The organism is Thioclava sp. GXIMD2076 (assembly GCF_037949795.1).
In the GTDB taxonomy this organism is placed as follows: domain Bacteria; phylum Pseudomonadota; class Alphaproteobacteria; order Rhodobacterales; family Rhodobacteraceae; genus Thioclava; species Thioclava kandeliae.
The window spans coordinates 171,374-227,802 of record NZ_CP149933.1 but is presented as its reverse complement, the minus strand read 5'-3'; the positions used below and the strand labels follow the sequence as shown (position 1 = coordinate 227,802).

54 protein-coding genes and 1 riboswitch (2 of these 55 running past the window's edge) are annotated in these 56,429 nt (G+C 62.6%); of the genes, 22 read left to right on the top strand and 32 right to left on the bottom strand.

From position 1 onward, the window contains the following. The 14 genes from rpsA to WDB91_RS14915 form a co-directional block, all read right to left on the bottom strand. Positions 1–601 carry the 5' end (the start) of a 30S ribosomal protein S1 gene (rpsA, locus tag WDB91_RS14980; RefSeq protein ID WP_339115003.1) on the bottom strand. The gene continues 1,079 nt to the left of window position 1, outside the view, so the window shows 601 of its 1,680 coding nt (coding positions 1–601); its start codon is at positions 599–601; its stop codon lies beyond the left edge, outside the window. Between the two features lie 183 nt (positions 602–784). Next, complete coding sequence (locus tag WDB91_RS14975; protein WP_339115002.1) at positions 785–1,336, bottom strand: glutathione peroxidase; 552 nt, start codon at positions 1,334–1,336, stop codon at positions 785–787. Between the two features lie 66 nt (positions 1,337–1,402). Next, positions 1,403–2,008 carry a hypothetical protein gene (locus WDB91_RS14970; protein WP_339115001.1) on the bottom strand — a complete coding sequence of 202 codons (606 nt, stop codon included), beginning with the start codon at positions 2,006–2,008 and terminating at the stop codon, positions 1,403–1,405. 23 nt (positions 2,009–2,031) lie between these two features. Beyond that, on the bottom strand, positions 2,032–2,625 hold the full coding sequence (locus WDB91_RS14965; protein WP_339115000.1) for a d(CMP) kinase: 594 nt from the start codon (positions 2,623–2,625) through the stop codon (positions 2,032–2,034). 3 nt (positions 2,626–2,628) lie between these two features. After that, positions 2,629–3,972 carry a 3-phosphoshikimate 1-carboxyvinyltransferase gene (aroA, locus tag WDB91_RS14960; RefSeq protein ID WP_339114999.1) on the bottom strand — a complete coding sequence of 448 codons (1,344 nt, stop codon included), beginning with the start codon at positions 3,970–3,972 and terminating at the stop codon, positions 2,629–2,631. A 96-nt stretch (positions 3,973–4,068) separates the two neighbouring features. Then, positions 4,069–4,833, bottom strand: a complete 765-nt coding sequence (locus WDB91_RS14955; protein ID WP_339114998.1) for a tRNA (guanine(46)-N(7))-methyltransferase TrmB — start codon at positions 4,831–4,833, stop codon at positions 4,069–4,071. Positions 4,834–4,927: 94 nt separating this feature from the next. Continuing rightward, on the bottom strand, positions 4,928–6,094 hold the full coding sequence (gene metK / locus WDB91_RS14950) for a methionine adenosyltransferase (protein WP_339114997.1): 1,167 nt from the start codon (positions 6,092–6,094) through the stop codon (positions 4,928–4,930). 8 nt (positions 6,095–6,102) lie between these two features. Beyond that, positions 6,103–6,152: riboswitch (SAM-SAH riboswitch) on the bottom strand. A gap of 12 nt (positions 6,153–6,164) precedes the next feature. After that, on the bottom strand, positions 6,165–7,700 hold the full coding sequence (lnt, locus tag WDB91_RS14945) for an apolipoprotein N-acyltransferase (protein WP_339114996.1): 1,536 nt from the start codon (positions 7,698–7,700) through the stop codon (positions 6,165–6,167). 36 nt (positions 7,701–7,736) lie between these two features. Next, positions 7,737–8,627: a hemolysin family protein gene (locus WDB91_RS14940; protein WP_339114995.1), complete on the bottom strand. Its 891-nt coding sequence runs from the start codon at positions 8,625–8,627 to the stop codon at positions 7,737–7,739. A gap of 35 nt (positions 8,628–8,662) precedes the next feature. Then, entirely contained in the window at positions 8,663–9,163 is a 501-nt protein-coding gene (ybeY, locus tag WDB91_RS14935; protein WP_339114994.1) for an rRNA maturation RNase YbeY, read from the bottom strand. Between the two features lie 92 nt (positions 9,164–9,255). Then, positions 9,256–10,299, bottom strand: a complete 1,044-nt coding sequence (locus tag WDB91_RS14930) for a LacI family DNA-binding transcriptional regulator (RefSeq protein WP_339114993.1) — start codon at positions 10,297–10,299, stop codon at positions 9,256–9,258. Positions 10,300–10,341: 42 nt separating this feature from the next. Continuing rightward, complete coding sequence (locus tag WDB91_RS14925; protein WP_339114992.1) at positions 10,342–11,859, bottom strand: tripartite tricarboxylate transporter permease; 1,518 nt, start codon at positions 11,857–11,859, stop codon at positions 10,342–10,344. A 15-nt stretch (positions 11,860–11,874) separates the two neighbouring features. After that, entirely contained in the window at positions 11,875–12,294 is a 420-nt protein-coding gene (locus tag WDB91_RS14920; protein ID WP_339114991.1) for a tripartite tricarboxylate transporter TctB family protein, read from the bottom strand. A 109-nt stretch (positions 12,295–12,403) separates the two neighbouring features. Beyond that, positions 12,404–13,447 (bottom strand): hypothetical protein, encoded by a 1,044-nt coding sequence (locus tag WDB91_RS14915; protein ID WP_339114990.1) that lies wholly within the window; start codon positions 13,445–13,447, stop codon positions 12,404–12,406. Between the two features lie 252 nt (positions 13,448–13,699). On the opposite strand from WDB91_RS14915, the gene araD reads away from it, so the two are divergent. The 5 genes from araD (at position 13,700) to WDB91_RS14890 (ending at position 19,755) form a co-directional block, all read left to right on the top strand. Continuing rightward, entirely contained in the window at positions 13,700–15,439 is a 1,740-nt protein-coding gene (gene araD / locus WDB91_RS14910) for an L-arabinonate dehydratase (RefSeq protein ID WP_339114989.1), read from the top strand. A gap of 10 nt (positions 15,440–15,449) precedes the next feature. Beyond that, positions 15,450–16,349 carry a dihydrodipicolinate synthase family protein gene (locus WDB91_RS14905; RefSeq protein ID WP_339114988.1) on the top strand — a complete coding sequence of 300 codons (900 nt, stop codon included), beginning with the start codon at positions 15,450–15,452 and terminating at the stop codon, positions 16,347–16,349. A gap of 25 nt (positions 16,350–16,374) precedes the next feature. After that, positions 16,375–17,904 carry an aldehyde dehydrogenase (NADP(+)) gene (locus WDB91_RS14900; RefSeq protein WP_339114987.1) on the top strand — a complete coding sequence of 510 codons (1,530 nt, stop codon included), beginning with the start codon at positions 16,375–16,377 and terminating at the stop codon, positions 17,902–17,904. Between the two features lie 74 nt (positions 17,905–17,978). Then, entirely contained in the window at positions 17,979–19,019 is a 1,041-nt protein-coding gene (locus WDB91_RS14895; protein WP_339114986.1) for an SMP-30/gluconolactonase/LRE family protein, read from the top strand. Positions 19,020–19,044: 25 nt separating this feature from the next. Then, the gene (locus WDB91_RS14890; protein ID WP_339114985.1) at positions 19,045–19,755 is read left to right on the top strand and encodes a ribonuclease activity regulator RraA; all 711 of its coding nucleotides are present in this window, start codon (positions 19,045–19,047) and stop codon (positions 19,753–19,755) included. A 67-nt stretch (positions 19,756–19,822) separates the two neighbouring features. On the opposite strand, the gene WDB91_RS14885 is transcribed toward WDB91_RS14890, so the two are convergent. After that, positions 19,823–20,473 (bottom strand): pyridoxamine 5'-phosphate oxidase family protein, encoded by a 651-nt coding sequence (locus WDB91_RS14885; RefSeq protein WP_339114984.1) that lies wholly within the window; start codon positions 20,471–20,473, stop codon positions 19,823–19,825. 60 nt (positions 20,474–20,533) lie between these two features. Here WDB91_RS14885 and WDB91_RS14880 point away from each other — a divergent pair, with 60 nt between their 5' ends. Further along, positions 20,534–21,979 (top strand): PLP-dependent aminotransferase family protein, encoded by a 1,446-nt coding sequence (locus tag WDB91_RS14880; RefSeq protein ID WP_339114983.1) that lies wholly within the window; start codon positions 20,534–20,536, stop codon positions 21,977–21,979. 68 nt (positions 21,980–22,047) lie between these two features. Then, a complete protein-coding gene (locus tag WDB91_RS14875) occupies positions 22,048–22,959 on the top strand; it encodes an alpha/beta hydrolase (protein WP_339114982.1) in 912 nt (303 codons plus the stop codon). Here the strand turns inward: WDB91_RS14875 and WDB91_RS14870 are convergent. Further along, a complete protein-coding gene (locus WDB91_RS14870) occupies positions 22,956–23,444 on the bottom strand; it encodes an Lrp/AsnC family transcriptional regulator (RefSeq protein WP_339114981.1) in 489 nt (162 codons plus the stop codon). The two genes, WDB91_RS14875 and WDB91_RS14870, sit on opposite strands and share 4 nt — an antisense overlap. 126 nt (positions 23,445–23,570) lie before the next feature. Between WDB91_RS14870 and WDB91_RS14865 the strand changes: the two genes are divergently transcribed. Together WDB91_RS14865 and WDB91_RS14860 are read left to right on the top strand one after the other, a co-directional pair. Next, positions 23,571–24,530, top strand: coding sequence for a DMT family transporter (locus WDB91_RS14865; protein ID WP_339114980.1), 960 nt, complete (start codon positions 23,571–23,573; stop codon positions 24,528–24,530). 73 nt (positions 24,531–24,603) lie between these two features. Beyond that, positions 24,604–25,380, top strand: a complete 777-nt coding sequence (locus tag WDB91_RS14860) for a sulfite exporter TauE/SafE family protein (RefSeq protein WP_339114979.1) — start codon at positions 24,604–24,606, stop codon at positions 25,378–25,380. A gap of 113 nt (positions 25,381–25,493) precedes the next feature. On the opposite strand, the gene WDB91_RS14855 is transcribed toward WDB91_RS14860, so the two are convergent. Together WDB91_RS14855 and WDB91_RS14850 are read right to left on the bottom strand one after the other, a co-directional pair. Continuing rightward, positions 25,494–26,900 (bottom strand): amidase, encoded by a 1,407-nt coding sequence (locus WDB91_RS14855; protein ID WP_339114978.1) that lies wholly within the window; start codon positions 26,898–26,900, stop codon positions 25,494–25,496. After that, entirely contained in the window at positions 26,900–27,145 is a 246-nt protein-coding gene (locus WDB91_RS14850; RefSeq protein WP_339114977.1) for a hypothetical protein, read from the bottom strand. Before WDB91_RS14850 ends, WDB91_RS14855 begins: the two co-directional genes overlap by 1 nt. A 497-nt stretch (positions 27,146–27,642) precedes the next feature. Here WDB91_RS14850 and WDB91_RS14845 point away from each other — a divergent pair, with 497 nt between their 5' ends. The 5 genes from WDB91_RS14845 to WDB91_RS14825 all read left to right on the top strand — a co-directional run bounded on the left by WDB91_RS14845 (position 27,643) and on the right by WDB91_RS14825 (position 33,171). Further along, on the top strand, positions 27,643–29,196 hold the full coding sequence (locus WDB91_RS14845) for an ABC transporter substrate-binding protein (protein WP_339115103.1): 1,554 nt from the start codon (positions 27,643–27,645) through the stop codon (positions 29,194–29,196). A 78-nt stretch (positions 29,197–29,274) separates the two neighbouring features. After that, positions 29,275–30,228: an ABC transporter permease gene (locus tag WDB91_RS14840; protein WP_339114976.1), complete on the top strand. Its 954-nt coding sequence runs from the start codon at positions 29,275–29,277 to the stop codon at positions 30,226–30,228. Between the two features lie 3 nt (positions 30,229–30,231). Beyond that, a complete protein-coding gene (locus WDB91_RS14835) occupies positions 30,232–31,119 on the top strand; it encodes an ABC transporter permease (RefSeq protein WP_339114975.1) in 888 nt (295 codons plus the stop codon). Further along, a complete protein-coding gene (locus WDB91_RS14830) occupies positions 31,106–32,179 on the top strand; it encodes an ABC transporter ATP-binding protein (RefSeq protein ID WP_339114974.1) in 1,074 nt (357 codons plus the stop codon). Before WDB91_RS14835 ends, WDB91_RS14830 begins: the two co-directional genes overlap by 14 nt. Beyond that, positions 32,176–33,171 (top strand): ABC transporter ATP-binding protein, encoded by a 996-nt coding sequence (locus WDB91_RS14825; protein ID WP_339114973.1) that lies wholly within the window; start codon positions 32,176–32,178, stop codon positions 33,169–33,171. Before WDB91_RS14830 ends, WDB91_RS14825 begins: the two co-directional genes overlap by 4 nt. Here the strand turns inward: WDB91_RS14825 and WDB91_RS14820 are convergent. The 7 genes from WDB91_RS14820 to WDB91_RS14790 all read right to left on the bottom strand — a co-directional run bounded on the left by WDB91_RS14820 (position 33,157) and on the right by WDB91_RS14790 (position 39,323). Further along, a complete protein-coding gene (locus tag WDB91_RS14820; RefSeq protein WP_339114972.1) occupies positions 33,157–33,813 on the bottom strand; it encodes an aspartate/glutamate racemase family protein in 657 nt (218 codons plus the stop codon). The genes WDB91_RS14825 and WDB91_RS14820 overlap by 15 nt on opposite strands. A gap of 61 nt (positions 33,814–33,874) precedes the next feature. Further along, complete coding sequence (locus tag WDB91_RS14815) at positions 33,875–34,450, bottom strand: 3,4-dihydroxy-2-butanone-4-phosphate synthase (protein WP_339114971.1); 576 nt, start codon at positions 34,448–34,450, stop codon at positions 33,875–33,877. After that, entirely contained in the window at positions 34,447–34,980 is a 534-nt protein-coding gene (locus WDB91_RS14810; RefSeq protein WP_339114970.1) for a flavin reductase, read from the bottom strand. Before WDB91_RS14810 ends, WDB91_RS14815 begins: the two co-directional genes overlap by 4 nt. A gap of 35 nt (positions 34,981–35,015) precedes the next feature. Beyond that, positions 35,016–36,305: an amidase gene (locus tag WDB91_RS14805; protein WP_339114969.1), complete on the bottom strand. Its 1,290-nt coding sequence runs from the start codon at positions 36,303–36,305 to the stop codon at positions 35,016–35,018. Between the two features lie 122 nt (positions 36,306–36,427). After that, positions 36,428–37,351: a LysR substrate-binding domain-containing protein gene (locus WDB91_RS14800; protein WP_339114968.1), complete on the bottom strand. Its 924-nt coding sequence runs from the start codon at positions 37,349–37,351 to the stop codon at positions 36,428–36,430. A gap of 443 nt (positions 37,352–37,794) precedes the next feature. Continuing rightward, the gene (locus WDB91_RS14795) at positions 37,795–39,147 is read right to left on the bottom strand and encodes an amidase (RefSeq protein WP_339114967.1); all 1,353 of its coding nucleotides are present in this window, start codon (positions 39,145–39,147) and stop codon (positions 37,795–37,797) included. Next, positions 39,144–39,323, bottom strand: coding sequence for a hypothetical protein (locus WDB91_RS14790; protein WP_339114966.1), 180 nt, complete (start codon positions 39,321–39,323; stop codon positions 39,144–39,146). The genes WDB91_RS14795 and WDB91_RS14790 overlap by 4 nt, the downstream gene beginning before the upstream one ends. A 114-nt stretch (positions 39,324–39,437) precedes the next feature. Here WDB91_RS14790 and WDB91_RS14785 point away from each other — a divergent pair, with 114 nt between their 5' ends. The 3 genes from WDB91_RS14785 (at position 39,438) to WDB91_RS14775 (ending at position 44,509) form a co-directional block, all read left to right on the top strand. Beyond that, complete coding sequence (locus tag WDB91_RS14785; RefSeq protein WP_339114965.1) at positions 39,438–40,175, top strand: GntR family transcriptional regulator; 738 nt, start codon at positions 39,438–39,440, stop codon at positions 40,173–40,175. A 152-nt stretch (positions 40,176–40,327) separates the two neighbouring features. Further along, positions 40,328–41,410 carry a pyrimidine utilization protein A gene (rutA, locus tag WDB91_RS14780; RefSeq protein ID WP_339114964.1) on the top strand — a complete coding sequence of 361 codons (1,083 nt, stop codon included), beginning with the start codon at positions 40,328–40,330 and terminating at the stop codon, positions 41,408–41,410. A gap of 834 nt (positions 41,411–42,244) precedes the next feature. Further along, complete coding sequence (locus WDB91_RS14775; protein WP_339114963.1) at positions 42,245–44,509, top strand: methyl-accepting chemotaxis protein; 2,265 nt, start codon at positions 42,245–42,247, stop codon at positions 44,507–44,509. A gap of 41 nt (positions 44,510–44,550) precedes the next feature. On the opposite strand, the gene WDB91_RS14770 is transcribed toward WDB91_RS14775, so the two are convergent. From WDB91_RS14770 to WDB91_RS14755, 4 genes are all read right to left on the bottom strand, one after another. Beyond that, positions 44,551–45,984: a DUF6880 family protein gene (locus WDB91_RS14770; protein ID WP_339114962.1), complete on the bottom strand. Its 1,434-nt coding sequence runs from the start codon at positions 45,982–45,984 to the stop codon at positions 44,551–44,553. A 151-nt stretch (positions 45,985–46,135) separates the two neighbouring features. Beyond that, positions 46,136–46,447 carry an ETC complex I subunit gene (locus tag WDB91_RS14765; protein ID WP_339114961.1) on the bottom strand — a complete coding sequence of 104 codons (312 nt, stop codon included), beginning with the start codon at positions 46,445–46,447 and terminating at the stop codon, positions 46,136–46,138. Positions 46,448–46,543: 96 nt separating this feature from the next. Next, the gene (locus tag WDB91_RS14760) at positions 46,544–47,863 is read right to left on the bottom strand and encodes a sigma-54 dependent transcriptional regulator (RefSeq protein ID WP_339114960.1); all 1,320 of its coding nucleotides are present in this window, start codon (positions 47,861–47,863) and stop codon (positions 46,544–46,546) included. Then, positions 47,860–49,506 carry an ATP-binding protein gene (locus tag WDB91_RS14755; protein WP_339114959.1) on the bottom strand — a complete coding sequence of 549 codons (1,647 nt, stop codon included), beginning with the start codon at positions 49,504–49,506 and terminating at the stop codon, positions 47,860–47,862. The genes WDB91_RS14760 and WDB91_RS14755 overlap by 4 nt, the downstream gene beginning before the upstream one ends. Before the next feature lie 213 nt (positions 49,507–49,719). Between WDB91_RS14755 and WDB91_RS14750 the strand changes: the two genes are divergently transcribed. Continuing rightward, the gene (locus WDB91_RS14750) at positions 49,720–51,066 is read left to right on the top strand and encodes a dicarboxylate/amino acid:cation symporter (protein WP_339114958.1); all 1,347 of its coding nucleotides are present in this window, start codon (positions 49,720–49,722) and stop codon (positions 51,064–51,066) included. 145 nt (positions 51,067–51,211) lie between these two features. Here WDB91_RS14750 and WDB91_RS14745 read toward each other — a convergent pair whose 3' ends face one another. Beyond that, positions 51,212–51,910 carry a fumarylacetoacetate hydrolase family protein gene (locus tag WDB91_RS14745; protein WP_339114957.1) on the bottom strand — a complete coding sequence of 233 codons (699 nt, stop codon included), beginning with the start codon at positions 51,908–51,910 and terminating at the stop codon, positions 51,212–51,214. Beyond that, positions 51,907–52,320, bottom strand: a complete 414-nt coding sequence (locus WDB91_RS14740; RefSeq protein WP_339114956.1) for a VOC family protein — start codon at positions 52,318–52,320, stop codon at positions 51,907–51,909. The genes WDB91_RS14745 and WDB91_RS14740 overlap by 4 nt, the downstream gene beginning before the upstream one ends. Positions 52,321–52,413: 93 nt before the next feature. Between WDB91_RS14740 and WDB91_RS14735 the strand changes: the two genes are divergently transcribed. Then, positions 52,414–53,301, top strand: coding sequence for a LysR family transcriptional regulator (locus WDB91_RS14735; RefSeq protein ID WP_339114955.1), 888 nt, complete (start codon positions 52,414–52,416; stop codon positions 53,299–53,301). Between the two features lie 8 nt (positions 53,302–53,309). Here WDB91_RS14735 and WDB91_RS14730 read toward each other — a convergent pair whose 3' ends face one another. After that, positions 53,310–53,972 carry a GntR family transcriptional regulator gene (locus tag WDB91_RS14730; protein ID WP_339114954.1) on the bottom strand — a complete coding sequence of 221 codons (663 nt, stop codon included), beginning with the start codon at positions 53,970–53,972 and terminating at the stop codon, positions 53,310–53,312. Positions 53,973–54,104: 132 nt separating this feature from the next. Between WDB91_RS14730 and WDB91_RS14725 the strand changes: the two genes are divergently transcribed. The 3 genes from WDB91_RS14725 to WDB91_RS14715 all read left to right on the top strand — a co-directional run. Beyond that, positions 54,105–54,608, top strand: coding sequence for an ureidoglycolate lyase (locus WDB91_RS14725; RefSeq protein ID WP_339114953.1), 504 nt, complete (start codon positions 54,105–54,107; stop codon positions 54,606–54,608). Continuing rightward, positions 54,605–55,513 carry a polysaccharide deacetylase family protein gene (locus WDB91_RS14720; protein ID WP_339114952.1) on the top strand — a complete coding sequence of 303 codons (909 nt, stop codon included), beginning with the start codon at positions 54,605–54,607 and terminating at the stop codon, positions 55,511–55,513. The genes WDB91_RS14725 and WDB91_RS14720 overlap by 4 nt, the downstream gene beginning before the upstream one ends. Before the next feature lie 96 nt (positions 55,514–55,609). After that, on the top strand, positions 55,610–56,429 hold the 5' portion of the coding sequence (locus tag WDB91_RS14715) for a transporter substrate-binding domain-containing protein (protein WP_339114951.1). It continues 29 nt past the right edge of the window; only the first 820 of its 849 coding nucleotides appear in the window; its start codon is at positions 55,610–55,612; its stop codon lies off the right edge, out of view.

Below are 56,429 nucleotides of genomic sequence, written 5' to 3'. Positions count from 1 at the left end.
CGACAACCTGACCTTCGGTGAGGTTCGCGATGACTTCGGCACGCTGTTCAGCACGCGATTCTTCGAGGATCGCACGGCGCGACACAACGATGTTGCCACGACGACGGTCCATTTTCAGGATTTGGAAGGGCTGCTTCAGACCCATCAGCGGGCCGGCATCGCGCACGGGGCGCACATCGACCTGAGAGCCCGGAAGGAACGCAACTGCGCCGCCCAGATCCACGGTGAAACCGCCTTTGACGCGACCGAAGATTGCGCCTTCGACGCGCTCTTCTTTTGCGTAGGCTGCTTCGAGACGATCCCAAGCTGCTTCGCGGCGAGCCTTGTCGCGCGAGATAACAGCTTCACCACGCGCGTTTTCAACGCGATCGAGGAAGACTTCGACTTCGTCGCCGACTTCGATCTGCGGAGCTTCGCCCGGGTTTGCGAATTCTTTAAGATCAACGCGGCCTTCCATTTTGTAGCCGACGTCGATGATGGCTTGGCCCGCTTCGATTGCGATGACCTTACCTTTAACAACCGAACCTTCGTTCGGGGTGTCGATTTCGAGGCTTTCGTTAAGAAGCGCTTCGAATTCGTCCATGGATGCGTTTTGCGACATGCGTTTAAAGTTTCCTTTACATCTACTATTCAGGCCTGGTGGTTGGCTCCACCGGTCTTGTCGTTGGATAGTCAAAAAGGGGCGCGATAGACTCGCCCCCCATCTCGGACGCGCTCATATAAGCGCATTTTCCTTATTAGACAAGCCTGAATACGCCCGCGCAGCGCCCGGAGGCCTTCCCGTTCAGCCGCGCAACGCCCGTTCAATATCGTGGCGCATAGTATCCGACATTGGCGCATCGGATGACCGGTAGGTATGCAGCACCTCGCCACCGCGGCCCAGAAGCACCTTGTTGAAATTCCAGTCCGGCTCGAAATCGTAGCTATCACGGAGCCATGCGTAAAACGGATGCGCGCGCTCGCCGGTCACATCGGTGATCTCGGCCATCGGCATATCCTCGATCCCGAACGCCATCACGCAATAACGCCTCACCTCGGCGTTGGTGGGGAGTTCCTGCCGGAAATTATCCGAAGGGACCGCCAGAACGATCAATCCCTCGTCATAATAGCGGTCAAGCAGGTCCTGCATTTCCTCGAACTGTCCCGCATAGCCGCAAAGCGAGGCCGTGTTGACCACCAGCACGACCTTGTCGGACCAGTCCGCCAGCCGGAACCGCTCGCCCTCGATCCCGTCGAAGGTCACATCCGGCATGGAGCTGCGGCCACTGGCCAGCACTGTCGTGACAAGCCCGACCATGATCATAAGGGCAATCACACCGGAAACAAACTTGCGCATCTAACGATCTCCTTCGACGGTTAACGCAAAAGCTCACGTTTGGTTCACTCTAATGTGATAATATTTTCACTCGCAGATATGTTTGTAACTCTTCAATTTCGGCCATGGGCCGTCATCGGCGGCATTCCGCCTATTTAGGTTGTGATTTACACCCGCCGATCCCCCTGAGGTTGCGCCTGCCCCCGCGAATGGCGGGCGCGGCGCATAGGGCCTGGTTTGCAGCACATAGCTCTGGCAGATCGCCACCGAACGGCTGGTCTCGGGATTGGCCAGATCGACGATCCAGCCTTCCTTTCGGGCATAGCCCTCGACGCTGAATTCCAGCGCACCGGACAGGTCAGTCTCCGTCGTCTCCTTGCCGAAGAGCTTGTCCTCGCCCTGCCAGTCCTGCCCGCTAAACGCCCGGATATGGTAGGATCCGGGGGGCACCAGAACGCGGAAGGGCTGGCCCGCGCGGGCATAGGCGGTCAGGACCGGATGATCGCCCCCCTCTGCCCAGAGTTCCAGATAGGCATCGCGATCGGCCGTCGTCTTGACGATCAGCGGAAAGGTGCGGGGCAGCGTGCTGTGATACTGCACCAACCCTTCGGGGCGCTGCAGATCCGCGGCCCATGAAGGGCTCACCATCAGTAAGAAAAGAAGGAATGCACGCATGACACAAGGATGGGCCATGACAGCCCATCCGGCAAGGGGACTCAGCCGCGCTTTGCCGCGATCAGGTCAATGGCCTGCGCGACCGCCTCGTCGATGCTCAGCTCGGACGTGTCCAGAAGATGCGCGTCAGGGGCCGGGCGCAATGGCGCATCGGCGCGGTTCATGTCGCGCTCGTCGCGCTCGCGGACCTCGGCCAACACCTGCGCCTCGTCCCCGCCCACTTCCAGCCAGCGGCGATGGGCGCGCACCTCGGCTGACGCCGTCACGAACAGCTTCACCTCGGCCTGCGGACAGATCACCGTGCCGATATCGCGCCCATCGAGCACCGCCCCTTCGGCGGCCAGTGCGAAGCGGCGCTGGAAATCGACCAGAGCCACCCGCACGCTCGGCAGAGCCGCTACGCGCGAGGCCGCCTGCCCTGCGCCCAGCGTGCGCAGGTCGGGGCGCAACAGGTCCTCGGGCACCAGTTCCTCGGCGGCGCGGAACGGGTCCTGCCCCTCCGCGACCTTAGCGCCCACGGCACGATAGAGAAGTCCGGTATCCAGATGGGCAAAGCCGAAATGTTTGGACACGGCCTTGGACAACGTGCCTTTGCCGGCGGCGGCGGGGCCATCAATGGCAACGGTAAAGCTCATCTGTCAATCCCGCGTGATCTTGGCGCCAAGGCCGTTGAGCAGAGGCTCGAAGATCGGGAAAGAGGTCGCAATGGGCGAGCCGTCATCGACCGAGACCGGCTTTTGCGCCGCAAGCCCCATGATCATGAAGCTCATCGCGATCCGGTGGTCGAGATGGGTCGCAGCCACACCGCCCCCCGGCACGCCGTCCTGCCCCATGCCATGCACGATCAGCGTATCTTCATCTTCCTCGATGCTCACGCCATTGGCCTCGAGCCCGCGCGCCATCGCATCGATCCGGTCGCTTTCCTTCACGCGCAGCTCATGCACACCCTTCATCACCGTGGTGCCGGTGGCAAAGGCCGCCACCACAGAGAGCACCGGATATTCGTCGATCATCGAGGCCGCGCGCTCTTCGGGCACCTCGATGCCATGCAGCACCGAATGGCGCACACGCAGATCGGCCACCGGCTCGCCACCCTCCTCGCGCTCGTTGAGGAACTCGATATCGCCGCCCATCTCCTTGAGCGTGGTGAACAGCCCGTTGCGGGTCGGGTTCTGGCTGACGCCCGGCACCATGATATCGGAGCCCGGCACGATGAGCGCCGCACAGACCGGAAACGCCGCCGAGGACGGATCGCGCGGCACGGCCACGGTCTGCGCCACAAGCTCTGGGCGGCCCTGCAGGGTGATCTTGTGGCCTTCGGGCGTATCCTCGACGGTCACGTCCGCGCCAAAGCCGCGCAGCATGCGCTCGGTATGATCGCGGGTTGCGACCTTCTCGATCACCACGGTCTGGCCGGGCGCATTGAGCCCTGCCAAGAGCACCGCCGATTTCACCTGCGCCGAGGCCATCGGCGTTGTGTAGGTCACAGGGGCCGGATCGGCCGCGCCCACCACCGTCATCGGCAGACGCCCGCCCTGACGGCCATAGGATTGCGCGCCAAACAGCGCGATCGGGTCGGTCACACGGCCCATCGGACGTTTGCGCAAGCTTCCATCGCCCGTGAAGGTCGCCGTGATGTCCGAAGTCGCCATACACCCCATGATGAGGCGCACACCTGTGCCCGAGTTACCGCAATCAATCACTTGCTCGGGCTCGGCAAAACCGCCAACCCCCACGCCCTGCACCGACCATTCACCGGCCCCATGCTGGGTCACGGTCGCGCCGAATGCGCGCATCGCCTTGGCGGTATCCAGAACGTCCTCGCCTTCCAGAAGACCTGTGATCTTCGTCTCGCCGACCGAAAGCGCGCCAAGGATCAGCGCGCGATGGCTGATCGACTTGTCGCCGGGCACCTCGGCCACACCAGAAAGCGGCCCGCATTTCTGCGAGCTCATACGGATCGGATCACCATGGCCGGACATACGGACCTCCCTTATTCTGTCGCCCCTCTGCTAGCGCATGACAGGGCGGCAGGCAACGGGTTTAGCCCCAATGTCCGTAGGCTTATTCGGCGGGCCCTAGACGGCAGGCTTGCGATAGGTCAGGTAATGCGGCTTGCGGCCCTCGCGCAGCGCCTTCTGCTCGTAGCGCGTCGAGAGCCAGTCCTCCCAGGGCGTATCCCAATCGCCCGAGACTTCCTGCGGATCGTCATAATCGAAGGCCGCAGGCACCTCAAACTCGGCCACGAAGCCTGCTTTGGGGACTTCCTGCACGGCCTGACGGACATAGTCGCAGATGTCGGTGGCAATGCGGAACTCGGAGCCCGGTTTCAGCGCGCGGAAGAGCGGCACCAGATGTTCCTGCGTGACAAAGCGGCGGCGATGATGGCGGGTCTTGGGCCACGGATCGGGATAGTTGAGGAAGGCTTTCGACAGGCTCGCCTCGGGCAGGATATCCATCAGATCGCGCGCATCGCCCGGATGGACGGCCACGTTTTGCGAGCCCAGGCGGCGGATCTTGCCCAGGAGCATCGCCACGCCGTTGATATAGGGCTCGCAGCCGATGATCTCGACCTGCGGGTAGCGCCCGGCCATATGGATCATATGCTCGCCACCGCCAAAGCCCACCTCGAGCCAGACCGGCTTGCCCTTGAAACGGGCTGCCATATCGATTGGCGTGCGGTCGGGATTGCTGTCCCAATCCACGGCGCCCGGCGACAGCGCGTCGAGATCCTCGTCCAGATAATCCTTCTGGGCCTTGTTCAGCGTGGGACCGTGGCGGCGACCATAAAAGTTGCGCCAGCCGCGTTCGGGGTGATCCGGGGTTTTAATATCATCGCTCATGGGCGTGGCGAATAGCGCCACTTTGCCCGAGCGGTCAAGATGGAATGAGAAAGGGGGCGCAAGCGCCCCCTCTCCGGTTGTCTGCCTGCTTCGATCAGACGGCTTTTTTCAGCGCATCGACAAGGTCGGTCTTCTCCCAGGAGAAGCCGCCATCGGCCTCCGGCGCACGGCCGAAATGGCCATAGGCGGAGGTGCGGGCATAGATCGGCTTGCACAGATCCAGATGGGTGCGGATGCCCAGAGGCGTCAGATCCATACATTGTGCAACCGCGCGCTCGATGGCCTCGTCATCAACCTGACCGGTGCCGAAAGTATCGACATAGACCGAAAGCGGCTTGGCCACACCGATCGCATAGCTGAGCTGGATCGTGCATTTCCGCGCAAGCCCCGCAGCCACCACGTTTTTCGCCAGATAGCGCGCGGCATAGGCGGCCGAACGGTCCACCTTGGTCGGATCTTTCCCCGAGAAGGCACCGCCGCCATGGGGTGCGGCACCGCCATAGGTATCGACGATGATCTTGCGGCCCGTCAGACCCGCATCCCCGTCGGGACCGCCGATCACGAAGGTGCCGGTCGGGTTGACCCACCATTCGGTCTCGGGCGTGATCCAGCCCGAGGGCAGGACTTCGCGGATATAGGGCTCGACGATGGCACGGATGTCATCCGAGGTCTGGCTCTCGCTCTCGTGCTGGGTCGAGAGCACGATCGATGTCACGCCCACCGGCTTGCCATTCTCATAGCGCACCGAAAGCTGCGACTTGGCATCGGGGCGCAAGGTCGGTTCGGCGCCCGATTTGCGCGCCTCGGCCAGACGGCGCAGGATCGCGTGGCTGTAATGGATCGGCGCGGGCATCAGCTCGGGGGTCTCGTCGACCGCATGGCCGAACATGATCCCCTGATCGCCGGCCCCGTCCTTATCCACGCCCTGCGCGATATGCGCCGATTGCGGATGCAGGAAATTGGCGACTTTCAGAGTGGCCCAGTGGAACTCGTCCTGTTCATAGCCGATGTCTTTCACGCAATCGCGCACGAGACCATCGACCTTTTCCATATAGAGCGCCAGTTTGGCTTTGTCGGTCAGACCGACCTCGCCGCCAACCACGATCTGGTTGGTGGTTGCGAAGGTTTCGCAGGCGACCCGGGCGTTTTTCTCTTCGGAAAGGAAAGCGTCGAGGATGGCATCGGAAATGCGATCGCAGACTTTATCCGGGTGGCCTTCGGAGACCGACTCGGACGTGAAAATATAGTTCTTACGTGTCATGAAAGACGTGCTCCGTTGGTTATATCCCCGTCACGCCAGGAAGCCGTTGTGACGGTTCGATACTTGTTGCCTAGACCTCCACACGAGGCCGGTCAACGGTATTTAGGGCAAAAAGGCTTAAGACCAGTAAAGATATGAGCATAGCTGCTATGACGGGCCAGTCTCCGGTCCGGGCATAAAGGGTTTCCGGCAGGGCCTGCGGCACCGGGAGATCCAGATGGCCTTGCGTGTTCATCCCGATCCTTGCCACCAAACGGCCGTATGGGTCGATCATCCCCGAAATGCCGGTATTGGCGGCGCGGGCCACCGGCAGGCCGAATTCGATGGCGCGCATCTGCGACAGGCTCAGGTGCTGGCGCGGGCCGGAGAGCTGGCCGAACCATGCGTCATTGGTGACCTGCATGATCCAGTCGGGCCGCGAGGGCGCGCGGCGGATATCTTGCGGGAAGACCGCCTCGTAGCAGATCAGCGGCTGGACCTTGCCTGCCATCCCCAAATCGAGCACCGTCTCGGCTGTTCCCGCCGAGTAGCCATTGCCTTGCTGTGCGGCAAAGGCGCCGATCCCGATCCTGCCCAAGGCATCCCCGAAGGGGATATATTCGCCGAACGGCACCAGATGGACCTTGTCATAAAGCGCCGTGACCTGCGCGTCTTTATCGAGCACTGCCAGAGAGTTATAATAGCGATCTCCCTCGCTGCGCTGGATGCCCAGAGCAATCGGCACGCCCCGACCCGATTGCGCGATCACATCGAGCCCGTCCCCCGCCCAGTTGAGCAGGAAGGGCACCGAGGTCTCGGGCCAGATGATCAGATCGAGCGGCGTTTTGGCAGGCGCTGCCGACTGGTCCAGCAGGCGTTTGAAGAACATGTCACGATATTGCGGCAGCCATTTCAGCTTCTGCTCGGCATTGGGCTGGACGATACGGATCTCGACAGGTTTGTCCGGATAGGCCACGGGCACGGCCAGCCGCGCCTGTCCCCAGAGCCAGATCCCCGCGCCCCCTGCCCACAGGACCACCCCCGCCACAAGGGCGCGTTTGCCGGTAAAGGCCAGAGTGACCGCCAGAAGCAGGGTCAGACAGCTGAGCCCTAGCTGGCCGGTGACCGAGGCCAGCTGCGCCACCGGTGTGCCGATCCAGATATGACCGAAAAGCACCCAGGGGAAACCGGTAAAGGCATAGCTGCGGATGGCATCGGTCAGAACGAGCCCCAGCGCGATACCGAGCGCACGCGTTACAGGCCCGCGCCCCAGACGCGCGCCAAGCCCCGCCCCCGCGGCCCAGAACGCGCCAAAGCCCGCGCCCATCAGCAGGAGCGCAAAAGGCGCCATCCAGCCGTAGATCTCGGGTTCAACAAAGAACGGTTCGGTGATCCAGTACATCGACACAAAGGTATGCCCCATACCCGCCATGAAGGCGCACCATGCGATATGGGCGGGACGCAGAGCCGAAGTGAAGCGGATGAAGAGCCCCAGCGCGAGGATCGCCACGGGCCAGAGGCTGACGGGCACCTGTCCCAGACCGATTGCGCCCCCCGCCAGAAGCGAGAGGCCCAAAACTTTCCAGACCAGTCGGGTCGGAGATTTCAAGAAACCGGGAATACGCAAGAAATCCTGACCTTACCTGACGCTCTTAACGTAGTCTTACTCTGCCGGAGCGACCCCGGGCAAGCGTACTCGCAGACGTTTGATCCGCCGAGGATCGGCATCGAGCACCTCGAATTCGATCCCGTTCTCGGCCACGATCACCTCGCCGCGCGCGGGGACACGTCCGATCTGCATAAAGACCACCCCCCCCACAGAGTCGATCTCGTGTTCCTCTTCGGGATCTGCGAGCATGTGCCCGATCTCGGCTTCGAAATCGCTCAGCGGTGCACGGGCCAGCACGACCCACTGGCCGGGCTTTTCCTGCCGCCAAAGACCACCCTCGACCTCGTCATGCTCGTCCTCGATCTCGCCGATGACCTGCTCGATGAGGTCTTCCAACGTCAGAAGACCATCGACCCCGCCATATTCATCAATGACGAGAGCCATGTGGATGCGCTGCACCTGCATCTTCTGCAAGAGCACGCCGATCGGCATCGATGGCGGCACATAAAGCAGCGGACGCATGAGATCCTGCATCACGAGCTGGTCCGGCTTGTGGTCGTTGAACCCGTATTGTAGCGCAAGATCCTTGAGGTGGATCAGGCCGAGCGGCTGATCCAGAGTCTCGTGGAAAACCGGCAAACGGGAATATCCGTGTTCACGGAAGACATCGACCAGTTCAGCGGGCGAGATATCGTCCGGAACCGCCACGATTTCCACCTTCGGAATGGAAATCTCGCCCACTCGCATGCGGCGGAGATTGCCCAAGCCCGGTGGGGCGTTCGGCGAGCTCGGCTCGGGGTCTTCGTTGGCCGGGTCTTCCACCCCGCCATTGGTCCCGAATAAGCGTCCAAGAAATCCCCGCGATCGGGGTTCGGAATTGTCTCCCGCTTCCTCTTCGGAAGCCGGGCTCTCGGCGGAGAGAGCTCCGTCAGCAGCCTGTCCCATTTGTCCTTTCCAGCGTTACACCGCGCAAGGCGGCCTCAATAGTCATATGGGTTCGCGATACCCTGCTTTTCAAGGATGCGGATTTCCAACGCCTCCATCAAGCCTGCATCGCCGTCCCTTACGTGATCGTAGCCCAAAAGATGCAAGATCCCGTGAATAATTAAATGGAGAATATGATCCTTGGCGGATTTTTGCTGTTCTGTGGCCTCGCGGATGCAGGTTTCGTAGGCAAGGGCCAGATCGCCAAGCGTGATCGCCCCGAACATATCGGGCTCGGGCAGCGCGGGCACCTCGCCATCTTCCTCCGCGCCACGCTCCTCGGCAGGCCAGCTGAGCACGTTGGTGGCCTTGTCCTTCTCGCGGAATTCGGCGTTCAGTTCCCGGATCCGCGCATCATCACAGCCCAACACCGACAGCTCGCACAGATCGGCCTCCAGTCCCAATGCCTCGCAGACCAGCGCCCCTGCCGTCTTGCACAGCGCCTCAAGCTCCAGGTCCGCCCAGCGGGAATCGTCAATATCAATATCGATCTGCATGTTCGATCGCTACAATGCGGCCTGCCCAGCGGCAAGGGATTTCGGCAGTGACCGCAGTTCCGGCCGATATGGCGGGCGCCAGACAACCGGGCTCAGGCACTTTCACGCCGCACGATCCGGAATCCCAGATCGTTACAGGGCGCAGCGACCTCCTCGTCGCGTAGCCGCGCCAGAAGCGCATCCGCAGCGACCCGCCCCAATGCAGGCCGATCCACACGCACTGTCGTGAGTGAAGGCACGAGATGTTCTGCGAAATCCTGATCGCCAAAGCCCATCACAGCCAGATCCTCGGGAACTTTCAATCCACGCTTGCGTGCCTCGATCATCACCCCATGCGCCAGCATGTCAGACGAACAGGCGATGAGCCCGCCTTCGAAGCCATGCTCGTCGATCAGCCTGCGCAGGGAATCCCGCCCGCCGGCCAAGGATGCGGTGGCGGCCCATGTGACCGAGGGCACGTCCTGTCCGGTCAACTCGGCATAGCGCTTGGAAAAGGCCGCGCGACGGCGTTGGGCGCGCTCGTCATTGGCAGAGACCGTCGCGACCCTGTCATAGCCTTCCTGCACCGCGAATTCGGCCATAGCGCGTCCGGCCTCGCTATGGCTGAAGCCCACGCAGAGATCGATCGGCGTATCGGTCAGATCCCAGACCTCCACCACCGGAATATCGGCGCTCAGGAGCATTTTGCGGGTCTGGGGGGTATGATGTATGCCGGTCAGATAGATCGCATCGGGACGGCGCGACAGGTGGGTGGCCACCAGCTTCTCCTCGTCCTGAGCCGAGAAACCGGTCTCGGACAGCAGGATCTCGTATCCCTGTTCGCGCATGATCTGGCTGAAACCCTGCACCATCGCGGCATGCACGACATTGGTGATCGAGGGCACGATGGCCGAGATCAGATGCGATTTTTGCGAGGCCAGCGCACCAGCGACGGCATTGGGCACAAAGCCCGTCATCTCGATCGCCTCGCGGATGCGTGCCATCGTCTCGGGCGACACTTTCGACGGGTCCGAGAGTGCACGCGACACGGTCACTTGCGAGACCCCCGCCAGCTTGCCGATGGTGGTCATGGTCACGCGCGCCCCGGATTTCCGACCCGCGGCGCGCTTTTTTACTGTGTCAGGCTCTTTATCCATACCGGCTATATTCCTACGCGGAGAAGAGCGCTGCAATGGGGATCAGTGATCCTTGTTCTCGAGTTCGGCTTTCTTCTTGGCAGCGGAGCGGTTGAGCCACACCGAGCCTGCAATCGAGCCGATAATCATCAACCAGAGCACAACCGCAATCGGGCTTTTGGTGAAGAAGATCGTCACATCGCCAAAGCTCTCGAGCGTCTTGACGAAATAGACCTCTGCCGACGGACCGAGGATGAAGCCGATGATGAACGGAGCCACCTCCAGTTTGAGCCGGGACATCAGCCAGCCGAAGATGCCGAAGATCAGCAGCGTCCAGACGTCGAACATGATGCCGTAATTGATGGTATAGGCGCCCACCACGCACATCATGAGGATGATCGGGAACAGGATATGTTTCGGGATCATCACGACTTTTGCAAAATAGCGGATCGCAAAATACATCATCACGAACATCGCGATATTGGCAATGAGCATTGCCCAGATGATCGCATCCCATGTCTGGGGGTTGTTGCCGATAAAGAGCGGCCCGACCTGAATGCCCTGCAGCGTGAAGGCACCGATCAGCAGCGCGGTCGTGCTGTCACCGGGGATCCCGAGCGACAGGAGCGGCACCAGAGCCCCGCCGGTGAGGCCGTTATTACCCGATTCGGAAGCGATCACGCCCGCAGGCTCGCCCTTGCCGAAACGCTCTGGATGCTTCGAGAAGGTCTTGGCGTTGGAATAACTCAGGATCGAGGCCGCAGATCCGCCGACACCGGGAAGAATGCCAACGAAAGTCCCGATACTTCCCGACCGGATCAGATTGACCCACTGACCATTGAACACCTTGAGCGAGAACCGCTCGCGCTTGCCTACATCGACATTGCTGCCCTTGAGGCCCGGCGGCACACCGATCTGCGCCTCCTCGAGGATCGCTGCCAGACCGAACAGCCCGATCAGCACGGGCAGGAGCGAGAAGCCGTCCTGAAGCCAGTATTCTGTGCCCGGCGGGATCAGGCGCCAGTGGCCATTGCCACCATTGGTCACGTCATAGGTGCCGATCAACGAGATGAAGATGCCCAGAACGCCCGAGAAGATGCCCATCAGCATATCCGAGCTGAGCGCGGCCATCACGGTCAGCGCGAAGAAGATGATCAGGAACTTCTCGACATAGGAGAATTTGATCGCGAAATTCGCAAGTGTCGGGGCGAAGAAGTTGAGGATCACAAGCGAGACGAGACCGCCCACCAGCGAAGCGCAGATCCCGATCTTCAGCGCTTTTTCCGCATGTCCCTGCTGGGCCATCGGATAACCGTCGAGCGTTGTCGTAATCGAGGAAGGTGTGCCGGGGATGCCAAGTAGGATGGCAGGCACCAGACCGCCCGAAATACCCCCCACATAGAGCCCCAGAAGGAGCGCCATACCGTTATTGAGGCCGAGCGAATAGGTGATCGGCAGGCAGACGGCCACCGCCATGGTTGCCGTCATACCGGGGATGGACCCGAAGATGATCCCCACAAACACGCCGCCCAGGATCAGCAGGACGAAGAGCGGGGTAAGAAACTGGAATATATCCGACATTTATGCCTCCAGAACTCAGGGCAGCGTCAGGAAGAAGAGATTGGTGAAAAGCCACCAGACGATGGTCGGGGCCAGCACGGCCACGATCAGCACGGGGATCATGGGGCGCAGCGAACGGTCATGCATGAACAACAGACCGGTAAGCGCGACATAGGGGATCGAACAGAGCAGGAAGCCAAGCCCCGTATTCGGCCACAGATTTCCCACCGGAACCATGGTCGAGAAATAGATCACCGTCAGGACAATCGTGCCCAAAAAGCGGAACTTGTCCATCGAGCAGGCGATCCGGCGCCAGTAGGTTCCCGACGCCAGAATGGCCTTGTGATCACGGATCACGATCGCCAGCCCCAGAAGGCCGAGAATGATCCCGATGAGCGTCGGAAAGATCAGATGCGATGTTTCGAAGTTGATTTTGACATGTGTCAGGTCGCCCATGAGAACCTCCTAATCCCGATAGCCTGTCGCCTGCGCGACCAGTGCCCAAGCGACACGAAAGGAACCGGACCCCTCCATGAAGGATCCGGTCGATGCAGCACGGAAAGGCTCAGTTCGAGATGTCGTTGATGACTTTACCGTAAAGCTCGCGCTTCTTCTCGAGTTCTTCACGCGCTTGCGCGGAGGGCTTGAAATCGGGGATGAAGAAGGCTTCGGTTTCTTTCTTCTGCAGCTCGCCCTCGTCGTAGATCTCCTTGAGCGCCGCATCGATGGCATCGATCATCGCCGGATCGGTGTCTTTGTTGTAAATGAAGAAGAACTCCTTGTCGAAGATGAAGTCCTCGTTCTCGTTGAGCGGCACATGCGTCTGGGGCGAGGCATATTTGAGCATGTCGTCACGGGTCAGCTTGCCCATCCCTTCTTCGGGCGCCTGCGCCAGCGTGTCGGGCGCGGAGGTCAGCCAGATGAAGCGCATGGCTTTCTGGTCATCGGCGGGCAGCTGGGTGAACTGCTCGTTCGACTGGATCGAGCCATTGATCACATCCGCAAGACCATCCCACATTGCCTGATTCTTGTCCGACTGCGAACCCGTGTTGACCGCGACGATATTATCGCCCGCGCCCGCCTTCATCACATTGGCTGCGTTCTTCATAGCCGAGAAGCCCAGCTCGGATACACCACCCGGCTGGATCGCCACACGGATACGGGTGCCATCGACGGCCGCTTTCAGGATATCATCCATGCTCTGATAGGGCGAATTCTTCGCCACGAGATAGGCGTTGGCGGGGTTGATCGCCACGGTCGGGCCGATAGCGAAATGGGTGAAGGGATTGACGAACCCCTGACCTTTATAAAGCTCTCCCAGATAGGCGAAGTCGTGGAACATCATGATGGTAGTGCCACGCTTGTCGCGCTCCAGCGCCTTGAAGGCCGCCGTTGCGCCTACGGCGTCAACCTTGACGTTCACACCCAGCTTTTCTGACAGGGCATCCGCGACCATTGCCGAGATCTGATAGGTATCGCCGCCCGTCGATTTCGAGCCGATCACCATGCGGATATTCTTCGGCAGGTTCTGCGCCGATGCGATGATCGGCTGGGTCAGCAGGGCCGTCGCGCTCAGCGCGCCGATCATCAGTCTGCGTGTCAGTTTCATATAATCCTCCCAGACCGCGTCATGGCGGCCCTCTCCGGTTTGATCTTTTCCAGTTGGGCGACCTGCCGGTCTCCTCAGGCGGCAGGTTCGAGCGTATGTATACGCATACATATAGCTTCATCATATTTCCCCCCATCCTGTCAAGCATCTGAATCCAGCAATCTATCCGTCAATAAATTATCGCCCAATTTGATTGACATCGTCAAATGTATGCGCATACATAACCTCAAATAGGAGGATTGGAGGATACTCATGTCGACTCGCAAGAAGTCACCGGATGACCTACGTTCGTCGCGCTGGTTCGGGCCGGACGATCTGCGCAGCTTTGGCCACCGTTCGCGGATGATGCAGCTGGGCTACTCGGAGGAGGAGTTTCGCGGCAAGCCCATCATCGGCATTCTGAACACCTGGTCCGAGCTGAATTCCTGCCACTCGCATTTCAAGGAACGCGTGGTGGATGTGAAACGCGGCGTGCTGCAGGCGGGCGGGTTCCCCGTCGAGATGCCCTCGCTCTCGGTGGACGAATCGTTCAACAAACCGACCTCGATGCTCTATCGCAACCTTCTGGCTATCGAGACCGAGGAGCAGATCCGCGCGCATCCGCTTGATGGCGTCGTGCTGATGGGCGGCTGTGATAAAACCACGCCCGGCCTCGTGATGGGCGCCATCACCGCAGGTGTGCCGATGATCTATCTGCCCGCCGGCCCCATGCTGCGCGGCAATTACGCGGGCAAGATCCTGGGCTCCGGTTCGGATGCATGGAAATACTGGGACGAGCGCCGCGCCGGCAATATCTCGGATCAGGAATGGCTCGGCATTCAGGGTGGCATCGCGCGCTCGGCCGGGACCTGCATGACCATGGGCACCGCCTCGACCATGACGGCGATCACCGATGCGATGGGCCTCACCCTGCCCGGCGCCTCTTCCATTCCGGCGGTCGATTCCAATCACCAGCGCATGGGGGCCGATTGTGGGCGCCGCATCGTGGACATGGTCTGGGAAGACCTGACGCCCGACCAGATCATCACCGAAGGGTCCGTGCGCAACGCAGCCATCATCGCAATGGCCACCGGCTGCTCGACCAATGCCGTGGTGCACCTGATCGCGATGGCGCGCCGCGCGGGCGTCGATCTGACGCTCGACGATCTGGATGCGCTGGGGCGGAACACGCCGCTCATCGCCAATGTCCGCCCCTCGGGCAAGGACTATCTGATGGAAGATTTCTTCTATGCCGGCGGTCTGCGCGCCTTGATGAAACAGATGGAGGACCGTCTCGACTGCTCGGCCATGACCGTCACCGGCAAGACGATGGGCGAGAATCTCGAGGGCGCGCAGGTCTATAATGACGATGTGATCCGTCCGCTGTCGAACCCCGTCTACAAAGAAGGCTCGCTGGCCGTCCTGCGCGGCAATCTCTGCCCCGATGGTGCGGTGATCAAGCCCGCGGCCTGCGATCCGAAATATTATCATCATGAAGGTCCGGCGCTGGTCTTCGACAGCTACCCCGAAATGAAGAAAGCCGTCGATGACGAGAACCTCGAGGTGACCCCCGACACGGTCATGGTGCTGCGCAATGCAGGCCCTCTGGGCGGACCGGGCTTCCCCGAATGGGGCATGCTGCCGATCCCCAAGGCGCTGATCAAACAGGGCCACCGCGATATGCTGCGGATCTCGGATGCGCGGATGTCGGGCACCTCCTATGGCGCCTGCGTGCTGCATGTGGCGCCCGAATCCTATGTCGGCGGTCCGTTGGCGCTGCTGAAGACCGGCGATATCGTGCGGATGGATCTGGAGAACCGCCGCCTCGATATGCTGGTGGACGAGGAAGAGATCGCCCGTCGCCGTGCCGAATGGACCCCGCCCGCTCCCCGCTACGAGCGCGGTTATGGCTATATGTTCTCCAAACATGTGACCCAGGCCGATAAGGGCTGCGATTTCGACTATCTGCAACGCGATTTCGGTGCCACCGCGCCCGAGCCGGATATCTTCTGAGGAGTCACCCATGAAACACGATCTGGACAAAGCTCTGGGCGGGATCTCGGGGATTCTCGTGACCCCCTACGATGACAAGGGCGACATCGCGCCCGCCAAACTTGAACCGATACTCGATCGGGCGCTGGAGGCAGGTGTGCACATGCCGGTCGTCAACGGCAATACCGGCGAGTTCTACGCGCTGACCACCGACGAGGCCTGCACCATGGTGGCCGAGGTATCCCAGCTGATCGGCGACCGCGCACCGCTTCTGGCGGGCGTGGGGCGCGGGATCAAGGATGCCTGCCGTCTGGCCGAAGCCTCCGCCAAGGCAGGCGCCTCGGCGCTGATGGTGCACCAGCCGCCAGACCCGTTCGTCTCGCCACGCGGCACGGTGGACTATGTGCGTCAGGTCTCGGAGGCCTCGGGCGGGCTTCCCCTGATGCTCTATCTGCGCAATGATGCGATCGGCACCGATGGCATCAAGGCGCTGTGCGACCTGCCGGGCGTGAAGGGTGTGAAATGGGCCACGCCCAACCCGATGAAGATGGCCGCGGCCATCGAGGCCTGCGATCCGTCGATCACATGGGTCTGCGGTTTGGCCGAAGTCTGGGCACCGCCGCTCTATGCGCTCGGGGCCCGCGGCTTCACCTCCGGGCTCATCAATATCTGGCCCGAGCGCTCGATGGCGATCCATGCCGCTTTGGAGGCAGGCGATTACCCCAAGGCCAATGCGCTGATCAACGAGATGAAGCCCTTCGAGGACATCCGTGCCGAAGAACTGAACGGGACCAATGTCACGGGCGTGAAGGCGGCGCTGCAGGCTCTGGGGCGCGATTGCGGCCCGACCCGCGCGCCCTCCGCATGGCCCCTGACCGAGACACAACAGGCCAAGATGCGTGGCTTCCTCAACGCCAACGGCCTTCTTTAACTCTAGCCACCAAAGGAGAATTCCAATGGACGGACAAGCAGTCTTCAAACCCCATGGCCGCCACCTGATCGCGGGCGAGTGGGTCGCCACCGAAAACACTTTCACTTCCGAGCCGGCCCACGGCCCTGCGCATGAGTTCAGCACCGGCACCGTCGAGCTGGTCGATCAGGCCTGCAAAGCCGCCGAAGAGGCGTTCTGGACCTATGCCTATCTGACCCGCGAGGAGCGCGCCACGTTCCTCGACACCATCGCCGACGAGATCAATGCACGCGGTGATGCGGTTACCGAGATCGGCACGCAGGAAACCGGGCTGCCCGCAGGCCGCCTCGAGGGCGAGCGGGGCCGGACCACTGGCCAGCTGAAGATGTTTGCCGAGCATATCCGCAAGGGCGACTATCTCGATATCCGCCACGATAAGGCCCTGCCCGACCGCCAGCCGCTGCCGCGCCCCGATCTGCGCCTGATCCAGCGTCCGATCGGTCCGGTGGCCGTCTTCGGCGCCTCGAACTTCCCGCTGGCATTCTCGACCGCAGGTGGGGACACTGCCGCGGCACTGGCCGCAGGCTGCCCCGTCGTGGTCAAGGGCCACTCGGCGCATCCGGGCACCGGCGAGATCATCGCAGAGGCGATCCTAGCCGCCGTCGAGAAATGTGGCCTGCCCAAGGGCGTCTTCAGCCTGATCCAGGGCGGCAACCGTCAGGTGGGCTCGGCGCTGGTGCAGCATCCCGACATCAAGGCCGTGGGCTTCACCGGCTCGCTTGGTGGGGGCCGTGCGCTCTTTGACCTCTGCGCCCAACGTCCCGAGCCGATCCCCTTCTTCGGCGAGCTGGGCTCGGTCAACCCGATGTTCGTCCTGCCCGAGGCCGCAAAAGCCCGTGGCGAGGCGATCGGCACCGGCTGGGCGGGCTCGCTCACCATGGGCGCGGGCCAGTTCTGCACCAATCCCGGTATTGCCGTGGTGGAAAAGGGCGCTGATGGCGATGCGTTTGTCGCCGCTGCCGTCAAGGCGCTGAAGGAAGTCGGCCCGCAGATCATGCTGACCGAAGGCATCGCCAAAGCCTATCGCGATGGCCAGTCGCGCTTCGAGGGCCGCAATGCCGTGCGTCCGCTGGTCGAGAACGAGAATGCGGGCCGCGAAGCCAAGCCCCTTCTCTTCGAGACCGATGCCGAGACCTATCTGCAGGATCACGCGCTTGGCGAAGAGGTCTTCGGGCCGCTGGGTCTGGTGGTGCGCGTGGATAGCGCCGAGGAGATGCTGGGCCTTGCCCGCGGCTTCGAGGGGCAACTGACCGCGACCATGCAGCTTGATGCGGGCGATGCCACCCTCGGCCGCCGTCTGCTGCCGATCCTCGAGCGCAAGGCGGGCCGTGTCATGGCGAACGGCTTCCCGACCGGCGTCGAGGTCTGCGATGCGATGGTCCATGGCGGCCCCTATCCGGCCTCGACCAATTTCGGCGCAACCTCGGTGGGCACGATGTCGATCCGCCGCTTCCTGCGCCCTGTCTGCTTCCAGAACATCCCCGAGGGCGTCCTGCCCGAAGATCTGGACCTCTGAGATCTCTTGCGGGGCGGCGTAGAGGAGGAGCCACGCCGCCCCGCACCATCATCCGAACCTGAGGAGGAGCAAGGATGACCCACCCTACCCGTAGAACGGCCCTGACCGGAGGCCTGAGCCTTGCGGCAACGCTGATGACAAGCCGCGCATTTGCCGGCGACTGGAGCCCGTCGCTGCGTTATCCGGATCCGGCAGTCGAGATCCTCGACCCCGAATTTTCCAAATACCGTATTTTCAATTCGTCCGTCGAACGTCTGGCGACCGGCTTCGGCTGGATGGAAGGCCCCGTCTGGGTGGCTGACGGGCGCTATCTTCTGGTCAGCGATATTCCCAATAACCGACTGATCCGCTGGGACGAGGTCACCGGGCAGGCCTCGACATTCCGTCAGCCTTCCGGCTGGTCGAATGGCAATGCGCGCGATCTCGAAGGACGGCTGATCACCTGCGAAGGCGGTATGCGTCGCGTGACCCGCACCGAGCATGACGGCACGATCACAGTTCTGGCAGACAGTTACGAGGGCAAGAAACTCAATTCGCCCAATGATCTGGCCGTGAGCGCCGATGGCAGTGTCTGGTTTACCGACCCGCCGTTCCAGATCTCGAATTACTACGAGGGCGAGAAGGCCGAGCAGGAACAACCCCATCACGGCGTCTACCGGATTGCGCCCGACGGCTCCCTCAGCCTCGCACTCTCCGATCTGCAGGGCCCCAACGGCATCACCTTCGCGCCGGGAGGCACGGTTGTCTATATCGTCGAGGGCCGTGCCAAGCCGGATCGTCTTGTCTGGGCCTATGACCTTCAGGACGGAACGCTTGCAAACAAGCGGCTCCATATCACCGCACCCACCGCAGGGGCGCTGGATGGCATCGCCTGTGACGAGGATGGAAACCTGTGGTGCGGCTGGGGCAGCACCGGAGGCGAGGGTGGCAATTCGGAAGCACAGGACGGGGTGATGGTCTTCAACCCCTCAGGCAAGCCCATCGGCCATATCCACCTGCCCGAACGCTGCGCCAATCTCTGTTTCGGCGGCACATACGGCAACCGCCTGTTCATGGCCTCGAGCCATTCGATCTACGCCGTCTACGTGAATACACGGTCGGCCCAACCGCTTTAAGCATCTTCCGGAAAGGAACCCAATCATGAAAGAAGAAACCCGTGAGAAACTGATGGGCGTCTCGGTGGCCACCCTTGCCACGGCGCTTTTCAAGCGCGGCCTGCGCAATCAGGTCATCCAGGGCGTGCATCCGGTCGGCTGGAAGGGCAAGAACATGGTGGGGCCCGCCTTCACCCTGCGCTACATGCCCGCGCGCGAGGACCGCAACCCGATCACCTGCTTCCGCAACGCCGATCACCCGCAGCGCGTCGCCATCGAAAGCTGCCCTCCCGGATCGGTTCTGGTGATGGATAGCCGCAAGCAGGCCGCTGCAGCCTCGGCCGGTGACATCCTGATCACCCGCCTGATGATGCGCGGTGGCGTCGGCGTAGTCACCGATGGCGGCTTCCGTGACGCGGCCACGATCGCGGATCTCGAGATCGCGGCCTATCACACCCGCCCCTCGAGCCCGACCAACCTCACCAATAACGAGGCAATCGGCATCAACGAGCCGATCGGCTGCGGCGATGCGCCGGTCTTCCCGGGCGACATCATCGTGGGTGATGCGGATTGCGTCATCGTGATCCCCGCAGATATCGCCGACGAGATTGCCGATGAGGCCGTCGAGATGACCGCCTATGAGGATTTCGTGGTCGAGCGTGTGAAAGAGGGCGAGACGATCATCGGTCTCTATCCCTGCACCAAGGATCAGCATCAGGCCGATTTCAAGGTCTGGCGCGAGAAGAACGGTCGCTAAAACGCCCCTTACGTTTTAGTGCCTTAGCCCCCCTGCATCTCCTTGGATGTAGGGGGGTGTCTTTGTTTTACAGGGTAAAATCGCGGACATGGTCGGGCATTTCCACCCCCTCGCGGTTGCGCGGGTCAGGGATCGGCTCCCCCACCTGGATATGGACCGGAATGACACCCGCCCAGATCGGCAGATCGTAATCGGCCTCCTCGTCGACCGGAGCGCCGGTGCGGATCTTGGCGCTGGCCTCGGTAATCTCCATCCCCAGAACCATGGTGGCTTTCAGATCCTGCGCATGGTCGGGGCGCAGGATGTCATAGCGTCCGGGGAAGAGGCTGTTGACGAAATTGCCCAGCTTGCGGTGTTTCTCGGTATCATCCTCGACCTTGAAGGCGCGGCCATAAAGCGTGACCGAGCGCGAGTTGACCGAATGGTGCATGCCCGAGCGCGCCATTACGAACCCGTCCAGAATGGCCACATTGAGACAGACCTCCATATCGCGCGAATTTTTCAGCGCCCGCGAAGCCGCAGAGCCGTGCCAATAGATATGGTTGCCCTCGCGCCATTGGAGCGTGGGCGTCACAAACGGCTTGCCGTCGATCACATAGCCCACCGAACACATCGGCTGCGCATCGAGGATGGCATTGACCGTCTCGCGGTCGAAATGCCCGCGGGTATGGCTGCGCCGCAGGCGGGTGCGGTCGGTGACGGGGAGGGTCTCTGACATGGTATTGGTCCAACCTGCTACTTGCACCAGTCCTTCTCGCCGCCTATTGGTTATAGATAAATGACCAATTCAGACAATTCACACCAGTCCAATTTGCAGCGCGACCTGTTCGGGCTGAGCCTTGATGCCGCCGCCCGCGACACGCTTCAGAGCCAGCTTATGGACGGGCTGCGGCGCAAGGTGTTGGGCTCTGCGCAATATTGCGGGCTCAGGCTGCCTGCCAGCCGTGTGCTGGCGGCCGAGCTGTCGGTCTCGCGGATGACGGTGCAGATGGTCTATGACCAGCTGGTGGCCGAAGGCTATCTGGTGACACGGCGCGGTGCGGGAACCTTTGTGGCGCAGGATCTGCCGCATCTGGCGCGCGTCGAGGTGCCCGCGCCGCCACAGCCTCCCGCACCCCGTGCATGGCCTCCTTTCCAGACCTCGCTCCCCGATCTGTCGCTGATGCCCCATACGCAATGGGCGCGCCATCTGGACCAATCCTGGCGCAACCCCGAGCCCGCCCTTCTGGCGCGGCCCGATCCGTTCGGCTGGTTTCCCCTGCGCGCGGCGATTGCCGATCATCTGGGCGCATGGCGCCAGCTCGCCTGCCGCCCCGAACAGGTGGTGATCACCTCGGGCGCGCGCGAGGCTTTCGAGATCATCTTCCGCGGGCTCCTGCCCGAGGAAACCTGCGCCGCCATAGAAGACCCCGGTTGGCCGCGGATGCGCCATGCGCTCATCGCCGCCGGCAGCCGCCCCCTGCCCTGCCGCATTGATGCCGAGGGCTTCGACAGCCGCCTGATCCCGCCGCAGGCCCGCGCGGTCATCGTGACCCCCTCGCGCCATTACCCGACGGGGCGCAGCCTCGGCCTGCCGCGCAGGATGGCCCTTCTGGACTGGGCTCAGCGCAGTGGCGGGCTGGTCATCGAGGATGATTACGACAGCGAGTTCCGCTATCGGGGCCAGCCCCTGCCCACGCTGGCGGGGCTGGATGGCAAAAGGGTGGTCTATCTGGGTAGCTTCTCGAAACTCCTCAACGCGCAGATGCGGCTGGGCTATATGGTCCTGCCGGAGGCGCGGGTGCCCGAGGCCCGCGCCCATCTGGGCCGTCTTGGCGCACAGGCCTCGCTCACGCCGCAACCCGCGCTGGCACGGCTGATGCAATCGGGCGAGTTCGGTGCCCATCTGCGGCGGATGCGCAGGGTCTATGCCCGTAGGCAGGCGCATCTTCTGGCCGCGCTGGCTCCGGTGGCCGATCTTGTGGAACTGGCCCTCGATATGGGTGGAATGCATCTATGTGTGCCCCTGAAACCGGCATTGGCCAAGGTCGTAACCGACCGCGCGATCTGCGCCGAGGCCACCGGCCAAGGCCTGGCAATCGGCGCGCTGTCCACGCATTGCCAGCTGCCTGATCCTCTTTCAGGATTGCTTCTGGGCTATGCCGGCTTCGATGAGGACACCCTGTCGGAGGCCGCAATCCGTCTGGGCCATATCCTTCGGGCAGCCTCTCTCAACGGCTTGTGACCTGCACGTCCTTTCCGTGCGCGCCCACACCCTTATCTACTCTCCCGAACATGAAGAAGGGGTTCAGGATGGATCTGCACGGATATACCCGAGGCGCGGAAGTGATCAAGGTCGCAGGCGATAGCCCGAGGATCGAAATGACTTCGGGCATACACTATGCGCAGATCAAACATGCCAGAGGCTTCCGCCAGTTGCGGATGTCGGTCATCCGCGAGGCTGAGGCCCGAAACCGCCCCGCCATTCTCTATTTTCCGGGCGGTGGCTTCACCAGCGCCGATCACGACAAATATTTGCAGATGCGTATGGCGCTGGCGCAGGCTGGCTTCGTGGTGGCAGCGGCAGAATACCGCACTGTGCCCGATGTTTTTCCGGCTCAGGCCGAGGATGCGAAAGCCGCGATCCGCTTCCTGCGCGCCCATGCCGAGACGTTCGGGATCGATCCCTCCCGCATCGGCGTGATGGGCGACAGTGCGGGCGGCTATATGGCGCAGCTGGCCGCGACCGTGACCGGCGCGGAGTATGAACGCGGCGACTATCTCGACCAGCCCTCGGACGTGCAGGCTGCCGTCACGCTTTACGGGATCTCGGACCTGTCGGATATCGGCGCGGGACTGCCGCCAGAGGCGGCCGCAAGCCATGCCTCGCCCGCGGTGACGGAGGCGCTGATCGTCAATGGCCCCGCTTTCGGCCCGTCACTCGGTGCCACCGTGCACGACACCCCCGAAAAGACCCGCGCGGCCAGCCCCATCGGTCATGTCGGCCCCCATTCCCCGCCCTTTCTGATCCTGCATGGAAGCGCCGACCGGCTGGTCTCGCCCGAACAGAGCGCCAAGCTCTACCGTGCGCTCGGATCGCACGGGGTCGCGGCGCACTATCTTCTGGTCGAAGGCGCGGGGCATGGCGACAGCCCCTGGTATCAGCCGGACATCATCGCCCGCGTCACGCGGTTCTTCTGCGAGACATTGCGGCGCGGGGATTAATCCCTGAGGTGGCTGGTTGGCAGGGCCGTGGTATATTTCACCTGGTCGAGCGCGAAGCTCGACCGGATATTCGCGACACCGGGGATCTGGGTGAGGAAATTCATCACCAGATCCTGATAGCGGAAGAGATCCTCCACCACGACCCGCAGCATGAAATCCTCCGAACCGGTCATCAGGTAGCACTCCATGATCTCGGGCCGGTCGCGGATCGCATCGGTGAAGGTCTTCAGCGTCTTCTTCTCCTGCTTCTCCAGCGTCACATGCACGAAGACATTGACCATCAGCCCGAGGCTGACCGGATCGACCAGCGCCACCGAGCCACGGATCACGCCTTTCTCGCGCATCTCCGCCACCCGCCGCCAGCAGGGCGAGGCCGATAGATGGGCGCGCTCGGCCAGCTCGGCATTGCTGAGTTCGCTATCTTGCTGCAGCGCATCTAGAATGCGCAGGCTGGCCTGGTCCAGATCGGCGGGTTTCCGGTTCAACTTTTCTCTCACTGGCGCAATTCGGGTCAGATTTACCGATAGCATCGCAAAATCCGAAAACAAAGACGCATTTCACCGCGCGGGTTCCGCAAGAATGGGGGCAGACAGATCCATTCGAGACACAGCATGCTTACCCTCGCCGCTCCCCGGTTTTTCCACACCCATCCGATGGCCCGCACCGGCACCGTTCTGTCGGTGATGGTGCTTTTATGGGGGCTCAGCTGGCCCGCCACCCAGATCGCGCTGATGCAGATTCCGCCGCTCTGGCTGGCCGCGTTCCGGTTCGGCTCGGCGGCATTGTGCCTGTTTGCCTTCGTCGCGCTGAAAGGCGGGCTGAAACTGCCCGCACGCGCCGATCTTCCGATCGTGCTCAGCATGGGGCTCTTACAGATGACCACCTTCACCGGTCTGGGCATGATCGCGATGACGGTCACCGACACAAGCCATGCGGTGCTTCTGGCCTATACAACCCCGCTCTGGACGCTGCTTCTGGGTTGGGCAGCCTTTGGCCAGCGTCCCGACCGCGGGCAGATGCTGGCGCTTGCGCTGGGGCTTTTCGGGATCGCGCTGGTCTGCTCGCCACTCGAGACCGATTGGAGCCAGCCCGGTGCCTTTATGGGCGCGGGCTTCCTGCTGGTCGGAGCCGTCGCATGGTCGGGGGTCATCTTGCATGTGAAACGCCACAAATGGCAGGGCTCTGCCCTGTCGCTCGCGCCATGGCAGATGGCGCTGGCCACGCTGTGCCTCGGCGGGGCGGCCCTCATGATCGAAGGTCCTTCCTCCCGCATCCACTGGAGCGGTGAACTGGCTGCTATGCTGGTCTTCATCGGCCCTGTCGCCACCTCGCTCTGCTTTGTGGTCGCCGCCGAATATGGGCGCCGGATCTCGGCGTTCGCGATGTCGAATTTCACGCTGGGCGTGCCGCTGATCGGGATCGCGGCATCGGTGCTCCTCCTGTCAAACCATCTGTCGGGCATCTTCCTCGCGGGGCTTACGATGGTTTTTTGCGGCATGGCGCTGGCCGCCCGCACCGCAGGACGCAGCGGCTCTTCTCACCCCCCTGTGATGGACCGATGCAAAAGCTAGGTGACAATGTCACCGTCTCCGGTCATGCCTTTGCCTATTGAGGAGAAAACGCCATAGCCGGAGCGAGTTACCCATGTATGACCTATTCCATTATGCGCTTGGAGGGCTGTCGGGCGCGCTGGTCGGACTTGTGCTGGGCCTTGTAGGCGGCGGCGGCTCGATCCTTGCCGTGCCATTGATGGTCTATGTGGCGGGCGTCGCGAACCCGCATGTGGCGATCGGCACCTCGGCATTGGCGGTGGCGGTGAGCTCCGCAGCCAATCTGGCTCTCCATGCCCGTGCCCATACCGTCAAATGGCGCTGCGGTATGATCTATGCAGGCGCGGGGATTCTGGGCGCGTTCGGCGGATCGAGTTTCGGCAAATCCGTCAACGGCCACCAGCTTCTTTTTCTCTTCGCGCTGGTGATGATCGTGGTGGGTGTGTTGATGCTGAAAAACCGCAAGGCCGAGGGCCTGGCCGGTGCCCAATGCGGGCGACACAATGTGGCCAAGGTCGCGGGATACGGTCTGGGCACTGGCGCGTTTTCCGGCATTTTCGGGATCGGCGGCGGCTTTCTGATCGTTCCGGGGCTGATGGCCGCAACCCAGATGCCGGTGATCAATGCGGTCGGCACGAGCCTCGTGGCGGTGACCGCCTTCGGTCTGACCACGGCGCTCAATTACGCGGCATCCGGACTTGTTGCATGGGGGATCGCAGCCACCTTCATCGCGGGCGGCGTCATCGGGGGGCTGGCAGGCACCGGCCTTGCGCGCAGGTTATCGGGCAAGGGCGCGCTGACATCGGTCTTCGCGTCCCTGATTTTCGTGGTGGCAGCCTATATGCTTTACGAAAGCTGGAGCTCGTTCTGAGCCAAAGGCGCAAACAATTTACTGCCGTCCTGAAGCCGCCCCTCAGGCGTTGCCGGGTCCGGTCTTGATGTGGCCGGTATCTGGATCACGATGCAGCGGTGCGCGCCGCCCCCTCAATAAGCGGGACGTTTGGCAACCCAGCCTGCCATCTGCTCATAAGCATGGCCGATCCGCAGGAGCATCGCCTCGTCGAAAGGCCGCCCCACGAATTGGGCCGAAAGCGGCAATCCGTTTGCACCAAAGCCCGCAGGCAGCACAAGCGCGGGATGGCCCGTGCCGTTGAAAGCACTGGTCAGCGGAGCCTGTTTGCGCCACGGCAGGTCATCGACCTCCGCGACAAGAGGCGCAGGCCCGCCCATCGGCGAACACAGGATCGCATCCGCGCCGGTGAGCACCTTGGTCACCTCGGCGCTCAGGATCGGGCGCAGCCGCTGGGCGGTGACATAGTGACCGCCGGTGGCAAAGGCGCCCATCATCAACCGCTCGCGGGTGGTGCGGCCATACTCCTCGGGACGCTCGCGCAGATCCTTGCCATGGATCGACACGCCTTCGGCCTGAATGATCGCCCATGTCATCGCATCCAGAAGCTCGCGTTCGGGCAGGCTGACCTCGATGATCCGCGCGCCAAGTGCCTCGAGCACGGCCTCCACCGCGTCAAGCGCCGCCATTTGTTCCGGTCCCACACCGGCCAGCGCGTCGAATTCGCGGGCACGACCGATGGTCAGCCCTTTCAGATCGCCCGACAGACCGGCGCTGTAATCGGGCACCGGCTGGCGGCTCGAGGCCGCATCATTTGCGTCGTGGCCCGCAAGCGCCTGCATTGCAAGCGCGCAATCGGCCACGGTGCGGGTCAGCGGGCCGGCATGGTCCATACTGAACGACAGCGGCACGATCCCGCGCCGCGAGAGGCGGCCATAGGTGGGCTTCAGCCCCACGATCCCGTTGCAGGCCGCAGGCAGCCGGATCGAGCCGCCGGTATCGGTGCCCATCGCGAGGCCCACCATGCCCGAGGCCACCGCAACCCCCGAGCCCGAGGACGAGCCACCCGCAAAATGCCCGGTATTCCAGGCATTCTTCGCATTGGGGAAAGGCAGCAGATCGGTCGGACCGCCACGCGCGAATTCATGGGTCGAGAGCTTGCCCAGAAACACCATACCTGCCGCATCAAGCCGGTCGGCGGCATCACTATTCTCTTCCGCCATATGATCGAGACGCAGTTTGGAATGTGCGGTCGTGCGCATCCCCGCCACATCGTAGATATCCTTGAGCGCATAGGGGATGCCGGTCAGCGGCCCCGCCTCGCCCCGCGCGATCCGCAGATCGGCATTGAGAGCTGCGGCCCGGGCGCGCGGCTCGGCCAGCGCGATGAAGGCATGCAGCTTGGAGTCCAGCGCCCCGATCCGGCCAAGCGCTTGCTCCAGCAGCTCGACCGCCGAGATCCGGCGCGCCTGCAGATCGGCCGAGGCCTGCGTGAGATCGGGCATCGCCTCGGGAAGCCGCGTCAGGGTGGTGTTGGTCATTATGCCTTCTCCACGGATGCGACCACAGGTGCAGGCGTCCAGACGGGGCCCGGTTCGAGGTGCTGCGGAAGGGCGGCATCGAGGCGGGCCATCAGCGCGCGATAGGCTTTGAAGCTTTCGAACATCACGGCGTCCCGCTCGGGCTCGATGACAAACTTATGGAGCGCGAGGGCTGTTTCATACTCACGCCGCAGAGCCTCATCTCGGGACATATCTTCGGGTGGGGGAGCGGCAGTCTGGGGCATTGTCTATCCTTCTGGGAGCCTGACAGACTGGGGGACTGACAGGAAAGCGCATCTGCGCCCCCCACCCTCTCGTGGTGAACCTGCTGATACAAATGAGAAAATCTCATCCTTGCAAGAACCCTGATTGTAGCGGTGCCAGATGTCGAGCGCAAAGTGGATTCGCGCTTTTCCCGCATGATGATGACTTAAAATTAATCGTTTGATCAAATCCATGCGTAAGCAACAGGCAGCTGAAGGCTATCCCGCGTTTTGGCCGCTCCATCCCTTCCCGCCCGATCACAAGCCCGCTTAGCGTGCTTGCAGAAGGTCAGCCCAATTGACCCGCCCCATCCGGTCCGCGCCGCGCGCATCCGGCAATCAAAGAAGCCACGCTTCGATCGGGCACTATCGGCCCGTCAACAGAGAGGAAGATTCCCTTGCTTAAACGTCGTTCCCTTTTGAAACTCGCCGGTTCCGCGCTGGCGCTTTCTGCCGTGGCGCCCTGGACCGGAGCCGTTATGGCCCAGACGGCAGGCGGTGGCGGGACGCTGCGCATCGGGATGACGGCGGCGGATATTCCGCTGACCACCGGCCAGACCGATCAGGGCGGCGAAGGCATGCGCTTCATGGGCTATACGGTCTATGATGCACTGATCAACTGGGACCTGACCTCGGCCGACAAGCCCTCGGGCCTGATCCCGGGTCTGGCGACCGAATGGACGACCGACGATACCGACAAGACCAAATGGACCTTCAAGCTGCGCGAGGGCGTGAAATTCCATGACGGGTCCGAGTTCAACGCCGATGCGGTCGTGTGGAACCTCGACAAGCTTCTGGATAGCGAGTGCGCGCAATATGATCCGCGCCAATCGGCACAGGGCAAATCGCGGATTCCGGCTGTTGCGAGCTATAAGGTCATCGACCCGATGACGGTGGAGATCACCACCAAGGAACCCGACGCGACCCTGCCCTACCAGCTGGCATGGATCGTCTATTCGTCGCCCGCAAACTGGGAAGCGCAGGGCAAGGACTGGGAAAAGGTCGCCTATCAGCCCTCGGGCACGGGCCCGTGGAAGCTGGCAAGTTTCGCGCCCCGCGAACGCGCCGAGCTGGTGCCGAACCCCGATTACTGGGACAATACCCGCATGGCCCAGCTCGATAAGCTGATCCTGATCCCGCTGCCCGAGCCGAATGCCCGCTCGGCGGCGCTGATGTCGGGGCAGGTCGACTGGATCGAGGCGCCCTCGCCCGACACGATCCCCGCGATGCAGGCCAATGGTTTCACCGTTTCCTCGAACGCCTACCCGCATAACTGGACATGGCACCTCTCGCGCCTCGAGAACAGCCCGTGGAACGATATCCGTGTGCGCAAGGCCGCCAACCTCGCCATCGACCGCGCAGGGCTGAAGCAGCTTCTGGGTGGGCTGATGATCGAGGCCAAGGGCTTCCTGCCGCCCTCCTCGCAATGGTTCGGCAACCCGACCTTCGAGGTGAAATACGACCCCGAGGCGGCCAAGGCGCTCCTGAAAGAGGCGGGCTTCGATGACACCAACCGCGTGAAGCTGAAGGCGCTGATCTCGCCCTCGGGCTCGGGCCAGATGCTGCCCTTGCCGATGAACGAATATATGCAGCAGAACCTCGCGGATGTGGGGATCGATGTCGAGTTTGTCGTGGTCGAGTGGAACCAGATGATCAACCTGTGGCGGGCGGGTGCTGCCGATCCGGGCTGTCAGGGAGCGCAGTCGATCAATTTCAGCTATTTCACCCAAGACCCCTTCACCGGTCTGATCCGTCACCTGTCCTCGGCACTGATCGCGCCCAACGGCACCAATTGGGGCCATTATAGCGACCCCGAGATGGATGCGCTCTTCTCCGAGATCCGCACCACCTTCGACAGTGCCGCGCAGGATGATGTGCTGCGCAAGACGCATGAGAAATTCGTCAACGAGGCGCTGTTCCTGATGGTGGCCCATGATGTGGCCCCCCGCGCGATGAAACCCACGGTGACGGGCTTCGTGCAGGCGCAGAACTGGTTCCAGAACTTCTCCAGCATCACCATGAAATCGGCCTGACCGATGCCGCGCCCCTGCGGGGGCGCGGCACTGCCTTTGCGTGTTTTGCCAAGGCTTTCCTAATGAAAGACCCCAGCCATGTTCAGCTATATCCTCCGCAGGCTTTTGCTTGTGATCCCCGTGGCCTTCGGTGTGTCGGTGATCTGTTTCCTTCTGGTGCAGATCGCGCCGGGTGACCCGCTGACCTCGATCATGCCGGCAGAGGCCACAGCCGAGGAACAGGCCGCGATGCGCGCTGCCTATGGGCTCGATAAGCCGCTTCCGGTGCAATATGCGATCTGGGCGGCGAAGCTGGTGCATGGTGATATGGGCAATTCCATCGCCTCAGGACGGCCCGTGGCCTCCGAGGTCTTCGGCGCGGTGAAGAACTCGCTCCTGCTGGCGGTTGCGGCGGCGATCATCGCCTTTCCCATCGGCACAATTCTGGGCTTCACGGCGGGTTATTTCCGCGACACTTGGGTGGACCGGCTGGTGACGGGGGTCGCGATTGCCGGTGTCTCGGTGCCCAATTACTGGCTGGGGATCGTGCTGGTGATCATCTTCTCGGTCACGCTGGGCTGGCTGCCGGCAATTGGCGCAGGCCCCGGGGGCTCGCAGCACTGGGCGTGGGATTTCGAGCATATCCGCTATCTTATCCTGCCCGCCATCACGCTCTCGGTGGTGCCGATCGGGATCATCGCACGCACCATCCGCGCGCTCGCCGGTGACATCCTGTCGATGGAATTCGTGCAGGCGCTCTATGCCAAGGGGATGAGCCGTGGCGATGTGCTGTGCCATGTGGCGCGCAATGCCGCCGCCACCGCGCTCTCGGTGATGGGCCTGCAGATCGCGCAGCTCTTGGGCGGCTCGATCCTGATCGAGACTGTCTTCAACTGGCCGGGCTCGGGGTTCCTTCTGTCAAACGCGATCTTCCAGCAGGATCTGCCGCTGTTGCAGGGCACCATCCTTGTACTGGCGATGTTCTTCGTGATTTCAAACCTTGTGGTGGATGTGGCGCAGGCCGCGATCGACCCGCGTATCAAAAGGGGCTGATCCATGAGCCTTGCCGAAAGCGCCTCCGATATCGCCCCCGTCTCCACCAAGGGCAATGGCTACTGGGCGGGCGTGCTGCGCCGCCTGCGCCGTGATCCCGTATCCGTCGTCTGCCTCGCCGTCATTCTGGCGCTGATCCTCGCGGCAGTGCTTGCGCCATGGCTGGGGCTGCAGGATCCGTATAAAGGTTCGATGATCGCACGCCTCAAACCCATCGGCACCGAGGGCCATCTGCTTGGCACCGACGAACAGGGCCGCGATATGCTGGCACGCCTGATCTATGGCGGACGGCTCTCGCTGTTCATGGGGCTGGTGCCGGTGGTGCTGGCCTTCTTCATAGGTGGCGCTCTGGGGGTGACCGCAGGCTATGCGGGCGGGCGCGTGAACACCGCCATCATGCGGGTGGTCGATGTGTTCTTTGCCTTCCCCTCGGTGCTCTTGGCCATCGCCATCTCGGGCTCGCTGGGCGCGGGCGTGACAAACAGCCTCGTCTCGCTCACCATCGTTTTCATCCCGCCGATCACCCGTGTGGCCGAAGCGGTGACCTCCGGTGTGCGCTCGCTCGACTATATCGATGCGGCCCGCGCCACGGGCGCCAGCGCGCTCACCGTGATCCGCGTGCATGTGCTGGGCAATGTGCTCTCGCCAATCTTCGTCTACGCAACCTCGCTGACCAGCGTCTGCATGATCCTCGCGGCGGGGCTGTCGTTCCTCGGGATCGGGGTAAAGCCGCCGCAGGCCGAATGGGGGCTGATGCTGAACACGCTCCGCTCGGCCATCTATATCAACCCGTGGCTCTCGGCCCTGCCCGGCGTCATGATCTTTGTGACCTCGCTCTGCCTGAACCTGCTGAGCGACGGGCTAAGGAGTGCGATGAATGTCCGTGATTGATTTCGTAGAAAACACGGGCACCGACCCGCATGCCCTACCCGACCGTGGCGGTCCGCAACAGGCGCTGATGACGGTGAAGGACCTGCGCAAGCATTTCCCGATCAAGGGCGGCGTGCTCGGCCGGACCCAAGCCCATGTGCAAGCCGTCGATGGCGTCTCCTTCGAGGTCCGCAAGGGCGAGACGCTGGGCATCGTGGGCGAATCCGGTTGCGGCAAATCCACCACTGCGCGGCTCCTGATCGGCCTCACGCCCAAGGACGCGGGCGAGATCACCTTCGATGGCGATGGCCTTGGCGAAGGGCTATCGCTGCGCGATCTGCGGCGCGGGGTGCAGATGGTGTTCCAGGACAGCTATGCCTCGCTCAATCCGCGCATGACGATTGCCGATAGCGTGGCTTTCGGTGCGCGTCAGGCGGGGATCAAGGACCCGATGTCCAAGGCGCAGGAGATGATGCACCGTGTGGGGCTCGACCCTGCGCGCTTTGCCGGTCGCTATCCGCATGAACTGTCGGGCGGGCAGCGCCAGCGGGTGAATATCGCGCGGGCCTTGGCGATGGCCCCGCGTCTGGTGATCCTCGACGAGGCGGTCTCGGCGCTCGACAAATCGGTCGAGGCGCAGGTGCTCAACCTCCTTTCGGATCTGCGGCGCGATCTGGGCCTGACCTATATTTTCATCAGCCATGACCTCAATGTGGTGCGCTATATCTCGGACCGCGTCCTGGTGATGTATCTGGGCGAGGTGGTCGAGGTGGCGCCGGTGGACCGGCTCTATACCAATCAGGCCCATCCCTATACGCGCTCGCTGTTTTCCGCGATGCCCTCGATGGATCCCGAAAACCGCACCGAGGCCCCGCCCCTTGCGGGCGATCCGCCCAATCCGATCAACCCGCCCTCGGGCTGCCGCTTCCATACGCGCTGCGCCTTTGCCGAGACGATCTGCGCGAAAAAGGTGCCCGCGCTGGCACCGATGAAAGACGCGCCCGACCATCTGGCCGCCTGCCATCTGCTGGATGTGCATTCGGGCCATTCGAAAGCCGGCACATGGGAGGCTGCGGAATGAAGGATCTTGCGGACAAGACCGCGCTTGTGGATATCGAGACGCTGAATGTGCGCTTCAGGACCGACAGGACCATCCATGCGATCACCGATCTCAGCTTACGGCTCGAACAGGGGGAGACGCTGGCGCTTTTGGGGGAATCCGGATCGGGAAAATCGGTGACGCTGCGCACGCTCTTGCAGCTTCTGCCGCCCAAGCGGACCCAGATCGAGGGCGGGATCTCGGTCAACGGGCAGGATGTGGGCGCGCTGAAGGGCCGTGCGCTGCAAGCCTTCCGCGGGCAGGATGTGTCGATGATCTTCCAGGACCCCGGCCTGGCGCTGGACCCCGTTTACACAGTGGGCGTGCAGATCGCCGAGGCCGTGCGCCGCCACAAGAAAGTATCCAAACCCGAGGCGCGCGAGATCGCGCTCGATATGCTCAAGCGCGTGCGCATCCCCTCGCCCGAGCGGCGGATGTCGAACTACCCTCATGAGCTGTCGGGGGGGATGCGCCAGCGGGTGATGATCGCGCTGGCACTGGCCTGCCGCCCCAAACTGCTTCTGGCCGACGAGCCCACCACGGCGCTCGATGCCACGGTGCAGATCCAGATCCTGCTGCTGTTGCGCGAATTGCAGCGCGATTTCGATATGGGCGTGATTTTCGTGACCCATGATATCGGCGTGGCGGTCGAGGTCAGCGAGCGGATCGCGGTGATGTATGCGGGCGAGATCGTCGAGGAAGGCACGACGCTCGAGGTCATCAAGAACCCGCGCCATCCCTATACCCAAGGTCTGCTGGCGGCCAATCTGCATGATGTGGAAAAGGGCACGCGGCTCCATGCCATTCCGGGGGCACCGCCCGCGCTCGAGGCGCGGCCCTCGGCCTGCTCCTTCGCGCCGCGCTGTCCGCATGCGCGCGCCGAATGCCATGCCGCGCGTCCGCCGGTCGTGGAGCTCGGCCCCCGCAGACGCGTGGCCTGTGTGCTGGCAGACGGCGGTCTAGCCGCCTGCTAGCAGGCGGACCATGTGGCGGATGGCAGCGGGGATCGGGGCAATGATCGGCAGCCCCGTCTCGGCCTCCAGCCGCTGCGCCACCTGCGCCAAGGGTCCGCCGCCTATGATGACCGCCTCCGCGCCCTTTGCCGCCTCCGCCTCGGCCGCGCGTTTGAGGGCCTCAAAAAGCGCCTGCGGATCGGCGGTCAGAACAAAGGGATCGCCTCCGGTATAGCTGATCCCGCTCAGCTGCGCGGCCCTTCCCGAGGCGGCAACCCGCGCACGGATGGCCGCATCGAGCGCGGGCGTTGTGGTGGCAATCCCGAAACGCCGTCCGTCACGCCCCGCCTCCAGAAAACTCGCCTCGCCGATCCCCGTAACGGGGCCATCATGCTGCGCGCGGAGCCTGTCCATTGCCGGATCACCAAAGGCCGAGACGATGATCCCCGCACGGGGCGGCAACGCCTCGGCCATCGCCAGAACCTGTGCCTCGCAGGCGGTGAGGGTCTCCGGCGTGGTCAGCATCGCGGGGCCGGTGCTGGCCGTGCGTCCCTCGAGGGCAATCGCCCGATCCCCGAGCATCCCCTGCCCGATATGAACCATCCGGGCCGTTGTGACAGTCGAGCTGTTGGGGTTGATCATCACAACAAGCGGCTTGTCCATGAGGGCGCTCCGGAAGGGGTTTCGGCCAGCAGCCTAGCCGCCCGAAACCCCGCATGCCAGATCACATGAGGTCGCTTGCAGCAATAATCTCGGCGTCGAGATCCGCAGCCAGCGCGGCTACGGTCTCGGGCCCAGCATCGCGCCCCTTACTATCGAGGATCGTGCAGATCACGCCCAAGTGCGCGAGCCCCGCATCACCCAGAAGACGGAGCGCGATATCGGCCTGCCCGTCCGCGCAGCCATTGGGCACCTGCGGGAAGACATGGCCCGGGCTGACCACCGCATCGGGCGCGCCGGTTGTGGCCGCCGCAATCGTGCAGGCACGGTCCTTGGCCGAGATGCCCGTGGAGATCCCGATAGTCGCCTCGATCGACTGGGTATAGAGCGGCGCGTTGCGGCCCCCGCGTTGGGGCTGCAGCTCCAGCCCCAGACCCTGCGCATGCCCGAGCGGCATCACCATACCCACAAGGCCACGCGCATCGCGGGCCATGATGTTGATCCAGTTTGCATCGGCGTCATGCGCGGCAATCAGCACGAAGGCCCCGCCCTGACAGCCGGTGACGATCACGGGGCGCGAGGCGGCCAATGCACGAGTGGCAGCGAGCCCTGCAGGGGCGGGAGGTGCGGTGATAATCATGCGCTCAACTCGTGGAATTTGCGCCCGAAATAGGCGGAAGCGGGAGAGGTTGCATCCGAGCGCGCCTCGACGACCTGACAGAAGATCACCTCATGGGTGCCCACCACCTGCCGGGCGGAGACCTTGCAATCGAAGGTCGCGACTGTCTCGTCGAGGACCGGCGCGCCGGTCCTGGCACTCTTGCGCCATGCCACATCGGCAAAGCGCTCCTGCATCGGGGTCTTGCCGCCGAAGAGCATGGCGATCTCGGCATGTTTCGGGCCGACCGTGTTGACGCAGATACTGTCGTTTTGCAGGAAGGCGGGGGCGGCCGAGCTGGAGCGGTTCACGCAGACCAGAAGCGTCGGCGGCTCGTCGGTCACCGAACAGACGGCGGTCGCGGTGAAGCCTGCGCGCCCTCCGGGACCATCGGTGGTGACGATATTGACCGCCCCCACAAGGCAGGACATCCCGTCACGGAAGGATTGCTTGTCGGCCAGCTCGATGATCGGCAGGTCGGTTGCGGCTGGACTATCGGCCAAATCGGACATTACGGTTCTTTCTGTCTTATGTCTTCGGGAGGGGTTTAGGAAAAGGCGAGATCGGCCTGGAACACTTCGGTCGCCAGTCTGGCGATGTTCAGCAGACGGCGGTCGGTATAGCGCTGGCCGATGAAGGAGATGCCAAGTGGCAGGCCGGCGGGAGATTGCAGACCGGGCACCGACACGACCGGCACATGCAGGAGCGTCCAGAAGGAATTCATGATGGCATCACCGGTATGCGCCTGCCCGAGGGGCGGCTCGCCGGTGGCGGAGGGGGCGATGACCGCATCGAACCCGTCCATGATCTCGTCAAAGACGGCGCGGGCGGTATCGGCCTCGGTATAGGCGCGGCGCAGCTCGGCGGCAGTCAGCCCGCCACGGGTCGCGACCATCGTGCGGAACTGCTCGTGCAGCGCCTCGCCCTGCGCCATCGCCTCGTTGAGGAAAGACGTGCTACCCTCGCGCGCGAGAATCTTGCCATGGGTCGCGGGAAGCGTGTCGAAACTGCGCGGCAGCTCGAAGGAGATCACCTCCGCCCCTTCCAGCCGTAACCGCTTGGCCGCCTCGTCCAATGCCTCGCGCATGGGCGCGTCGACCCTGTCCCAGACGGGTGTCCTGCACAGGCCGATCCGTAGTCCGCTGAGGCTGGAGACGGGCGGTGCGGGGTCGAGGCGGTAAACCTCGGCCAGCGCCTCCAGATCCTCGGCATGGCGGGCGTAGAAACCGACCGTGTCGAGCGTGACCGAGAACTGCTTCAGCCCCTCGCGAGAGATGGCATGCCACGAGGGCTTCCAGCCCCAGACCCCGCAATAGGAGGCGGGCCGGATGGTCGAGCCGCCGGTCTGTGTGCCGATGGCCACCGAACAGAACCCTGCCGCAACCGCCGCGGCCGACCCCGAGGACGAGCCACCCGGAGAACGCGCGGGATCGCGCGGATCACGGGTCTTGCCGCCGCGGGCGGTGGCGGCGAATTCGGTGGTGACCGTCTTGCCGAGAATCAGCGCGCCCGCCTGCCGGAGCACATCGACGCAAGGCGCATCCCACCCCGTCCGCACTCCTTCGTAGCGGGCATTGGCAAAGCCCGTGGGCATATCCTTCGTGGCAATCACATCCTTCACAGCGACCGTCAGGCCGCTCAACGGACCTTTGGGCGCGCCATCCAGCCGGTCCGCCTCGCGCCGGATATCGGCGGGTGACAGATGTGAGAATGCCCCGATCCGCGGCTCGCCCAGCGAGATCAGATCAAGACAATCCTCGGCGATATCGCGGATCAGACGCGATCCGCTTGCCACATCTTCGGTTACGGTCATCAGGCTCAACGGGTCTCGGGACATGGGACATTTCCTCCAAAGCGTGGAGCCAGTGAACCACGTCGGGCACGGTATGCGGGAACGACCATTTGTCAGCGCTGGCCTGAAATATTCTTCAACACGTCCCTCTCCCTTGATCTGGGTGATCAGAGCGCATGCACCATCCGGCTGCTGGACACCGCCTCGACGATCCAGTCGCGAAACTGGCGCATGGCGTCGTTCTGCGTGGTCTTCCACGAGGAGAGCAGATAATAGGGACTGCGCTCGGGATAGCATTCCGCCGCCATGACCAGCTCGCCATTATCGATGAACTGCTCGACCAGAAGCGAGCGGCCCAGCAACAATCCCACACCCGCGCGGGCCGCCTCGATCGCGGTGCCTGCCTGATTGAAGCGGGGGCCATTCATCACATCGGGTCGCTGGATGCCGTATTCCTCGAGATAGCGCGACCAGTCGGGATAGTTCCCCTCATACCCCAGATGCGAGCGGTCCACATGGATCAGCGGTGCATTGGCCAGAAGCTTTGCCGGATCATTGCCATAGCGGCGCGCCAATTCGGGCGTGCAGACAGGCAGGTTCTCTTCTTCCATCAGCGGCTCGATCTTCCAGTCGAGATGGCTCTGCCAGTTGCAGATCCGCAGGTCCGAGTCCTGCGTCTCGGCTTCCTTGCGGCTGATGAAGGTATGAAGGCACAAATCGACCTCGGGAACACTTTCAATGAACTTGCGCAATCGTGGCATCAGCCAGAAGGAGGCAAACGAGGTCGAGGCCCCCACTGTCAACCGCGCATGGAGGTTTTCCTGCGTTCCCCCGAGGGTGCGCACGGAATCGTCGATCAGATCCAGCGCCTGCGAGATCTTGGACAATGTCGCGCTCGACTCGCTCGTGAGATAGATCCGGCTATTTCTGCGCAAGAACAGTTCGGTCTGTAGGAAATCCTCCAGCAGCTTGATCTGGTGACTGACCGCAGTGGGGGTTACGCAAAGTTCCTCGGCCGCCTTAGCCACCGATGCATGACGCGCAACGGCTTCGAAGGCACGGATCGCATTGAGTGGAACTCTTTTGCGCATGATCGGATCCTTTAATGAGCATCGGTTTCAAATCTTTTCCCATCAAATATCTGTGCATATGTCCGCACAATAAGAACAACCGTATATTGTCGACAAAATATAGTTGGCCGCGTAATTACGCAGTTTTTCAGGTGTAGCGGCTCAATTCAGGGCAGAGTCAGCTTTGCCTACACGCGGTTTCCATCGGCCGCAGCATGTTTCGGGGGTCTGTTGCATCGGGTGATATCGGCACTCTTGAACCCGAGGCCTTAAAGCGCCGCTACATCGCTTTTTCCGGTCAAACCCGACACTCACGGCGACACTCTTCCTAGTCTCCGCTCCCCGCGCGCCGCATAGAAGTTCTCGCATCGATGGACGGAAGGGTCCATGACCAGAGATCAGCAGGAGCAAAATACGATGGCCCCGCGAGAGACGGTCTGCGGGGCCATCAAAGACACTCTGTATTATGCGCGCACTGTTTCTACCTGCTGACCAAGATCGGCGATCAGATCCTCGGACCATGCAGGTCCTACGATCTGCACCGAATAAGGGAGGCCCTCGGCCTCATGGCCCGGCAGGCTGAGCGCGGGCAGCCCCAGAAGATTGAGCGGGCGGGTGTATTTTCCCATAGACCCGATCAGCGAGGCCATTTTCGGATCGGCGCTGATATTGACCGCATCGGCCATGGGCGGCAGGCCGATAAGTGTCGGCAGAATGAACAGATCAACCTTACCGAATACCTCTTGGTTCACCTGCTGCTGCGCCTTCAGCCGGATCTGCATCGCCCGGACATAGGCATAGCCCGGCATCGCCTCGGCCTGCAGAAGCCGCGAGCGGACTTGCGGGCCGTAGCGCTCCGCGGCGACGGCCAGACGGTCGGCATGGACGGCGGCTGCCTCCGACATCGCAATCACATTGGACGCCTCCCCCAGCGTATCAAGGAGTGAGAGATCGAGGTCCACGATCCCATGCCCAAGATCCTGCAGGAGCGCTTTCAACCGGCGCAAGCCCTCGGCCATCTCTGGTGCGATCCCCGCCGTATAGGCACTGGCATCAAACCCGATCCGCAGCTTTTGCGGGCTGCGGGCATAGGCGCGGGGCGCGGGCCGGTCCGCGCAGACCGGATCGATCCCGTCGGCGCCCGAAATGATTGACAGCACAAGACGCGCCTCGGCGACACTTGCGGCCAGTGGTCCCACGCAATCGAGCGTATAGCTGAGCGGCATCACCCCGGTCACCGGCACGCGGCCCTTGGTGGGTTTGAAGCCCACCACCCCGCAACAAGCCGCAGGCAGACGGATCGAGCCGCCCGTATCGGAGCCCAAAGCCGCGCGCACGAGGCCCGCGGCAATCGCCGCTCCCGACCCCGAGGACGAGCCGCCCGGCACGGCCCCCGGAATACGCGGGTTGCGCGCCACACCCCAATGAGCGTTCTGCCCCGTGGGCGACATGGCGAATTCCGACATCGTGAGCCGTCCCAGATCGACTTGGCCCGCCGCATCGAGCCGCGCCAGAACGGTCGAAGTGCCTGTCGCCGCACGCGCCGCATCGGGATGGGCGCCAAAGCCTGTCACCTGCCCCGCACGGTCGAACATATCCTTATGCGCCAGCGTCACACCATGCAGCGGCCCCATGGCCTGCCCCCTTGCCGCGAGCACATCACAAGTCCGCGCCTGCGCGAGGGCGGCCTCGGGCTCGGTGCGCACGAAGATTGTGTCTTCGGTCTGCGCGAGTTTCAGGGCGGCTCGGGTAACCGCTTCCGCATCACCGGCCTCGAGCCGTGCGCCCATCTGCTGCGCGATTGTCTGCGCGGTCATAGCGCCCCCCCTTGCGGATCCACCGCGACCAGAGCGGTCTGAGCACCCTCGGGCTGCTGGCGGATCAGCGGGTGGTCCATAACCCCCTGCCGGAGCCTTTCGCGCTCGATATCCTGAAGCGCCTGCTCCTCTGGCGAGGCTGGGCGGCCGATCAATTGCAGATTTGGGGATGGCATGAAAGCTCCGCTTATATGACACTGGTCCGACAGAAGAGGATGGCAGGTCTATTGACCCTGCCGATTGTCCGTACTTATGAAGATTATTTTTGGCATCGGGGTCAAGGGGAAGAGATGGCGCTGAAATTCGAGGAAACCGCACCGCTCTATCAGCAGCTCGCACGGCATCTGCACGGCGAAATCAGCGCCGGCACCTATCCGGTGGGCTCGCTCCTGCCGACAGAAACCGAACTGGCGGCAGGTTTCGGGGTGTCGCGCCAGACCGTACGTCAGGCGATCGGCGAGCTACGCCAGCGCGGGCTTCTATCGGCGCGCAAGGGCGTGGGCACCCGGGTCGAGGAGCCGCCCTCCGACTGGCGCGCACGATTCTCTGCGAACTCGCGTGCCGAGCTCTTCGACTTTGCGCGCGAAACGATCTGGCAGATTTCCGAACGCGCCGAGGTCACCGCGCGCGGAGCCTTAGCCACCGAGATGGGGGTGCGTTCGGGGAAGAGGTTCTATCATATTGCAGGCAAAAGATATAATCAGGGCGAGGAGACGGTCCTGTGCTATAACGAGGCCTATATCTCGCCCAGCCACAAACCGGTCCTCGACGGTCATGACAGCCTCAATATCGCGCTTTTCACCCTGATCGAGGCTGCGGGTGGCGACCGTGTAAAAGAGATCCGGCAGGATATCCGCGCGGTGCCTATGAGCGAGGAGATCGCCACCCATCTGGGTTATCCGGCGGGCAGCTATTGCGTGAAGATGACGCGGCGCTATTACGGCTCGGGGCGCAGGCTTCTGGAATATGCGGTGCAATATTATCCGGCCGAGAAATTCTCCTATTCCTCGACGCTGTCCTCGACCTGAACGGGGCGCATGGGGGCCGGCCTGCGCTCCATCGCAGGCCTGTTATCCGGGTGGCTGAGTTTTTTGAACCGAGCCCCTCAAAATTATGCTTTAGTCAAGAGCGCCTCCTCCTGCCAAGGTACGGACAAAGTCATACCAACAGGAGAATTTCCATGGATATCGGCGTCTTCACCCCGATCAACAACAATGGCTGGCTCATCTCGAAGACCTCGCCGCAATACATGCCCAGCTTCGAGCTGAACAAGCAGATCGTGCAGAAGGCCGAAAGCTATGGCTTCGATTTTGCCCTGTCGATGATCAAGCTGCGCGGGTTCGGCGGCGAGAGCGAGTTCTGGGATCACGGTCTGGAAAGCTTCACGCTGATGGCGGGGCTTGCCGCCGTGACCACCAAGATCAAGCTCTTCGCCTCCTCCGCCATCCTGACCCTGCCGCCAGCGATCGTGGCGCGCATGGCCAGCACCGTCGATTCCATCGCGCCGGGCCGGTTCGGGATCAATATCGTGACCGGCTGGGCGCCGTCGGAATATACCCAGATGGGGATCTGGCCGGGCAACGAGTATTTCGGCTACCGCTATGACTATGCGACCGAATATGTGAAGGTCCTGAAAGAGCTGTGGGAAACCGGCTCCTCCGATTTCAAGGGCGAGTATTTCACCATGGACGATTGTAAGATGTCGCCGGCCCCCTCGGCCCCGATAGAGATTGTGGCCGCAGGCCAGTCGCCGCGCGGGATGGAGTTCTCGTCGAACTACACCAACTATTCCTTCGTGAACGGCCTTGGCATCAATACGCCCAAAGCCTTTGCCCCCACCTGCGAGCGCCTGTTGGAAGCCGCCGAGAAGACCGGCCGCGATGTCGGGGCCTATATCCTGATGATGGTGATCTCGGACGAGACCGACGAGAAGGCCATGGCCAAATGGAAGCTCTATCATGATGGCGCCGATATGGAGGCGCTGGCCTATATGGGCGTCGAGGGCGCCAAGGACAGCTTCGCCGGCGAGAACTCGACCGCCGCGCATATCAACCTCCCCGAGGGGGCGGTGAACTTCAATATGGGCACGATCGTGGGCTCCTATGAAAGCTGTGCGCGGATGCTCGACGAGGCGGCCTCGGTGCCGGGTGTGAAAGGGCTGATGCTGACCTTCGATGATTTCCTCGAGGGGCTCGATATGTTCGGCCAGAAGATCCAGCCGCTGATGGAATGCCGACAGGACGTTCTGGAAGCTGCTGAATAAAGCACTGATATAAATACATTTTCTCTATTGGTCTGTCGTATTCGCCATGGCGGGATATCATCACGCAGGCGATTGACCGAAATCGGACCGGACCAAAACGACCGCATATATTTCTATGCGGTCGTTTTCATATTTGCGCCCGGTTTCGTTGTATAGATTTTTCGAAATATCATTATGGGACTGCATCAGCGTGGTGACGTGTAATCTAAAAAACAACGCTGGTGGAAGGAACTCGAGCAGACGGATGCTGGGCGCGTAACAGACCACCCTGCCGCTATCAGGCTACGGAACCAGAACGGTGCGGTCGCGCCAAATCGGCCTGTATCGCCCTGAGTGAACGGATATGTGGAGAGCGTCAACGCCAGATCATGTAGGGAATTGCACGATGGAAAGGTCTGCTAGTCGCGCCTAGGAAGGTTCAGATCCCGAGCTGAACGCTGACGCCAGCATTGCAATACGGTCCACTTGCGCAGTTCTCCGCGATACCGTGCTCCAGCGCCGGAAAGCATCGTGCCCTTAGACCAACGACCGCCATGCACTGACTTTCAAACCGGACCACTCAAGTGAGACGGATCACGACCGCGACCCCAACCTCGCTCCAAAGGGTCGGGATCGCGCGGTGCTGGAAGCACGCTTGCCGCTTCCGACAAAAATCTCTGTCCGAACCGCCTTTCGGGAAACGATATCTTCAGGGTTTTTGTGGAATTTACGAAGGTAACCTTGAGGTGTTCCATGGCGCAGTCAAAAATTTCCAACCAACTCAAGTTGGGCTTCGGTGTTTTTCTCGGCATCACCCTTTTAAGTGGTGCCTTTACAATATGGCAGGTCGACCATATGTCGACCGTCGGCGATCAGATCGGCGAGCGACTTGCGCAGGAAATCGAGGCTGCAATGCTGCTCGAACAGACGATCGCCCAAGCCAATCTGGACCTCGAGGAGTATATTTCTAACGGGGACGATACCTTCAGATCCGAAATGGAAACAATGTTCGCTCATGCGGATAAACTCCTTCATGCCCTGATAAACGGAGGCGAGATCGACGGATTGTCGCTGCCCGCTCCCAATGCGCCCGAACTCCTTTCAGACATGTCATCGATGGAAGGCAGCCTGAAGGTCCTGCAGGCAAAGGCTCTGGAACGCATCGAGGGAGCAGCCCAACGGCAAGGGGCCGGATCGGGGGCTGATGAAACATTCGACGCCCTCTTCGACGGGATTACCGAGAAATTCTCCACTCTGGCCAGTTCTCCCGCAACCCAGTCCACCGAGATGCAGAACACACTCGGTCAGGCACTGTTTCTTGTCACGCTTGGCCACCTGAAGGTAGAAGAAATTCTCGGCGGAGATACCGGAGAGGATTTTTCGCTCGCCGTCGCCAACATATCCCGTGCCGCGCAACTCGTCGACGATCTGCCTTTGTCTGGCAGCAAGGCGGACCTCGTGTCGGAACTGACGGCCTTCGCGCAGATAGCCGACGAACGCTATGATACCGCAGCGAAGGTCGCCGCCGAAAGTCTTGCCGACTACCAGGATTTCGATCAGGCCTTCCGCGCGTTCCAGACAAGCGCCGATGCGCTCGTGGAAAACCTAAATATCGAAATGTCGCGCGGATTGTCCCAATTCTCCTCCGTCAAATCGACCTCGTTTACCGTCGTTCTCTGCGCGGCCCTTCTGCAGCTGGCCTTTGCGCTTGCCGCCTTTACGCTGGTGAAACGCCGTTTCGTCAACCGGTTGGAAGATGTCACGGGCAGCATCCAGAAGCTCTCCGGCGGGGATCTCGAGGCCCCTCTCCCCGAATGGCATAGCCGCAACGAGCTGGGTGAATTGCGCGACGCATTGAGCGAGTTCCGCGATATTCTCGAACGTCAGAAACAAACGGAAGTCAATGCGCGCGCCGCCGAGTTGCGCGAACTCGAACAGCGCGAGCAATTGGCCCGTCAGGAGCGGGACCGGATTTCACAGGACGCCCAAAAGGCGCGCGCCCAGCAGCTCGAGGCCGAGGAACAGGCGAGATCGGACAAGATCGTTGCGGAAGAGATCGGGCGGGTGGTCGAGGCCTGTGCCGCTGGCGATTTCTCGCATCGCATCGATCTTTCGGGAAAAGACGGACTTCTGGCCGAGATCTGCAACGGCCTGAACCGCGTCGGTCAGGCTGCGGGGGAAGGTCTCGGAGCGGTCTCGGCAGCCCTCGAACATCTCGCAGAGCGGGATCTGAGTTACCGGATGCCCGATAATTTCAAAGGGATCTTCAAGGATATCGCCACGGCCGTCGATAGAACGAATGACACATTGCGCGACGCCCTGTCCGGTATCGCCATGGCCTCGGGTTCCGTCGACACCGCAGCGCGCGAAATCGCCTCGACCGCGGATGATCTTGCCCGCCGTACCGAGCGTAGTGCGGCCATGCTGGAGCAGACCTCTGCGGCGCTGGAAGAGATGTCGGCCACCGTCAAGCAATCAGCCTCCTCGACCTCCGAGGCTGGCCGCACGATCGGGACCATCTCCGATAAGGCGCAGCATGGAAGCCGCGTCGTCACCAAGACGGTCGAGGCGATGGGCGAGATCCAGAAATCGTCCTCCCAAATCGCCCGTGTGCTTCAGGTGATAGACGATATCGCCTTCCAGACAAATCTTCTGGCTCTGAATGCCGGGGTCGAAGCCGCGCGCGCGGGGGATGCCGGCCGTGGTTTTGCGGTGGTCGCGTCAGAAGTACGGGGCCTGGCCCAACGGTCTTCCGACGCTGCACGCGAGATCGCGGAGATTGTCGAACTGTCGGATAGCAATGTCCGTCAGGGCGTGCAGATGGTTGACGCCTCCGGAAATGCGCTGTCCGAGATCGTCGAAGGTATTATGACCGTCGCGGAAATGATCCGCACGATAGCCCAGTCGGCCTCGGAATTGGCGAGCGGCATTCAGGAAATTACAACCGCCACGTCCGAACTGGACCGGACCACACAACAAAATGCAGCCCTCTTCGAGGAGACCAATGCCGCAGTCGCGTCACTTCAGATCGAAGCGCAAGGTCTCGCCGAGGCGATGTCATCCTTCAACGTATCCGTCGAACCGTCGCGCCAGAACGCTCCAAGCAGACTGGCCAGTTAACGCAGCTGATCGGTTCGATCTGAGTTTGAGCACGAAACCTGTCAGTTTCTTCTTTTCGAGGCTGCAAGGTGGGCATGGGTGTCCTCTAGCGCCTGCAGGTAGGCGGCGTGCGAGAGGTGCGGACGATAGTCGCTGATGCGGGTGTCGGCCTCGGCACAGCTTTGGAGGTGGCGGGCGGCGTGGCCGTAGCGGCCCTTGCGCTGCTGGGTGAGTGCAAAATCGATCAGGGCGCGCCAGAGGAGCGCCGCCTGAAGCGGGTGGTTTGGAGCCAGTTCCTCTGCCAGCGGCGTCAGGATCTCGTAGACATTTCCATTCAGTTCAGCGTAGCGGGCGTCGATCAGCTGGCGGGCCAGCTGTAGATCCTGCGTGGTATGGCAAAACCACAGCGCCTTGGTCATCGAAGGATAGGCCAGCACGATTGCGCGGGCAGTATCCTCCGCATCGATATCCTCGAAATCCGGCAACAGTTTCAGATGATGGCGCAGCGCATCGGGACAGAGCCGCGCTTCGAACCGCGCCCAAAGAGCCTCACGCAGCTCCGCCTTGCGCCCGAGCGCCGAGAGGCAGGCGAAATGCGCATCATCGAGCTCGCGCGGGTCGTGCCAGTCGGACCGCTGATCAGGTTTCTGCGCGGCGAGGGCAGTGCGGATCAGCGCGAGGGCCTCCTCGGCGCGGCCTGCATCCAAGAGACGGGTCGCGGCATCGGGGGCAATGGTGTGGTAGGCCAACTGTTCGGGCGTGTATTTGGCCATCCAGCCATCGACATCGCCCTGCTGATCGGCCACGTCCTGCAGGATGCGTTCCAGCGTGCTGCTACGATACTGACGGGCGCGGCTTTCGCGTTCGGACGGGCGGCCATAATCATAGTGGGCAAGGTCGCTGGCGGCGATCGGCGCTTCAAAAGCGGCAGTGGCTTTGTCCTTCAGCGCGGCCAGCCCCTCTGGGCCAAGTGCGGGCGCGAGGACCTCGATCGCGCGATCAAAAGCGCCGTAACCATCTGCAAGCGTGGCCTCAAGGATCTGCTCGGCCAGCGTGTCGGAGGTAAGCGTCAGGTGCGGGGCGATCTCACCAATCGCCTGCATCGCCGCGCGCATCGTGTCGCCGATGGTCCCCCAGCTGTCATCGGTGCGCTCATGGATGCCTTCGGCCAGATGAAGTTGCGTCCAGAGCAGGTCAAAAGCCAAGCCAGGCGCTGTGGGCGCGATGCGGGTCTCGATCAGCTGAATGGCCTCGGTCAACTCCTGCGCCAGCTTTTTCTGCGAGGGGCGGTTCAGGAAGCCTTTCGCCCGCCGGATCGCGGCAAAGCGCTTGCGGATATCGGCGGAAACCGTCTCGGGCCCCTCATCGGCCGCTAAGGCCATCCGCACCCTGCGCTGCCGCGCGGCATCCCCCTTCACCGCCTCAAGGAGTAGATCGGCCAGCACCTCGGCCCCGAGCGCGGTCAGATTGGCTTTATTGAGGGGCTTGCTGGCCATGAAATACGCCCTTGGGTCTAAGAGATCGGCTTAGCCTAGCCGACAGCGAAGGGAAATCAACATATAGAAAAGGCGCCCATTGGGCGCCCTATATATAGATCTCGGGAAAACTTAGCCTGCTTCGGGAAAAACTCAGGTTAGTTTTACACCCTCAATGCGTCCAGTTCCCGCGGCGATCCGAGGAGAAATTGTCGCCATAGCCACGGGCGCGGACGTTGGCGGCGCGTTTGTGGGGCTCGGTCACGGTGTAATCCAGCCCCTTCTCCTTGGCATAAGCCTCGGCTTCCTCGCGGGTGTCAAAGCGGAGGCGGACCTGCGATTGCGTGTCCGAAGAGCTCGTCCAGCCCATCAGCGGATCGATATCGCGCGCGCCCTCATGGGTGAAATCCAGATACCACTGCTTGGTTTTGGCCACACCCGATTGCATCGCCGTCTTAGCGGGTTGGTAGATACGTGCGCGCATGAACGTCCTCCGATTAGCTCTGTCTCGTCTTAGACCATCACCACGAAATCGCAAGAGATTCCGGTCAGAAATTGCGACATTCCGTCACAGCGCCGCTCAGCGGAAATCACTGCTGCGGATGCCATGTTTTGCCAGTTTATCGTAAAATGTCTTACGGGGAAGTTGCAAACGCGCCATGGCGGCGGTGGCATTGCCACTTTCCGCGCGCAAGGCATTGCGTAGCAACGCCGCCTCGTAGCGCGTCACCATATCCGAAAGCGAGGCCTGTGGCGCGGTCCGGGCATCGGGACGACCATCGAGCCCCAGACTGAAGGTTTCGGCGAATTGTTCCAGCTCGCGCAGGTTTCCGGGCCAGTCATGGGCATCGAGATGGGCCTGATCGACCTCGGTCAGGGGCGGCACCACCCCGCCCCGCCGCGCGGCTGCCCGCGCCACGAAATGCCTGAAGAGCGGGCCGATATCCTCGCGCCGCGCGCGCAAAGGCGGCAGGGTTAAGCTCAGGCCACCCAAGCGGTAATAGAGATCGTCGCGGAACCGCCCCGCCGCCACCTCGGCTCCCAGATCGATGCGGGTGCCCGCGATCACCCAGAGATCGACGGGACGCGGCGAGGTCGCCCCCACCGGCCAGAGCTGCCCCGTCTCGATGACCTCCAGCACCCGCGCCTGCATCTCGGGGCTCAGCGCCTCGATCCCGCCCAGATAGAGAAGCCCGCGCGAGGCGCTCTCGATGCGGCCCGTGGCACGGATATGCGATCCCGATCCGCCGACAGAGCCAAAGAATTCGGCATCGAACCGCTCGGGCGAGAGGGCCGCACAATTCACCGCCACAAAGGGCCGCGTGCGGCGCGCGCTGGCGGCATGGATATGGCGCGCCAGCCGTTCCTTGCCGACACCCGCCTCCCCCAGAAACAGCGCGTTCATCCCCGATGCCGCGATATGCTGGGCAGTCTCGCGCAGATGGCGCATCGCGGGACTGTCGCCGATCAGACCGGGGGCAAGACCACTTTCATCGCGCGCCGCCCGCAGCTCGCGGTTCTCCAGCACCAGTCGGCGCGCCGCCAGCGCACGGTGCAATGTCGCCTCGAGTGTCGCGCGGCTCACCGGTTTGGTCAGGAAATCATAGACCCCGTCGCGCAGCGCCCCCACGGCCATCTCCACATCGCCATGGCCGGTGATCAGGATCACCGGCAGCTCGGGGTCGATCCCGCGCATCCGGCGCGCCAGCGTGATCCCGTCCATGTTGGGCATGCGTACATCCGACAGGATCACACCAGGCCAGTCGGCCGTGATTCCCTCGATGCCCGCAAGAGGGTCATCGAAGGCCTCCACATCGAAGCCCGCCATGCGCAGACCTTGTGCCTGTGCCGCCAGAAGGGCTGTATCATCCTCGATCAAGCGGATGGAACCGTGGCTCATAGGGCCTCCCATAGATTGAGATCGATCCGCCAGCGCGCGCCTGTCTGGCCCGCGCGCGGATCATAGGTCAACTCGCCCCCAAAATCGCGCAGGATGGACTGGCAGATCACCAGTCCCAGCCCCAACCCTTTGGGTTTGGTGGTCTGGAATGGCGTGAAGGGCGCACGGGCCACATCAGGGTCCAGCCCCGGTCCGTTATCGGCGATATAGAGCGAGATCGATCGGCCATGTGGCACAAGCTCGAGCCAGATCCGTCCATCGGACTGGCCCGAAAGTGCCTCCTGCGCGTTCTGCAACAGGTTCACCAAAACCTGCTCGAGCCGCACCGCCTCGGCGTCGATCATCAGTGTTTCGGGGATCGGCGGCGCATGGATTTCGGCCGCCTCGGAGGCGCGACGGCTGGCCGCGAGGCGCAGCGAGGCCTGCCACGCCTGCGCCAGCGAGACCGGTTCGCGGTTTCCGCGCGCCTTGCGCGCAAAGCCCCGCAGATCCGAGGTGATCGTGCCGATCCGCTGCGACATCTCCACGATCTGGCCCAGATTGCTGCGCAAAAGATCATGGTCCGCGCCTTCGGGGACCGCGTCCTGCCCGTATTCGGCGAGAAGGCGGATCGTCGAGAGCGGCTGATTGATCTCGTGGGCCACGCCTGCCGAGATCTGCCCCAGCGAGGCCAGCTTATTGGCCTGCACCAGCGCCGATTGCATGCCCGCCAGCTGCGCCTCGGCTTCCTCGCGCTCCCTGATCTGGCGGGTCAGCGCCAGTGTCCGCGCCTCGACATCACGCTCGAGCCGGTCGCGATAGAGCGCGGCCTCGACCTGACGGCGCCGGAGCGAGCGCCATGCCAGCCAGAGCGTGACCATCCCCAGTGCCGCAGCGCCGGTGACCGCCGCCGCCACACTGCGAACGGGCCAGATCGGCAGATGCAGCCAGAGCACCCAGTCCGAGCCCGGCACCGGCTCGGAGACCGTCACCGGCTGCGGCTCGGGCGAGGGCTGGAAGCGCAACGCGGGATCGGAGGTGACCGTCACGATCCCCTGACGGTTGCTGACCCATGCGGCATTCTCGCTACTGCGCCAGCCCGTCTCGAGCGTCTCGAAGGTCAGTTTGACCACCACCACCCCCAGCGGCCCTTCCGGCCCGTCGATGCGCCGCGACAGATAGAGCCCCGGCTGGTGCGAGACCGACCCCAGCGCATATTCACGCCCCTCTCCGGTCTCCAGCGCCTCGCGGATATAGCTGCGATACCCGTAGGACGTGCCCACGAAGGATTCCTCCTCGCGCCAGTTCGAGGCAGCAATCGCGCGGCCCTTGGCATCGGTCACATAGAGAACGGAGGCCCTGATATCGGCATTCAGCGCCTCGAGCCGCTGCGACAGGGCCTGCCAGTCGCCCGCATCGGCCCTCTCCTGCGTGGTGATGATCTCGGGATCGCTTGCCAGCACCGCCCCCACCGATTGCTGGCGCGCCAGCTCCGAGGCGATCGCCAGAACGCGCATATGGGCATCAACCTGCGCATCCGCCCTCAGCCGCCTCGACAGTTCGTAATCGCAGACCAGATAGACCAGCACGAGCCCGAGCACCACCGCCAGGGCCGCCAGCAACGCGCGACGCGAGGATTTGGGACGGGAAGCGGTCTGGGTCATGGGACGAGTCTGATCCGGAGGGGCTTGGGTTCAAGCTGTTTCACTTTCCGCATTATCGTAAATCAACCTGTGTGGAAAGCGAAACATATTTTCCCCGAGACTTTTACAAATATGACGGAAATATAGACAGTTAGCGAATTTTCAGCGAAATCGGGACTTCAATTTCGATCTAACTATGCTCATCCGCAGATCTCAAAGCATGTGGAGGAGCAGATGCAGTTCGAGACCGGCGGCACGGCCGCCCATCGGCATATCCCGTTCTATCGTCACCTATATTTCCAGGTTCTCGTTGCCATCATCCTTGGCGCGGCACTTGGCCATTTCTACCCCAGCATCGGTGAAGCGATGAAACCGCTGGGCGATGCCTTCATCAAATTGGTGAAGATGATCATCGCTCCGGTCATCTTCCTGACCATCGTGACGGGTCTTGCGGGCATGGGCTCGCTCAAACATGTGGGCTCGGTTGCGGCCAAGGCCTTCGGCTACTTCCTGTTCTTCTCGACGCTCGCCCTGATCGTCGGAATGGTCGTGGCCAATGTTGTCCATCCGGGCTCTGGCATGAATATCGACCCCGCCTCGCTTGATGCCTCGAAAGTATCGAGCTACGCGGAAAAAGCGCATGAGACCTCGCTTCAGGGCTTCCTCATGGGTATCATCCCGACCACGCTGGTCTCGGCCTTTGTCGATGGCAACATCCTGCAGGTCCTGCTGGTTGCGATCCTCTTCGGCGTCGCCTGCATCATGGTCGGTGAACCCGCCCAGCCCGTCGTGAAATTCTGCGAGAAACTCTCGCTGGTGATCTTCCGTCTGGTGGCGGTCCTGATGAAAGCCGCGCCCATCGGTGCCTTCGGGGCCTTCGCCTTCACTATCGGGAAATACGGTATCGGCTCGATCGCGAACCTCGCGATGCTGGTCGGCACCTTCTACCTGACGGCGGCGATCTTCATCTTCGGCGTGCTCGGCATTGTCGGCAAGCTCTGCGGCTTCTCGATCTTCAAGCTGGTCGCCTATCTGAAGGCCGAACTGCTGCTGGTTCTGGGCACCTCGTCCTCGGAATCCGCGCTGCCCGCACTGATGGAGAAGATGGAACGCGCAGGCTGTGCCCGCCCCGTGGTGGGTCTCGTGGTCCCGACCGGCTATTCCTTCAACCTCGACGGCACCAATATCTACATGACGCTGGCCGCGCTCTTCATCGCCCAATCGATGAATATCGACATCAGCCTCGGTGACCAGATCCTGCTTCTGCTCGTGGCGATGCTCTCGTCCAAAGGCGCTGCAGGTGTGACGGGTGCAGGTTTCATCACGCTGGCCGCGACCCTCTCGGTGGTGCCCACTGTGCCGGTCGCCGGTATGGCGCTGATCCTCGGTGTCGACCGCTTCATGTCGGAATGCCGCTCGCTGACCAACTTCATCGGTAATGCGGTCGCCACGATCGTCGTCAGCCGCTGGGAAGGCAAGCTCGACAAGGAACAGCTCAACCGCGCCCTGAATGGCGAGCTGCCCCCGATCCAGCACTCCACCGTCCATACGAGCGACGTGGCAGAGCCCCACCAGGCCTGATCCCCTTCCTCCCCAAGTCCGGTCCTCCCACCGGCAAAGCACGAAAAACCGGAGCACCTTGGGTGCTCCGGTTTTTTCTTGTCCCGTTCGGCGGAAATAGCGCCGGGGCGCGGCTCCCGCAGGATCCGCACTCCGGCCGCGAGACTTACACGATCCGCGTCTCGATCCGGCCAAGACCGTCGATCTCGACGGCAACCAGATCGCCTTTCTCGAGGCGTCCGACACCCGCCGGTGTGCCGGTGAAGACCAGATCGCCCGCCCCCAGAGTGACCGAGGCGGAAAGCGCCGAGATCACTTCGGGGATCGTCCATATCATCTGCGCCAGATCGCCGGACTGGCGCTCCTCACCATTCACGAAGCTGCGGATCGCACCGGCGGTAAGCACATCGGCGCGGTCCTGCACAAGATGGCGATGCACCGGGCCCACGACCGCTCCGCCATCGAAGCCCTTGGACAGATCCCACGGGCGTTTCAGCGATTTGGCAAGCGCCTGCATGTCGCGCCGCGTCAGATCATTGCCCACGGCATAGCCGAAGATGGTGCGCGATGCGGCCTCCAGATCCAGATCGCGCCCGCCCGAGCCGAGGCAGACCACCAGCTCGCCCTCGTAATGCAGGTCTTCGGTCTGCGGCGGGAAGGGCAGATCCTGCCCGCCCTCGGTGATGCTATCGGCCGGTTTCGAGAAGAAGAATGGCGGCTCGCGATCGGGATCATGCCCCATCTCGCGGGCATGCTCGGCATAGTTACGCCCGACGCAATAGATCCGCCGGATCGGAAAGCGCGCGGTTTCACCCTCGACCGGCAACGAGGGCACGGGCGGCGGCGTGAAGACATACTCGCTCATTTCGCGAAAAGCCCGTCGAAATCGGCAAAGCCCTTGATCTCGATCGGGTTACCCGACGGGTCGAAGAAGAACATGGTGCGTTGCTCGCCCGGTTGCCCCTCGAAACGGATGACCGGCGGAATGTCGAAGGCGATGCCTTTCGACTGCAGACGGTCGGCCAGAGCCTTCCAGTCATCCAGCGCCAGAACCGCACCCATATGCGGCATCATCACCATATGATCGCCGACTTTACCGGTGCGGGTGGTCTCGAAAGGCTTGCCCAGATGGAAGGACAGCTGATGACCGAAGAAGTCGAAATCGACCCAGGTATCGGTCGAACGGCCTTCCTCGCAGCCCAGAACATCGCCGTAGAAATGGCGCGTCTCGTTGAGATCGGTAACGTGGATGGCAAGGTGGAACAGGGATTTCATAAAGGCTCTCCAATTGCGTATTGGCCTTTTGGGTAGAGAAACCGTAGAGAAAGGAAAAGCTGGAAATTCTTTGTCTGAGAGATAGAAAAACCGATGGATATCCGGTTTCTTGAAAGCCTGATCGCGGTCAGCGAGTTGGGATCGATCGTGGCCACCGCGCGCGCTCAGGGGCTGACCCCTGCGGCCGTGAGCCAGCGGATTCAGGTGCTCGAACGCGATCTGGGCCTGCGCCTGCTGGACCGGCAGGCCAATGCGGCGCTCCCTACCCCTGCCTGCCGCGACCTGCTACCCGCCATGCGCCAGCTGGTAACGCAGGCGCGCGCCCTCGAGCAGGCGGCCAAGCCCTCCGAGGCGGCTGGCCCGCTGAAGCTGGGCGCGATCTCGACGGTGCTGACAGCCCTTCTGCCCGATATTCTGGAACATATGCCCAAGCGCGCGCCAAAGGTTGAGCTGCGCATCACACCGGGCAGCTCGGCCCAGCTTTACGAGGCGCTTCTGGCGGGCGACTTGGATGCGGCGCTGCTGGTCGAGCCGCCCTTCGATCTGCCCGATAGCCTCGAGGCACAGGTGCTACGGCGCGAGCCGCTCTGCCTGTTGGCACCGCCCGCCTGTCGGGAAAAGGCCCTTGCGCGGATCTTCGAGGACCTGCCACTGCTGGCCTATGACCCACAGTCCTGGGGCGGGGCCATCGCGCAGCGTTATCTGCGGGATCACGGGCTGAAGCCGGTGGTCTTATGCGAACTGGACGCATTGGAGGCGATATCGGCCCTTGTCGCGCGGGGAGCAGGGGCCGCGCTGGTGCCGGACTGGCCGGAACTGCAAGGGGCCTCCCCCCTGCCCGACGGGGCGCAATATGGCAGGACCGTCTCGCTGGTCACACCGCGCACCTCGCCGCGCGCCGCCAACCTGCAGGCGCTGCGCGATGTGATCGAGGGATGCCGTCGCGCGGGCTGCACCTTCCTGTCGGGCGCGCCGCGCTAGGCGCGGAGTTACATCCCCGTATACCAGCGCAGGAACCGCTCACGGACTCGATGGGCATGCTCGGCCATCGCCGCGCGCGCCCGATCCGCATCGCGGTCCGAAATCGCCTCGAGCACCGTGAGATGCTCCTTCGCCTGATCCGAGAAATTACGCTCCATCCGCGCCACGTTACACATACGCACGCGGTCGCGATTCTCGCGGATCATCTTGGCCAGCAACGGCATGCAGCTCGCATTGGCCACGAAATTATGGAAGCGGTCATCATAGGCCCAGAAGGTCTCGAGCTCGGTCTGTGGCGTGGACATGATCTCGCGGGTCTCGTCGATCAGCGCGGACAGCTCGGCCGTGTCGGCGCGCAATGCCGTCTGTGCCGCCGCTTCACTTTCCAGCTGGCGGCGGATGACCATGATCTGCAACAGCTCGTCAAGCGGCACCTCGCGGATGACCAGTGTCCCGTTCGAGAGCCGTTCGGCAAGCCCCTCACCGATCAGCCGCGTGATCGCCGTGCGGAAGGGCGTGCGGGAGAACTCCAGTTGGGCTGCCAGCTTTCTTTCGGTAAACACCGCGCCGGGCTGCAACTCGCCCGTGAGGATCAGGCTGCGGACATATTGATAGGCCTGTTCCGATAGGCTGCTGGCTTTTTCCAGCTCCAGATTTTCGCCATCGCCCATATTTTCAGCAATCCCTATGACAAAATTTCTTATCTGTCCGACATTGGCAAATCTCTCTTGCCAGCGCAATATCCAGATGGCATCTAACTGGTATCCCACCGGGATACGAATAGTAATAAAGGACGTTCCGAAGTGTCTCTGCCAGCCTCTCTCCCTTCCCTGACCGAGGAAGCCTTTGCTCCCTATGGCAAGGTCATCCGCCATAAGGGACAGGAACGTCGCGCCTATTTCAGTTCCGATATCGGCGATGATGTCACGGGAACCTCTGTCACAAGCTGGGTCTCGCGCATTGCCGCACCGCTGGCCGAGGACATGGCCCTCACCAGCTTCGAACGCCATCCCCATACCGACCAGCTCTTCGTGCCACTCAGCGGCCAACGCTTTCTGGTGGTGGTCTGTGACGACGCGAACGGCAAACCCGCAGCAGACACCGCGCGCGCTTTCATGGCTGAGCCGGGCACGGGCGTGCTGTTCCACCGCAATATCTGGCATGCCGGCATGCAGACATTCGATGCCCCCGCCGAGTTCGTCGTGATGATGCGCAAGGGGCTGCCTGACGACGATGTGTTCGTGGATCTCGATGCGCCCCTGCCGCTCGCCACGATCGCCTCTTGTGCGACGGAGCGCGCGCTATGACCGATAACAGCCATCTCGAACGCGATTTTCGCGGCTATGCCGGTGCCCTGCCGCAAGCGCAATGGCCCAATGGCGCCCGTCTCGCGCTGAACTTCGTGATCAATATCGAGGAAGGCTCCGAGCCTTCGGTCCCCGACGGGGATGAAGCGACCGAACAGGGGCTGACCGAGGCCGGGGGCGACCCGATGCCGGGGCGCAATCTGGCCGCCGAGACCATGTTCGAATATGGCAGCCGGATCGGATTCTGGCGCATCGCCAAGATGTTTGCCGAGCGCGGCCTGCCTGCCACCGCCATGGCCTGCGGGCTGGCCCTCGAGCGTAATCCCGAGATCACCGAATGGATCAGGCAGTCGGAGTTCGATGTCTGCGCCCATGGCTGGCGCTGGGAACATCACCGCAAGCTCAGCCGCGAGGACGAGGCCGCCCGCATCGCACGCACTGTGGACTGCTTCAAGCGCCTCCTTGGCGCACCGCCCGAGGGCTGGTATTGCCGCTACGGGCCGAGCCTGAACACCCGCGCGCTTCTGGTCGAGCATGGCGGCTTCCTCTATGACAGCGACGCCTATAATGACGAGCTACCCTACTGGACGCGCGTCGATGGCAAGGACCATCTGGTCCTGCCCTATTCGCTGGCCACCAATGACGCCAAATTCATGCGCGGCGGCATCGCGACCGCGCAGGACTTCTTCGAATATCTGCGCGACAGCGTCGAGTTCCTCTGTGCCGAGGAAGAGCCGCGCATGCTCTCGGTCGGGCTGCATCTACGGGTCGCGGGCCATCCGGGCCGCGCTCTGGGGCTGCGCCGTTTCCTCGACTGGGTCAAGGAGCGCGACGATGTCTGGATCTGCCGCCGCAGCGATATCGCGCATCACTGGGCCAAGACCCATCCGCCTGCAAAGGCGTAACCCGATAGCCGGAAGCCCTGCTTCCGTCTCTGGCCCCGCTCCCCGCAGGGCCCAAAAGCAAGAACCTTCTCTCCAATCCAACCCAACAGGGAAATCATGAAAAAATCTCTCTATGCTCTCGCCCTCGCCTCGGTCATGGCTGTGCCCTCCTTCGCAATGGCCGATGAACACCCCGCAGACCAGCCGCTGCTCGTGGGCTCCGATTTCGGCGTGGCCCCGTGGATGATGCGCTCCGTCGACGGCCCCGAGGGCTTCGGCTATGACATGATCCAGGATATCGCCAAGCGCATCGGTCGCCCCGAGGCCAAGGTCGATGACATCGCCTTCTCGGGTCTTTTCGCCGCGCTGCTGTCGGGCCGTATCGAGATGACGGCGAACCCGCTCAACATCACCGCCGAGCGTGCCAAGACCATGCTCTATACCGAGCCCTTCATGGCCACCGGTAACGGCTTCATCACCGCCAAGGGCGAGAAGATCGCAAGCCTCGAGGACCTCAAGGGCAAGGTTCTGGCCGTGAACCGCGGCACCACGCAGGACAAATGGGGCACCGAGAATGCCGAGAAATACGGCTTCACCGTGCAGCGTTTCGACAGCTTCCCCGATTCCGTTCAGGCCGTGATCACCCATCGCGCCTTTGCCGCCGCCAACGAGATCCCGACCGCCTCCTATGCGGCCTCCAAGAACCCCGCCATCGAGCTGGCCTATTCCGATTATGACGGGCGGATGTTCGGCTATGCCTTCCGCAAGGAAGACGTTGCCTATCGCGACAAGGTCGAGACCGCGCTCGAATGCATGAAAGAGGATGGCACGCTCAAGAAGCTCTATGACAAATGGTATGGCGGCGAGCTGCCCGCAGACAGCCCGCTCCTGACCGTCTATCCGGGCTTCGGTGCACCGGGCTTCGAGGGCTATGACG

Excerpts from the sequence above, each read along its gene's own strand:
- WDB91_RS14860 (WP_339114979.1), top strand. The coding sequence starts at position 24,604 with ATGTATGACCTATTCCATTATGCGCTTGGAGGGCTGTCGGGCGCGCTG.
- rutA (WP_339114964.1), top strand. The coding sequence starts at position 40,328 with ATGGATATCGGCGTCTTCACCCCGATCAACAACAATGGCTGGCTCATC.
- WDB91_RS14800 (WP_339114968.1), bottom strand. The coding sequence starts at position 37,351 with ATGCGCAAAAGAGTTCCACTCAATGCGATCCGTGCCTTCGAAGCCGTT.
- WDB91_RS14875 (WP_339114982.1), top strand. The coding sequence starts at position 22,048 with ATGGATCTGCACGGATATACCCGAGGCGCGGAAGTGATCAAGGTCGCA.
- WDB91_RS14775 (WP_339114963.1), top strand. The coding sequence starts at position 42,245 with ATGTCGACCGTCGGCGATCAGATCGGCGAGCGACTTGCGCAGGAAATC.
- WDB91_RS14755 (WP_339114959.1), bottom strand. The coding sequence starts at position 49,506 with ATGACCCAGACCGCTTCCCGTCCCAAATCCTCGCGTCGCGCGTTGCTG.
- WDB91_RS14900 (WP_339114987.1), top strand. The coding sequence starts at position 16,375 with ATGGACGGACAAGCAGTCTTCAAACCCCATGGCCGCCACCTGATCGCG.
- WDB91_RS14720 (WP_339114952.1), top strand. The coding sequence starts at position 54,605 with ATGACCGATAACAGCCATCTCGAACGCGATTTTCGCGGCTATGCCGGT.
- WDB91_RS14760 (WP_339114960.1), bottom strand. The coding sequence starts at position 47,863 with ATGAGCCACGGTTCCATCCGCTTGATCGAGGATGATACAGCCCTTCTG.
- WDB91_RS14835 (WP_339114975.1), top strand. The coding sequence starts at position 30,232 with ATGAGCCTTGCCGAAAGCGCCTCCGATATCGCCCCCGTCTCCACCAAG.
- WDB91_RS14740 (WP_339114956.1), bottom strand. The coding sequence starts at position 52,320 with ATGAAATCCCTGTTCCACCTTGCCATCCACGTTACCGATCTCAACGAG.
- WDB91_RS14895 (WP_339114986.1), top strand. The coding sequence starts at position 17,979 with ATGACCCACCCTACCCGTAGAACGGCCCTGACCGGAGGCCTGAGCCTT.
- WDB91_RS14915 (WP_339114990.1), bottom strand. The coding sequence starts at position 13,447 with ATGAAACTGACACGCAGACTGATGATCGGCGCGCTGAGCGCGACGGCC.
- WDB91_RS14735 (WP_339114955.1), top strand. The coding sequence starts at position 52,414 with ATGGATATCCGGTTTCTTGAAAGCCTGATCGCGGTCAGCGAGTTGGGA.
- araD (WP_339114989.1), top strand. The coding sequence starts at position 13,700 with ATGTCGACTCGCAAGAAGTCACCGGATGACCTACGTTCGTCGCGCTGG.
- WDB91_RS14840 (WP_339114976.1), top strand. The coding sequence starts at position 29,275 with ATGTTCAGCTATATCCTCCGCAGGCTTTTGCTTGTGATCCCCGTGGCC.
- WDB91_RS14850 (WP_339114977.1), bottom strand. The coding sequence starts at position 27,145 with ATGCCCCAGACTGCCGCTCCCCCACCCGAAGATATGTCCCGAGATGAG.
- WDB91_RS14880 (WP_339114983.1), top strand. The coding sequence starts at position 20,534 with ATGACCAATTCAGACAATTCACACCAGTCCAATTTGCAGCGCGACCTG.
- WDB91_RS14890 (WP_339114985.1), top strand. The coding sequence starts at position 19,045 with ATGAAAGAAGAAACCCGTGAGAAACTGATGGGCGTCTCGGTGGCCACC.
- WDB91_RS14770 (WP_339114962.1), bottom strand. The coding sequence starts at position 45,984 with ATGGCCAGCAAGCCCCTCAATAAAGCCAATCTGACCGCGCTCGGGGCC.
- metK (WP_339114997.1), bottom strand. The coding sequence starts at position 6,094 with ATGACACGTAAGAACTATATTTTCACGTCCGAGTCGGTCTCCGAAGGC.
- WDB91_RS14925 (WP_339114992.1), bottom strand. The coding sequence starts at position 11,859 with ATGTCGGATATATTCCAGTTTCTTACCCCGCTCTTCGTCCTGCTGATC.
- WDB91_RS14975 (WP_339115002.1), bottom strand. The coding sequence starts at position 1,336 with ATGCGCAAGTTTGTTTCCGGTGTGATTGCCCTTATGATCATGGTCGGG.
- WDB91_RS14865 (WP_339114980.1), top strand. The coding sequence starts at position 23,571 with ATGCTTACCCTCGCCGCTCCCCGGTTTTTCCACACCCATCCGATGGCC.
- WDB91_RS14745 (WP_339114957.1), bottom strand. The coding sequence starts at position 51,910 with ATGAGCGAGTATGTCTTCACGCCGCCGCCCGTGCCCTCGTTGCCGGTC.
- WDB91_RS14905 (WP_339114988.1), top strand. The coding sequence starts at position 15,450 with ATGAAACACGATCTGGACAAAGCTCTGGGCGGGATCTCGGGGATTCTC.
- WDB91_RS14785 (WP_339114965.1), top strand. The coding sequence starts at position 39,438 with ATGGCGCTGAAATTCGAGGAAACCGCACCGCTCTATCAGCAGCTCGCA.
- WDB91_RS14730 (WP_339114954.1), bottom strand. The coding sequence starts at position 53,972 with ATGGGCGATGGCGAAAATCTGGAGCTGGAAAAAGCCAGCAGCCTATCG.
- WDB91_RS14805 (WP_339114969.1), bottom strand. The coding sequence starts at position 36,305 with ATGTCCCGAGACCCGTTGAGCCTGATGACCGTAACCGAAGATGTGGCA.
- WDB91_RS14765 (WP_339114961.1), bottom strand. The coding sequence starts at position 46,447 with ATGCGCGCACGTATCTACCAACCCGCTAAGACGGCGATGCAATCGGGT.
- WDB91_RS14815 (WP_339114971.1), bottom strand. The coding sequence starts at position 34,450 with ATGATTATCACCGCACCTCCCGCCCCTGCAGGGCTCGCTGCCACTCGT.
- WDB91_RS14930 (WP_339114993.1), bottom strand. The coding sequence starts at position 10,299 with ATGGATAAAGAGCCTGACACAGTAAAAAAGCGCGCCGCGGGTCGGAAA.
- WDB91_RS14825 (WP_339114973.1), top strand. The coding sequence starts at position 32,176 with ATGAAGGATCTTGCGGACAAGACCGCGCTTGTGGATATCGAGACGCTG.
- WDB91_RS14795 (WP_339114967.1), bottom strand. The coding sequence starts at position 39,147 with ATGACCGCGCAGACAATCGCGCAGCAGATGGGCGCACGGCTCGAGGCC.
- WDB91_RS14955 (WP_339114998.1), bottom strand. The coding sequence starts at position 4,833 with ATGAGCGATGATATTAAAACCCCGGATCACCCCGAACGCGGCTGGCGC.
- ybeY (WP_339114994.1), bottom strand. The coding sequence starts at position 9,163 with ATGCAGATCGATATTGATATTGACGATTCCCGCTGGGCGGACCTGGAG.
- WDB91_RS14965 (WP_339115000.1), bottom strand. The coding sequence starts at position 2,625 with ATGAGCTTTACCGTTGCCATTGATGGCCCCGCCGCCGCCGGCAAAGGC.
- aroA (WP_339114999.1), bottom strand. The coding sequence starts at position 3,972 with ATGTCCGGCCATGGTGATCCGATCCGTATGAGCTCGCAGAAATGCGGG.
- WDB91_RS14885 (WP_339114984.1), bottom strand. The coding sequence starts at position 20,473 with ATGTCAGAGACCCTCCCCGTCACCGACCGCACCCGCCTGCGGCGCAGC.
- WDB91_RS14855 (WP_339114978.1), bottom strand. The coding sequence starts at position 26,900 with ATGACCAACACCACCCTGACGCGGCTTCCCGAGGCGATGCCCGATCTC.
- WDB91_RS14830 (WP_339114974.1), top strand. The coding sequence starts at position 31,106 with ATGTCCGTGATTGATTTCGTAGAAAACACGGGCACCGACCCGCATGCC.
- WDB91_RS14820 (WP_339114972.1), bottom strand. The coding sequence starts at position 33,813 with ATGGACAAGCCGCTTGTTGTGATGATCAACCCCAACAGCTCGACTGTC.
- WDB91_RS14970 (WP_339115001.1), bottom strand. The coding sequence starts at position 2,008 with ATGGCCCATCCTTGTGTCATGCGTGCATTCCTTCTTTTCTTACTGATG.
- WDB91_RS14790 (WP_339114966.1), bottom strand. The coding sequence starts at position 39,323 with ATGCCATCCCCAAATCTGCAATTGATCGGCCGCCCAGCCTCGCCAGAG.
- WDB91_RS14920 (WP_339114991.1), bottom strand. The coding sequence starts at position 12,294 with ATGGGCGACCTGACACATGTCAAAATCAACTTCGAAACATCGCATCTG.
- WDB91_RS14845 (WP_339115103.1), top strand. The coding sequence starts at position 27,643 with ATGGCCCAGACGGCAGGCGGTGGCGGGACGCTGCGCATCGGGATGACG.
- WDB91_RS14750 (WP_339114958.1), top strand. The coding sequence starts at position 49,720 with ATGCAGTTCGAGACCGGCGGCACGGCCGCCCATCGGCATATCCCGTTC.
- WDB91_RS14810 (WP_339114970.1), bottom strand. The coding sequence starts at position 34,980 with ATGTCCGATTTGGCCGATAGTCCAGCCGCAACCGACCTGCCGATCATC.
- WDB91_RS14940 (WP_339114995.1), bottom strand. The coding sequence starts at position 8,627 with ATGGGACAGGCTGCTGACGGAGCTCTCTCCGCCGAGAGCCCGGCTTCC.